The sequence below is a fragment of the Paenibacillus gallinarum genome (assembly GCF_014836635.1).
GTDB classification, from domain to species: domain Bacteria; phylum Bacillota; class Bacilli; order Paenibacillales; family Paenibacillaceae; genus Paenibacillus; species Paenibacillus gallinarum.
The window spans coordinates 173,014-227,068 of the sequence record NZ_JACSQL010000010.1; the positions used below are offsets into that span (position 1 = coordinate 173,014).

The window sequence follows — 54,055 nt, forward strand, 5'->3', positions numbered from 1 at the left end:
TTTCCAAGGGAATAGTAATCATGTCTTGTACAGCATGTTCATAAGAAGTCTGCATCTCTGTAGCAAGAATATGCCCAAGCAGACCGATCCCGGCATTAGAATAGCGGTAGGTCTTTCCTACACTTTCAGCGGAAGCGCGGCGTAAGTAGAAAGCAGCTTCAGACAAACTGAAAGTGGAACAGGAGTCACGGCTTTGCTCAGAATCAAATAAGTTACGGACTTTTCTCCAGATTTGCTTTTCCGGAAGACCAGAGGTATGCGTCGCCAGATGACGAAATGTAACCGGTGAGTCCGGAGGGAGAAGCGGGATATATTGACCTAATGAATCATCGATATCCAGGAAACTGTCATGATGTAAATGTGCTAGTAATGTGGTCGTAAATAGCTTGGTAATAGACCCGATTTCATAGATAAGTTCACTGTAGTTCGTCGTAGTATAGGGATGGATATCACCTATTCCATAGACTCGTCTTTCATTTCCGTACACGGTTCCAATGACAAGTACGGACTCTTTATGTTTGTTATAATAGGTTTCGAGATTCCGATTAACCATACTTTGGATGATTTGTGACAAATGCGGACTCACGATCGTTATGCTCCTTTGGAAAAAAGTTGTATGTAGTTATTACGTTTATTTTATCTGAATTGTAACCTCGTTGTCATTCAACAGATAGGGAATTCCTTTAATCTTATATCTGGGGCTAAGAAATAACCACAAATTATGACAATTCCCCTTTTACGTCAAGTGAAATCGACAGCGGATTTAGAGAATCATGACGTAAAAGAATCTATTAAAATTATAGAAAGAAGTGACAACCTTGAGAAGACAACGCAAACAAAAACGCCCCGTATTTCGGGGAAGACAAGCAAGAAGAAGAATTCGTTATGATCGAGTAGTTATTGCCGGACTTATTTTGGCATTCTCGGTTTTTCTCATATGGAAGATTGGAAGTTTTGCTTTAGATCGATTCCCGCAAGTAGCAGAATCTTCGGTGGTAGTACAACAACCTAGTATGCTAGGGGGATTTACCGTTGTACCGATGGCGAAAAAAGAGCCTGTTCGGTTTAAGGGTAAAGTTCAAAAAGTTGCATACCTCACTTTTGATGATGGTCCAAGTAAATATACGAATGACATTCTCGATGTGCTTAAAAATAATAAAGTGCAGGGAACCTTTTTTCTGGTAGGGACAGAAATACATAAATATCCGGATGCAGTGAAGCGAATGGTAGAAGAGGGCAGTTATCCGGGTATGCATACCATGACTCATGAATATCAGACACTTTACAAGAGCGGAAGTTCAGCCAATTTTATAAAAGAAGTGAAGCAGGAACAAAAGATCATTCAAGATTTGACAGGATATAAACCGTTTTTGGTTCGTGCACCCTTTGGCAGTGCTCCGCAGATCGGCGAAAAGTTCCGAGGCGATATTGCGAAAGCACAGTTTAAGCTGTGGGATTGGACCACAGATTCTCTGGATTGGGATTTGCCGGGTAACTCGAAACAAGTCATTGCTAATGTAAAGCGAGATGTACACAAGGATGTGGAAGTTATTTTATTCCACGAAAAAGAACAGACGGTGGAGGCACTTCCTGAGATTATCAAGCATCTGAAAAAGAAGGGGTATAAGATCGAAGTCTATAACCCTGAGAATCACCTTGTTATGAATTTCAAAAATGATCTGCGCTTATAAATAGATACAGGAGGATTTATTTTATGTGGTCAAAAGGGAAGCTGGGTGCTCTGCTGATGGTATGCATGGTACTCCTTGCAGCCTGCAGTAAAGAGGATGCGCTTAATACGATGAATGCCATGGAAGATACGGTAAACACAGAGAATCAGATGCAGGAATATTTACAAAAGATTGCGGATTTAGAAGGGCAAGATCTAGAATTATATGATCTGATTATGGAGCAAGGTAAAGATGCGGATGCGAAGCTGGATGATTTGCTAGAAGATGCCCTAAAGCATGTAGATGATCGCAAGGAGCATCTGGAATCAGCCAAACAGATTATGGATGCGGCTAAAGCGAAAAGTAAATCGTGGCGATCTGCTTTGGATGTTTATAATAATGATGCGAAAGAGCAGGAAATGGTTCAAAAGGCAGATCAGCTGTGGAATGATTATGAAGCGCGTCAGGCAACATTTGGTGAGTTTTACGAGCAGTATAACCTGAGTCTAGCGAAAGATAAAGAGTTATACGTTCTGCTGGAAGAACAAGATGAAGCTATTACATTATCCAAGCTGAAAAGCAAAGTGAGCGAACGCAATAAAGCTTTTGCGAAGGCGAATAAACTGAAACAGCAATTCAATAAGGAAACGTCTGTTTTTAATAAAGAGCATGAAAGTTTTGTAGTAGAAATGCAGCAACACCTATCCAAAAACAAAAGATAGATCAGATTAAGACAGTTCGCATATCGATGCGGCTGTCTTTTTTAATTGGAGCCCTTAATTTATTTACTGCCATACTTTGTGAAGCTACTCTAAATGGAACTTCTACTGGTCGTATGGAGCTGGCTTCTTTATAATGATAGATATAAATGATAAGAGATTGGAGAACATGGGCTTGAAAACATTCAAGAAAGTTTATGTTGAGATTACAAGTATCTGCAATTTAGCTTGCAGCTTCTGTCCACAGACGAAGCGACAAGCAAAGTTCATGGATTTGAATACATTCAATAACATACTTGATCAAATTAAACCACATACCAATCATATTTATTTGCATGTTAAAGGTGAACCTTTGCTTCATCCAAAGCTTGATCAGCTGCTTGATGCTGCTGATGCGAAAGGCTTTAAAGTCAATATGACGACGAATGGAACGTTAATTGAAAAGGCGAGACATCGGATTCTTGGGAAACCTGCAGTGAGACAAATGAACTTTTCTCTCCATAGTTTTGATGGTCATGAGGGAAGTGAGGATCGCGAAGGATATCTCTACCGTATCATTGACTTTGTACGAGAAGCAGCCAAACAAGATATTATCGTTTCGTTCCGGCTTTGGAATCTAACCGAGGACAATATGACGAATCTGCAAAAACAACGTAATCGGGAAACACTAGATATACTGGAACATGAATTTGGACTTGATTTTAAGATCGAAGAGAAAGTAATACCAGGTAGTGGTGTGAAAATCGCTAAAAACATTTATTTGAATCAAGACCATGAATTTGAGTGGCCGAGCCTTGCTGCGGAAGAAGATGATGGAAAAGGTTTCTGTCACGGACTGCGTTCGCAGGCAGGTGTGCTCGTAGATGGAACCGTTATTCCATGTTGTCTTGATGGTGAAGGGGTAATTAACCTCGGTAATATCAATGCAACGCCATTCTCTGAAATTGTGGAAAGTAAACGTGCGAATGATTTATTTTATGGATTTTCCCGCCGGGAGGCAGTGGAAGAATTATGCCGTAAATGCGGTTATCGCAAACGATTTGGTGCCGGTGCATAAAATTAATTATAGCTTGGTCATTATGTTAAGAAAGGCGTCCTTAGGGACGCTTTTTCTCATCGACTGAGGATAGGAAAGGAAACGAAATAGAATGAATATCATGCTGAATCGACGAAAAATAAAACTGCTTTGCGGTCCCCGCTTCTATGAACAAGGAGAATACACGTATGATTCAGGCAGTGTAGGAATTACCTTATCTGATGCAGATAAAGGACAATTCCGAGCTGTAGTCAAAGACGGGACCAAGAATAGATACGATGTTGAAGTGAATTTAGATCGGAATGGAGATGTGCTGGCCAGCTGTTCATGTCCTGCATTTCCAGTACATGACTACTATTGCAATCATATTGCGGCTGTACTCATTCAGATTAGTCATTTACAAGAGGAAGGTACTGCCAAAGTCAGTGCTTATCCATCCTTGCTGCACAAACCTGATCTTGAACTGCCGGAGGGTTACTTAACCCCAAGAATTCAGCGTGCAGATACCTCTGAACAGGCCGAAAAGCAGCGAGCAGAGGATATCCTTGCTTTGTTTAGCAAGGATTCACGCATTTCGGTTGCGGCTACAAATACAATTTTGGATAACAGAGAACGTTTGTCTGTTCAATTTACAATTAAATCGATTCCTTATGGCTATCATAAGCAAATGCTTGGTCTTGAGATGAAAGTTGGTCCTAAACGATTATACATCGTGCAGCAGGTGAAACAATTTTTAAGTCGTCTAGCGCGTAAGGAACCACATGTGTTCTCGAAAAATTTCACGTATGATCCTGAAGTTCATTGCTTTATGCCACAGGATTACGCGGTTCTCGCTGAACTAATTCATCTGGAGCGTCAAGAAGAAATGTATCTGGAGTCACTAGGGGGATATCCGGGAATAGGAAAAGCCCGAAGCCAAGATCGAATGCTGCTTATCCCGCCGCTGGCTTGGGAGAAAATTGCTCCGTTGCTATCGGAAGCCGGGGATGTTTATGTACAGCAGGAAGATGAACTGTTTAGTAGTTTTTCGCTGCCTGACCAGACGCTTCCCCTTGATTTTGAATTTTCAAAAGCTTTAGATAGTGGATTTCAGTTAGAAATACCGGGACTTCATCAGATGATCATTCTAAAAGATTATTCTATGGTACTGCATCGCGGTGTTTTCTATAAGATTCCTGAGCAATCCGCTCATCATTTAGCAGGACTTAAGGATAAATTAGCATCTAAAAAATCTCCTGTGCTCCGTATTCCCGCGCAGCAGATGGGGCCTTATATGGAGAAGGTTGTACCTGGACTCATGCGCCTTGGCCGTGTACATGTGGGGGAAGAGATTTCGAGTCAGATGGTGAAAGTCCCACTTAAAGCCCGGCTGTATTTAGACCGAGTGAGAGAGAAGCTGCTGGCAGGGCTTGAATTCCAGTATGGAGATGTCGTGATTAATCCGCTGGATGAGAAAGAACGTACTCCATCAGGCCGGATTATGATTCGTGACAAGGTGCAGGAAGAACAGATTCTTCGGCTCATGGAAACGAGTAGTTTTGCGAGAACCGAAGCAGGATATTACTTGGAAGATGAAGACGCAGAGTTTGATTTTCTATATTACACAATGCCTCAGCTTGAGCAGCTTGTTGAGGTGCTTGCCACCTCGGCGGTAAAAGTGCGAGTTGTGACCTCACCAGTGATTCCTCTGATTCGTGTTCATTTGGATGAAAGAACGGACTGGCTTGAATTCAAATTCGATATCAAAGGAATTCCGGATGACGAGATTAAAGAAGTATTAACGAGTGTGGAGGCAAAACGCAAATACCACCGGCTCAGAAATGGAGCTTTGCAGCCGCTGACAACTCCTGAGTTTCAAGAGATGGTGAGGCTGATGAATGAGATGGGCTTCCGTAAGGGAGATCTAAGCAGAGGAGAAGCTAAACTTCCTACCCATCATGGTTTATCGCTAATGGATAAGCAATCCGAGCAGATTGAACTCAGTGAAACTCTCGAGCAGTTTCTTGCCAATCTCGCACATCCTGAGAAGATGAATGATCCGGTACCTCCCTCTTTGAATGCGGAACTTCGTGATTATCAGAAGACAGGCTACAGGTGGATGAAAATGCTGGCTTCCTACCGGTTTGGCGGGATTTTGGCTGATGATATGGGACTGGGAAAAACCCTGCAAAGTATAACGTTTATTCTATCGGAGATTGACAATATGCGTGAACACAAAATGCCGGCACTCATCGTTTGCCCTGCATCGCTCGTATATAACTGGCACAATGAACTCGGAAAATTTGCCCCTGATCTTCGAACCGTCATTGCAGATGGAAGTAAAGGCGAACGGGGAGAAGCCATTAATCAGATAGAAGAGGTAGATGTGGTCATTACCTCGTATCCACTGCTTCGAAGAGACGGCGATCTTTATGCGAAGCAACAGTTCCATATCCTTATTTTGGACGAAGCGCAGGCTTTCAAGAATCACTCGACACAGACAGCACAATCGGTCAAACAACTCTCAGCAAAACATCGGTTTGCACTTACCGGCACTCCGATCGAGAACAGCCAAGAAGAACTTTGGTCCATTTATGACGCTGTTTTTCCCGAATTATTTTCCGGAAGGAAAGCTTTTCAGGAGTTGTCAAGAGAATCGATTGCAAAACGAATCCGCCCATTTCTGTTGCGCCGGGTAAAATCTGATGTACTACAGGAGCTGCCAGATAAAATCGAATCACTGCAAGCTTCCGAACTTTTGCCAGAGCAGAAAAAGCTGTACATCGCTTATCTAGCCAAGCTGCGGCAGGAAACGGTAAAGCACTTAAATGAAGAAGGATTTCAGAAGAACCGTATTCGAATTTTAGCAGGGTTAACGAGACTGAGACAGCTCTGCTGTCATCCTGCCTTATTTGTAGAAGGATATACAGGCAGTTCTGCGAAGTTTGAGCAGCTGATGGAACTGATTGAAGAAAGCCGGAGTGCAGGAAAACGAATCTTGTTATTCTCTCAGTTTACGGAGATGCTCGGAATCATTGGCAGAGAACTTGGACTTCAAGGAATTCCGTTTTTCTATCTTGACGGTCAAACACCAGGCCAAGAAAGAGTTGAACTCTGCGAGCGTTTTAATCAAGGGGAAAGTGATCTTTTTCTGATCTCGCTGAAAGCAGGCGGTACAGGGCTTAATTTGACGGGGGCTGATACGGTGATCTTGTATGATTTATGGTGGAATCCCGCGGTTGAAGATCAAGCAGCAAGCAGAGCACACCGGATGGGGCAGAAAAATGTAGTTCAGGTAATACGCTTAGTGACCCAAGGAACGGTAGAAGATAAAATGTATGAACTTCAGCAACGCAAAAAAAATCTGATCGAAGAAATTATTCAGCCTGGGCAAGAAGCGGTTTCACCGCTCAGTGAGCATGAAATTCGTGAGATTCTTTCCATATAGTGTCCAATGAAAAAAAAGGATAGGGACAGGGCATAACTGCCTTGTTCCTATCCTTTTTGATCTATTACGAAATATATCTGTCTTAAGCTTTAGTTCAGCTTCGATTTATTTTGTTGTTGCTCAATTTTGAGCTTCTCCGGTGTAACATCTTCGCCATTGGGATCAACAATGGTAAGGCCGGAAATGGTGGACATTACTTGTCCGCGAATGGCTTGCAGATATTCTTTACGCAGGACTTGCTGTTCAGCAAGCTCTTCCTTAGTTAAGCCTTCTGCTTTTTGCTTGCGGCTCAGTTCGTTAATCCTATTGATTGAAGGGATGATCACTGTTATCTACCTTCCTTTCATGTAACAAGTTGTATATGACAGTTTACTTTAAGTATAAGTAGTATGCAACCTGAAGATTATAAAATAGGCATATTCCTTTTGTCAATGGAGTATGACATTTATCATACTTTATCACTGACGTTTATGACTTACCCACATGACATTCTCCTATTATAATTAAGATATTATATGCGTAGATCATACGCGTGAAGGAGAACATGCCATGTCTGGATCCTTTAAAAGTCAATTAAAAAAAGAAGTAGCCCCTTTTGAGAAAACAGAACTGAAATCCAGTATCATTCAAATGATTAATACATTGGTACCTCTTTTTTTACTCTGGTATCTTGCCTTTGAAAGCCTGTCGGTTTCTTATTTTATAACATTGCCTCTATGTCTGATTGCCGCCGGATTTGTCATTCGTGCGTTTATTATTTTTCATGATTGCTGTCATGGGTCTTTCTTTAAGAGCCGCAAGGCAAACGATATCGTAGGTACACTCGTTGGTGTCATTTCCCTTACTCCTTATATGCAGTGGAAGTATAGTCATTCGATGCACCATGCAACCAGCGGTAATCTGGATAAGCGAGGAACAGGTGACATCTGGATGATGACAACCGAAGAGTATCAATCATCTAAATGGATGACGAAATTGTATTACCGCTTGTATCGTAATCCCATTATTTTGTTCGGGGTCGGCCCGATCGCTGTGTTTTTGATTCAATATCGTTTTAATCGGAAAAATGTGAAACGTAAAGAGCGTATGAATACGTATCTGACCAATCTGCTGATTGTAGCGGTTTACGCTGCCTTGTGCCTTACAGTAGGCTGGGAAGCATTCTTAATGATCCAGATTCCTATTTTCTATTTTGCAAGTATGCTGGGCATATGGCTCTTTTATGTACAACATACATTTGAAGATTCCTATTTCGAGAATGAAGAAGATTGGTCTTATGTTCAGGCGGCTGTAGAAGGCAGCTCGTACTATAAGCTTCCTAAAGTATTACAGTGGATTACGGGTAATATTGGTTTCCACCATGTGCATCACCTAAGTCCAAGAGTGCCGAATTATCATTTGGAGGAAGCACATAATGCGACGCCTCCTCTGCATAAAGCGACGACAATCACCGTGGCAACAAGTCTAAAGGCCATGCGGTTTCGGCTTTGGGATGAAGAGAGCAAGCGTTTTGTAACATTTAGAGAATATAAGAAAGTGCTTCATGAGCAGAAACTGGAGCTAAACAAAAAAGAGTCTCGCAAAGATAAGGTATCTGCTTCGGCTCCTGTCAGTTAAAGCATAGGATATGATACAATATTTAATAAGCTAGAATGAGAGAAATGACTATGGATGATTAGAATCTATAGTCATTTTTTCTTGATATTTCTGAATAGAAGCAGGTGTGAGTTTGTGAACTTGATGTATCATTGGCAGGGCATTTTCCGCAAGAACACGGGTCTTAATCCGTATGTATGGCTGGTATGTTTCATCCTCCCTTTCTACTTTATCATCGGTTCCTCCTCCAAAGGATATATCGTATTTGGTGTCCTGATGATTATTTTGTTTTTTGCTTCTAATTTACTGGGGCTCGTGATGAAAGGGTGGCCGGTATATATCTGGTATGGCCTCCAGATGGCCATTTCCATTTTGATGGCGCTCATTTTTGGTTTTGTGTATTTCTCCTTATTTCTCGCTTTTTTTATTGGTACGATTCAAAATAAAGCCGGATTCATTACTTTATATACCATTCATTTAGTCAGTACCTTCATCACCATTAATTATTCCTTGGCGTCGGTTAATCTTGTGGTTATTCAACAATTGCCTTTTGTACTAATAAGTATGATCGCGGTTATTCTATTGCCCGTCAGTACATATAACAAGAATAAACAAGACATGCTTCAGGGCCAACTGGAAGATGCGAATAAACAGATATCTGAACTAGTCAAACAGGAAGAACGGCAACGGATTGCAAGAGATTTACATGATACGCTCGGACAAAAGCTTTCTCTCATCGGTTTGAAAAGTGAACTTGCCAGCAAGATGGTAACACGTAATCCAGCTCGAGCCCAGGAAGAGATGAAGGATGTTACGTTAACGGCAAGAACTGCCCTTAAGGAAGTACGGGAGATGGTAACCCAGATGAGAGGCACAAGGTTTGAAGATGAATTGTTCCGTGTTAGACAGATTTTGAAGGTTGCGGACATCGAGCTGCGGATTGAAGGGGAAGAAAATCTGACAGGCGTTTCCCTCATGGCAGAGAATGTACTGGGTATGTGCCTGAAAGAAGCAGTTACGAATGTCATTAAACATAGTGAAGCGAGTATATGTGAGATTATGATCGAACCGGATCATACCGAACTTGTTATAACCGTAAGAGATAATGGAAAAGGGATGAAAGACGCGCCCGAACGAATTCGCGGTAATGGACTTCGGGGAATGAGGGAACGTTTGGAATTTGTAAACGGCAGTCTTGCTATCACTTCGGTAGAAGGTACCGAGCTGCGTATTGCGGTGCCGCGGGCTGTTCAGCGTCAAATGTGAGAGGAGTTTGAGTGATATGATTCGTATTGTAATTGCTGAGGATCAGCGGATGCTGCTTGGAGCCCTCGCCTCCTTGCTTGATTTAGAAGAAGATATGGAAGTCATTGGACGAGCGAACAACGGAGAGGATGCTGTTAACCTTGTCAGGGAGCATCAACCCGATATATGTATTATGGATATCGAAATGCCGATCAAGAGCGGACTTGATGCAGCGGAAGAAATGAAGGACCAGGATGTAAAAATCGTTATTCTAACCACTTTTGCTCGCAGCGGCTATTTTGAACGGGCACTGAAGGCAGGCGTCAGCGGTTATTTACTGAAAGACAGTCCCATTGAAGAACTAGCACAAACGATTCGAAGTGTTATGGCGGGAAGAAGAATCTATGCAGCGGAACTTGTGGATGAAGGATATGGGGAGAAAAACCCGCTTACGGAACGAGAGAAAGCCGTACTGGAACTAATCGCGGAAGGCAAAAATACGAAAGAAATTTCAAATGAATTATACATTACTGCAGGAACGGTAAGAAATTATGTGTCCGTCATTTTAGACAAGCTCGGGGTGGGCAATCGGATTGAAGCCATTAAGCATTTTAAAGAGAAAGGCTGGTTTAAATAAGAAAATAGAGTTTTCATTAAATTGGATGTGAAATTACTCTGAATTTGTTAAGAAAAATTAGAGTCAAATCCCTATCAATATGGTATGATTTGAAAGTGCGAAATGAAATTGACAAACAGGAATTTAGCATTTTTAAGTAGTACGATGATCGAAATACATGCTCGCACGAGACGGAATGTCTTGCGCGAGCTTTCTTTATGTCAATATTGAAGGAGGAGTAGGTTTGATATCGCTAGACCATGTCAGCAAGAGTTTCGGTCCTAAGAAGCATGGAGAGCGACTGACGGTAGTAGATAATGTTTCGCTACATATCGAACAGGGCAGTATTCATGGCATTATAGGGGCAAGCGGCGCCGGGAAATCGACACTGCTTCGCACCATGAATTTGTTGGAGAGACCGGAAGAAGGTCAGGTTTATATAGGTGGACAAGAGCTTACGATGATGAGGGAAAGGGAGCTCAGAGAAGCAAGAAGAAAGATCGGAATGATTTTTCAGCACTTTAACCTGATTGGAAACCGGACCGTAGAGGGGAATGTAGCAATTCCTCTTGAACTTGCAGGTGTGAAAAAGGATGAACGTATAGCCCGGGTACACGAATATTTACGGTTTGTGGGACTTGAGGACAAGGCGAAGCAGTATCCTGCGCAGCTTAGCGGCGGACAAAAACAGCGTGTGGCCATTGCCAGGGCGCTTGCAAACGAACCTCAGGTACTGCTTTGTGACGAACCTACCTCTGCGCTTGATCCGAAGACCACTTCGGGTGTGCTCGAGGTGCTTAGACATGTTAATGAAGCATTGAAAATTACGATCGTCATCGTCACACATGAAGTTCCGGTTGTTGAGCGGCTATGTACGGCTGTATCCTTCATGGATTCAGGAAGGATTGTACGTACACTGCCAATTAGGGAAGGTTCATTACCGCCTGATATGCTCGCCTGGTACGAGGAGCAGGAAGCTGGTGATGACGAGAGATGAATTTTTATGAGACGTATATAGCAAAATATGAGAGTGAAATGTGGGAGGCCATCGGACAAACCTTTTTCATGGTTGGCGTCTCGCTGGCGGCTGCGATCCTAATCGGACTTCCGCTGGGAACACTACTATACTTAACGCGAAAAGGTCAGAAATATGAGAATGTTGTATTATTCACCATACTGGACGTTATCGTAAATATCATTCGTTCTTTTCCATTCTTGTTGCTCGTTGTTTTTATGATTCCTTTGACACGAATGATTGTAGGAACCGCTCTTGGTACAACCGCTGCATCGATTCCGCTTGCTGTTGTAGCCATCGCAAGTTACTCCAGGCTCGCTGAGCAGTCGCTCCTTGAAGTGCCGAAAGGTGTAGTTGAGGCTGCGTCTTCTATGGGTGCTAATCTGTTTCAATTTATTTATAAATTTTTGTATGTCGAGGCAAGGTCAGGCCTGGTTCGAGGTTTAACCTTGTCTACGGTCAGCTTTATTTCCTACTCCACGGTTGTCGGTGTCGTTGGCGGCGGAGGAATTGGCGATTTTGCTATTCGATATGGATATCAGCGGTATGAAACAGAACTTATGGTATTCACGATCGTCATTATGATTGTACTCGTGCAGCTTATTCAGTATTTGGGGAATCTTTTGGCACGTATTCTGGATAAGCGCTAATATGTGCAGTGTTATGTATTTGAATATGAAGAAGAGAGGAATAACAGATGAATAAGACAAATAAGAAAAGCCTGAAACAGTGGCTTGGACTTACTATGTTGGCGGTACTTATGTTAGCTCTAGCAGCTTGTAGTTCAGAGAGCAGTGACGGGGGCGTTCAAGGGGACTCAAGTGCTTCTCAAGAAGGAGAGATGCAGCAGATAAAAGTCGCCAGCAGTCTTTCTGCAATGGTCGATATGATGGAAGCGATAAAACCGGTGCTTGAAGAAGACGGAATTCAGCTCGAAATTGTAAGTGTATCCGATAATATTCAGCCTAATGAGGCTTTGAATAATAAAGAAGTGGATGCAAACTTCTTCCAACATAAAGTGTTCATGGAGCAGTATAACGAAAATAATGATGGAAACCTCGTCATGGTTACACCCATTTATCACATTATTTACGGTGGTTACTCTAAGAAATACAACAGTATTGAGGAGTTACCAGAGGGTGCAACGATTGGAATTCCGAATGACCCAGCCAATATTGGACGTTCCCTTGCGATGTTTGCTGAGAACGGAATGATTACACTAAAGGATGGCGTGGGTATTAACGCCCTTCAGTCTGATATTATCGAGAATCCTAAGAACTATAAGTTCCAAGAAGTAGATCTTCTCATGCTTGGCCGTGCTTATGATGACGTGGATATGGTTACCCTCTATCCTGCCTATGCTTCACCGCTTGGTTTAACACCTAAGGATGCGATTGTCACGGAAGCGCTGGACGAGGAATTTGCTATATCGCTGGTTGCACGTGAAGACAATAAAGATGCTGAAGTAATTCAAAAGCTGGCAGCCGCACTGACAGGTGACGAGGCTAGAAAATTTATTGAAGAGAATCATGCGGATACGATGATTCCTGCATTTTAAATCATGATAAAGAGAGAGATGACATGCCTTGGATGGCGCTTATGTTATCTCTTTTTTTTGTAAGAATTAGTGGGGAAAAGGAGAGGGGAAAAGATGAATTCAGCCTTACTTTTTATAAAATGATGACTTTAACCGTTTTTTACAAAAATATTGATCAATATGGCAGTTTTTCATAAAACAACCCGTCCACAAGTCTACTCACTAGTTGTATAATAGTCCATGTGAGGAGGTGCTGAGATGAGTGACCTGGAACGATTAGAAAATATAAATTTAGTAGAGCACATTTTTACTCAAGCGCCTGTTGGAGTTGCATTTGTATCATTAGACGGTAAATGGATCGATGTGAATCCTGCAGCATGCCAAATCATAGGATTTAGCAGAGAAGAGCTTATTACGCTTCCTGCATTTGACTATATACTATCAGAAATTATTCCCCCAACTGAACTTGCATCGAAGATGTCTTCTGGTTTCGAGAACGAAAAACAATATCTACATAGAAACGGTAATGTGGTCTGGGCTTGTGTCTATATATCTTTATACTGTGATCAACAAACGGGAGAACCTGCCTATTATATTGTTCATATGATAGATATCACAAGCAGTAAGGTGGCAGAACTGAAACTATTAGAGAGTGTGGAAAGATATACATCACTCAAAAAGTATAATCATGATGCGATTATTTCTTTTGGTCTCGATGGAATTATCATTAATGGGAATCAGATAGCAGAACGTCTTACGGGATATACGATTTCTGAATTAATTGGTACTCGGATCTCTCGTATTGTAGGCGAAGAAGCCATTGCCAATCTGGCTTTTGTAGACGAGGATTATACGGCAATTGAACGTGATATAAATGTTGTACGTCATAAGGATGGACATGTGGTGGAGATACTCGCTACCTTGGCCCCTATTATTATTCATGATCATAAAGTCGGTTTTTACCTAATTGCGAAAGACATGACGGAAGAGAAGCGGCTTATTATCGAGAAAGAAGCTGCGGAACGAACGAACAAAGCGAAAAGTGAGTTTTTAGCCATGATGAGTCATGAGATACGAACTCCGATGAATGGTGTTATTGGAATGACGGATCTACTGCTGGAGACAGATCTATGTGATGAACAAATGCAGTATGCATCCATCATTAAGCAGAGCGGGGAAGCGCTTCTTACAATCATTAACGATATTCTCGATTTCTCCAAAGTCGAATCTGGGAGAATGGAGCTATCAATCGAACCGATGCAGTTAAACTCGATTCTTTCGGATGTCTACTATCTAAATCTGCCAAGAGCTAAAAATAAAGACTTACAGGTGGAAATATCAGTCGATCCGAATATTCCTGATAAGCTGATGGGCGATGGTAATAAGCTGAGGCAGGTGCTAATTAATTTGCTCAGCAATGCGATTAAGTTTACACAGAAGGGAGCCATTTCATTATCCGCTAAGAAAATGGACCAAGACGATGATGAAGTGTGTCTTGAGTTCGAAGTATTGGATACGGGTATTGGGATCCCGGAAAGTAAAGCAGACCGATTGTTTGAGCCTTTTTACCAAGTAGATCATTATATGACAAGACAAATTGAAGGAACGGGACTCGGTCTTGCGATTAGTAAGAAAATGGTAGAACTGATGGGCGGAGAGATAAGGTATGAGCCTAGAAGGGACCAATCCGGTTCACGTTTTGTGTTTACCGCTTATTTTTCCCTGCAGACCAACCTCGAATTAATAGAGGACAGACATAATCAAAGATACGATGACGAAATAGATAATGGACTGCGTGTTCTTGTCGTCGAAGATAATGAGGTTAATCAGATCGTCCTTGTTAAAATGATGAATAAATTAGGTTACAAGGCTGTCGTTGTTCCTAACGGAAAAGAAGCACTGAAAGCTTGTTTGGAAGATTCCTATGATATCGTGTTTATGGATATTCAAATGCCGATCATGGATGGAGTGGAATCTACACGCCTGATTCGTGAACAGCTAGCAGATGATAGTCCTTATATTGTGGCTGTAACAGCACATGCGATAAAAGGGGATCGGGAGAAGTACATGTCTTTGGGCATGGATGAATATATAAGCAAGCCATTAAGTATGAATTCAATATCTGAGGTCATCGAGAAGTTCAGAACCCTACGACTGACGTGAGGTCCCCTGGCAGTATTTCATCTTCTGAATCTATATTCTGATTCGACATACAGGGGGCTTTAACATGTCAGGTAGTTTCTTTTGCATGCATCCGTCAGAAGGCTCGTGGAACCCGTACTTTTATGCCTACTACTATAAGCAATGGAAAGACTATGAGATGGCCTACCATGAACATCGCTGGACAGAAATTATGTATGTGATTCAAGGCGGATGTACCATTGATGTGAAGTGCAAGAGTGGACATCGTGAATTGATCACACTACGTAAAGGTGAGTTTATTGTTTTGGACGCAGATGTTTCGCATAGACTCATCGTAGAGCCAGAAGTTGCCTGCCGGATGTTAAATGTGGAGTTTGGTTTTGAAGAAGGAGAAACTTCATTTGATTCGTCTGTGAAATCGTTATTGGCAGAAGAAAAGGCCTTATCTGATTTTGTGAAATCTCCCTTTGAGTACATGGTCCTCTCCGATCCAGATGAGGTATATTATGTGCTCAAAAGCCTGGTGCTGGAGCTTGACCGGCAACCGGTAGGACAGAAAAATACAATGACAGATCTGTTGTTTCTACAATTGTTTGTACGTATTGCAAGGCTCCGCGAAGAACTGGTATTGACAAGAGAACCGAGTGCAGAAGGTTATGTCAAACGATGTATTCTGTATATGCATCAGAATTATGATCGCAATATTCAAATTAAGGATTTAGCTGCGGAAGTCCGTCTTCATCCGGGTTATCTACAGCGAATATTTAAGATAAGTACATCTCAGACGATGACAGAATATCTGACCGGAATTCGGATGGAAAAAGCCAAAATGCTGCTTCAGCAGACAGACATCCCTATTTACGAACTATGTGACTATGTAGGGGTCAGCAGCAGTCAGTATTTTCATACTTTATTTAAAAAACATACCGGATTCACTCCTAGTATCTACAGAGAACAGACGGAACGTAGATCCTGGTGAATTTGTAGAAATAATTGCCAATTAAGTATATTTCATGTACATTGTAACTAACTTAAAAAGCACGAACGGGAGCTTGATGAAGTCAGGCTGAGAGAGTGGCCTTATGCCGCTGACCGTAGATCTGATCTGGGTAATGCCAGCGTAGAGAACGAATATCGCGAATCGTATGTAGGAACAAATGTGATGCATGAATGTAGAAGCAGCCAGCTGAACGATATGATGTGAGGTAACCCTCCAAGCTAATCGCTGCCGATGCAAGTGTATCCTTTGTTTTTTAGATGCGAATACAGATGCGTCCTTACCTGGCCTGCCCGAATTGGGGAGGCTTTTTTTATATTCTAAGGAGGAATTGTACATGTTGCAGACAAAAGGCGATAGTTCAGAGTTAGGGCGCAAAGGGCTTACATTAACCGATATTCTAGTTACCATTGTGCTTGCAGTTGTATTTGGAATCATCTATAAAATATGGGGACCTACTTATGATCTAGTCAAACCGTTCGGACTCCATGCGGAACAAATGATTTACGGCATGTGGTTTATGGCAGGGACCTTTGCTTTTCTCGTCATTCGTAAACCAGGTGTCGCTCTTCTAGCAGAGATTGCGGCATCGACCGTTAGTGCATTTCTAGGAAGTGAGTGGGGGATTTCTACGCTGATCTATGGTGCGGTACAGGGGCTCGGAGCTGAACTTATTTTTGCATTGTTTTTATATCGAAAAGTGAATGTATGGATTACGTCACTAGCTGCCATCGGCTCAGCAGCCGGTTCCCTAATCCTCGATTTTGGGTATGGTTATATCGATTCATTGCAAACGTGGAGTTATGCGCTGCTCATTGGACTAAGATTAGCCGGAAGTATTGTGTTAGCTGGAATGGTTGCTTATTCACTGTATAAGGCTTTGGAGTTAACGGGGGTAACGAAATCCCTAAGAAAGGCGACCAAAGAAGATATGGAGGCACTACATTAATGTGCCCTTCTATAACAGGTTCGGTGGAGGGCGATATTACGCAGACACAGGAGAATACAAACGTTAATCAGCCGCCAGTAGCAGTAGCTATTGACGGTCTGCGTCTGAAGTTTCCTGGAGAATCTCAAATCTGGTTCAATAAATTATCTTTAACCATAAAGCAAGGGGAGAAAGTGTTACTGCTTGGTGCTAGTGGCAGCGGGAAGTCAACACTACTTCAAGTACTGAGCGGACTCATTCCTCATTCCGTTGATGTGCCGATGAAGGCCGATCATGTACATATTCCTGCACATCCAGGTATTGTTTTTCAAGATCCAGATACTCAGTTTTGTATGCCCTATGTAGATGAGGAATTGGCTTTTGTGTTAGAGAATCGTCAGGTTCCCCGAGAAGAAATGCAAGCGAAGATTAGAGAACTTCTAAGTCTTGTTGGACTTGACTTCCCTGACTTACATACACCAGTGCAAGCTCTCTCCCAAGGTATGAAGCAGCGTCTGGCCATTGCTTCGGTACTTGGAGTAAAGCCCAGTGTCCTTTTTCTAGATGAACCGACAGCACTGCTAGATAAAGAAGGGACGCTTGAAGTATGGGATACGATTCGAGGCATTGCTGGCGAACGTACCGTAATTATAGTCGAACATAAAATTGATTATATCCTTGATTTTGTAGATCGCATTATTGTCTTATCTTCCGAAGGAGAGATCATGGCAGACGGTGGGGCCGAAGAGATCTTCAGTCAGCATCAGCAGACGATAACGGATTATGGAATCTGGCATCCGGGGATTTGGAAGAATCGTCCTAGACCTCTTAGGAAGGAAAAAACCATAGCTATTGAGAAGGGGGCAGAACCGCTTCTTTTGCTTCAGGGCTGCATGATTCATCGTAGCAGCAAGCCTGTTATTCGAGCAGAGGAGCTGCAGGTGCTCCCTGGTGATTTTATTGGAATTACGGGACCCAATGGCGCAGGGAAGAGTTCATTTTTGCTTGGATTAATGAAGCTGCTCCCTATCACCGGTACATATCTAATGAACGGTATAGAGCCCAAAAATACGAAACAAGCAGCACAGCATATCGCCTATGTATTTCAGAATCCAGAATTGCAGTTTATTACGCATTCCGTATGGAATGAAGTTGAATATTCACTGCTGTTTGAGCCCATATCGAAGGAAGAACGCCGAGTGCGGGTGGAAGAACTACTGCGAAGGTTCCATCTAAGTGGACTAGAGAACAGGCATCCCTACGAGCTGTCCCTTGGGCAAAAGAGAAGGCTGAGTGTAGCTTCCGCAGTCGTTCGTAATCCCCGTGTATTGCTGCTTGATGAGCCTACATTCGGGCAGGATGCAAGGAATACATTTGCGATGCTAGATGAACTTGAACGTCTGCGCAGTGAAGGAACAGCCATTATCATGGTGACTCATGATGAAGAAATTGTGGCTCGGTATTGTACTTCTGTATGGCAGGCAGCAGAGGGGAGAATCACCACTTGCCATTAAATATCCCATACCATGAAACTTGGTTGCACCGGGTTAATCCCGGGTTTAAGCTGATTACGTTCGCTTTGATGTTTCTTGTGGTCATCCTAATCCATAATCTCAATATGATGATCTATTTAACAATCGCTATGCTCCTTCTCTTAATTGGTTCCGGTCATCCTCCGCTTCGTTTACTCCTGTATGCATCCCCATTTATTCTGGTGTTTATATCGACATCGACGGGGATGATGTTTTTTGGAAAAGGAGAAACGACTTGGTGGAAATACGGCATTATACATATAACAGAAGAGAGTTTTTTACGCGGTATACATCTAGGCTGCAGGGCGTTATCTATGGCTGCGATCGGCTTGTTATTTGGGCTGACAACGCGGCCTGTGCGCTTGTTCTACTCTCTGATGCAACAGTGGAGACTTCCGCCTAAATATGCTTATAGTTTCCTCGCTGCGATGAATCTGATTCCGATTCTAGTCTACGAATTTCAGATACTTCGGCATGCCTTAATGATTCGAGGAGGAGGGAATCGAACACCGAAGTGGAATATATTTGCGCTGATAAAACCATATGCGATTCCGCTGCTGGCACAAAGTATTCGAAGAGCGCAGCGGATTGCCGTGGCGATGGAAGCGAAGGGGTTTCAAAGTGAGAACAAACGGACTTACTATTATCATATCGGATACTCAAACAGTGACATTTGGTTCATCGTTTATTTTATAGGTGCAGTCGCATCAGCTTACGGACTTGGCCTCTCTGTTCCTCTTGTAGAGCATGCTGTGGATGTGAGATAACGGTAGTGAGATTGAGACAAACAAGAATAAAAGTGAGAATTTTATACGAAGTTAGCGAAAAGAAGTCATGATATTGGTAACGCTTCCTATCTTGCGATTGCTACAATAATCGTATACAAATCGGAACCTTTTTTTACGGGGAAAGGTTTCAATAATGGAAGGTGGAGCATCTTATATGTCATGTAAAATTGCTTTTATTGGCGCTGGAAGTATTGGATTCACACGTGGATTACTGCGTGACTTATTAACTGTACCGGAATTCAGCAACCTCGATATTTCTTTTCATGATATTAATAAACATAATCTGGATATGGTAACAGAGTTGTGTCAGCGAGACATTACAGAGAATGGACTTAGCATACAGATTCATTCGACAACCGATCGACGCGAAGCTTTAAAAGATGCAAAATATGTCATTTGTACGATTCGTGTCGGCGGTCTGGAGGCTTTTGCAAGCGATGTCGATATTCCTCTAAAATATGGTGTCGATCAGTGTGTAGGGGATACACTTTGTGCGGGCGGAATTATGTATGGTCAGCGCGGCATTGCTGAAATGATGGAGATCTGTAAAGACATCCGTGACATGTGTGAAGAAGATGTATTGCTGCTGAACTACTCCAACCCAATGGCGATGCTTACTTGGGCGTGTAATCAGTATGGCGGTGTTCGCACCATTGGTTTGTGCCACGGTGTACAGCATGGACATCATCAAATTGCCGAAGTGTATGGACTTGATATGAAAGAAGTGGACATCGTATGTGCGGGGATCAATCATCAGACTTGGTATATTAAAGCAAGTCATGAAGGTAAAGATCTGACTGCGGGTCTGCTTGAAGCCTTCCTGAAACATCCAGAGTACAGCCGTACCGAAAAAGTAAGGATTGATATGCTTCGTAGATTCGGATACTACAGTACAGAATCCAATGGACATCTGAGTGAATATGTTCCATGGTACAGGAAACGTCCTGAAGAGATTAAGGAGTGGATTGACCTCGGCAGCTGGATTAACGGCGAAACAGGCGGATATCTGCGTGTGTGCACGGAAGGTCGTAACTGGTTTGAGACGGATTTTCCTAACTGGATGAAGGATGAACCTAATCGTTTTACAGCAGATCAGCGCGGTCAGGAACATGGCTCTTATATTATCGAGAGCCTCGAGACTGGAAGAGTCTACCGTGGACATTTTAACGTAGTAAATAACGGAGTTATTTCTAATCTGCCGGATGATGCCGTGATTGAAGCTCCGGGGTACGTAGATCGTAACGGCATCTCAATGCCGCATGTGGGTGCACTCCCCCTTGGACCGGCTGCTGTATGTAATGTGAGTATTTCAGTACAGCGTCTTGCCGTAGAGGCGGCAATTCAGGGAGACGATCAACTGCTTCGTCAGGCTTTTATGATGGACCCGCTTGTAGGAGCAGTATGTAATCCAAATGAGATTTGGCAGATGGTGGATGAGATGCTCGTTGCACTGGAAGAGTGGCTTCCCCAGTACGGTCATGCCGTGGCCGAGGCAAAACAAAGAATGGCCTCAGACAGCTGGATCCCCGTTAAAGATTATGAAGGTGCGGCACGGATAAAAGTGAAGACGGTTGAGGAGATGCAGCAGGACCGCGAAGCGGCATCTAGAAATGCAGGAGAGTCAGATAAAGGGAAGGACCGGGAAAAAGTAGAAAAATAAAAAAAGCAAAGTATGCTTCTCATAGGCATCTGTCATTAACATGGCAGGTGCTTTTTATTTATGAAAAACATTCTCTACAGAAATGAGCTTCTTTGTTCGATAAAAAAGGAAGAGGGTGAAATTGATTTATTCAAAGGAAATAGAGGAAAATATATACAAATGGTTGGTGTGCTGTTAAATTAATAAAAAAGAAGTTATAGGAGGAAATAAGATGAGTAGACGTATAGATATGGTTATTATGTTTGGTTACTTGTGTATCCTCCTGTTCGGTGTAGTAGTAAAAGAACTTCCAGCTCATTTTGGAATGAAAGGCTGACACAGCATCAAAGGGGAAACGAAGTAATAATCATAAGAATGATACATAGGATGACAAAAGGGACTGTATTCCTATCCACGGGAACAGTCTTTTTTTGTAAACTAAGGAATGAATTGACCACTAGATAATTCAACATTATAATATTAACATAGCTGTTAAGTTTACGAATAGATTCATTTTTAAGGCATAATTTAGGTATAGATTGCATTACATAAGGAAATAAGAACAACATGAACATTCAATATTATGCGAAAGAGTGAAGGAAGGGTAAATAGAATGATTAAGACTGAAACCGCTTACCGCAGAGCGAAAGAAAAACTGAAAGACCACAAAGCCTATATCGCGAATGAGAAACTTCGTTTAGAAAGTATGGGGCTTAGTAAAGACCAAATTTCCCATGCTGTTCAGCCGCTGCTTGCTTTTAAAGGGGAGCTTGAACAAGATATTCAACATTATGAGATGATTAAACAAGGTATCTTCCTTCCCATTGAGACGATTATGGAAGTCGGTAAAAATTTAATTGCTCATCGGATCTATATGAATTTATCTCAAGCCGAGCTTGCGAAAAGACTTGAGGTATCTGAAGCTCAAGTATCAAGAGATGAACGAAATGAATATGAAGGGGCAACGACAGAGAAGATACAAAGTGTGATGAATGCGCTTGGTTTAAAAACAACCATTCATATCGAAACGGCTGCAGTGTAACTAAGGGAATAGGGGACTGAGTACGGACTGCCCCTTATATAGAATGCATGCATAAACAGGGTGTAGGAACATTAGTCGTTCCCGCACCCTGTTTATCGTTATGCGTATGTTAGTGTTTTGTTTCTTCCTCCTCATCCTCAAACGGCTTATTGATATAGTAATAAAAATACCCCATCATAAATACGCCGCCGACCATATTACCAATGGTAACTGGAATTAAGTTGTGGAGTATGGCACCAATCGTAATCGTTTCCGAATGATCCAGCACAAGTGCGATCGCAAAGGTACACATGTTAGCAATACTATGTTCATAACCTGATATAAAAAAGCAGAAGACAAAGAGGACCATTGCAAACAGTTTTGCGCCATTTTCCTTCATGAACATCGGTACAAAAAAAGCGAGACATACGAGCCAGTTACATAGAATAGCCCGGAAAAACAACTCCACTACGGTAGCATCCAGCTTATGCTCTACTACATTAAGCAGGAACGAGTTAACACTAGGAGAGGCGTAGAGATTCGTTACATCAATGAGAAACGCGAATACCAGTGCACCAAGCAGGTTACCGGCATATGTGAGTCCCCATAGCTTGTAGACGGTTTTCCATTCCATTTTTTTCTTAAGGGCTGCATAAGTAAAGTAAAAAGTGTTTCCAGTAAACAGATCTGCTCCCCCATAGGCAATCAGGATGATCGCTGCTCCAAATGTAAGTGCGGCCATGGGATAAGCTGCCGGTGAATCCGCTATGTAAAAATAGTTGCCTGTCTTAAAAGCAACAATAACCCCAAATCCGATGAACATACTGGCAAGCATCGCTCGCAGAATGTACATTTTCCAATCTTTTTGGTAGACTCTTTGCTTTCTTAGCGCATATTTCTCAACTTGTCGTAAACCTTCTGCTTCCAAATGGATCCCTCCGTATTCTGCGAAACAAATAGTAAATCGATAATGATTTTCAGAGTCCTTACAAGATTATGTCCAGGTTCAAGTCATTGTATGTATTTGAAATCAAAATACTAAGGTTTAAAATAAGCGATCGGGAAATGCAATCCTATGAATTATTTCACATTTGAGTAAAAAGGATGTAAATAATAAAAGGGCGCGAGTGAGTAATCGTGCCCTTCTTCCTATATATACCACCATAATAACATATGACACACTATATTGCGTATTTATGCAAAGTTCTTCCAATAGATTACGTGAGAATTTATCATGTCATAAAATTTCCATGTGAAAACTTTAATTTATTATTTTTAACACAATTTGATTTAAATGTAAATACAGATTTGCTAAAGATACGCATTTACAAAAAACGCGACTGGATAAAGATCTCAGATAACATTCTCCCTCTATACTTCATTACAGATCAACTCAAAGGAGAGTGTACAAGACCATGAGGATAGCAATGATAGGTGACTTACATTATCATGAGGCAGATCAAATGCTAGGTAACTGGAGAGAAGCAAGAGATGCATTTTATAAAAATATGCTGCATCATTTTTTAAGTTCTGAAGCCGACTTGTATATATCACTGGGGGATCTGACCAATCTCGGAACAAAGCGCGAATTGCAAGAAGTTTACGAGATCATACATTCCTATGAACGCAGGTTTCATCATGTTTTGGGTAATCATGATACGTATACTCAGCCTAAAAAAGAGATTCAAAAACAAACAGGACAAGCCTGTTATTACTCCATAACTATGGAAGATTTCATTCTTGTTTTTCTAGATACCACAAGAGAGATGGATTTAGAAAACTGGGGAGGTTGGCTTGACGAAGAGCAGTTGAACTGGTTCGAAGAAGTAGTCCAAATGTCAGGATCAAAGCCGATGCTAGTTTTTGCACATCACCCGATCCATTTAACAACGACAGGATCGGATCGTGAAAAAGGATCGATCGACCCTTCCATTGATATGTGGCAAATTCTCCGCCAGAAAAAAGGAACAGGTATTTATTTTAACGGACATACGCATGTGGATTCAATTACGGAACAGCATGGATGGACTTTCATTCAGCTGTCTGCTTGTCTGGATCAGCATGCCTATCGTTTAGCCGAAATTACGGGGGAAGAAGTTAGAGTTCAGGCTGTAGATATTATAGATTCCACGCTCACTGACCAGTTACCTGAAATTTTTACTTATATGAATCATTTTAGGGCCACTCCGCATGCTCGCGGAAAACAGCAAGAGCGAGAGTGCTGTGTGCAGCTGCTGGGTGAGCGGTTGAATGAAGCAGATTTATTCGAAGCATTAGAAGCGGAGCTGAATGAAGAGGGCCTGCAAATCAGTGCAGACACCAGACACGGAGGAGATAAAGCGCATGTCTAACAGTCTATCTCAGCTAGCTATAGGAGCGGAAAACACTAAACTTTCTACTAGAAAAACAAAACAGCAGTATGCTGTGGATGATCTGCTAAAACGTCTATCCGAGTATCGTAATGTAGCGTCCATTCGGGATGTACGTTATCTTGAAACCGCTCTTTCTTATCGAGATCAGCTCAGTGCGGTGTTCCTTCTTACCGGAAGCATTGGTGTGATTAAAAGTTATGTGGAATTATTTCAAAAACATCATATTCCGGTATTCGTGCATGTAGAGAAGATCGGGGGGCTTTCTTATGACCAGCAAGGGCTTGAATATCTAGCGAATGCGATTCGGCCTGACGGGATTATTACAACGAAGATTCAAGTCGTCAAGAAAGCGCAGAAATTAGGACTTACTACCATCCAGCGATTCTTTCTTGTTGATTCGGAAGGACTTGCCAATATTGCACAAAGTCTTGCTCAGGTAGAACCGGATGTTATTGAAATCATGCCGGCACGTATTCCCGAGGTGCTTCATAAGGTGAGAGAAATGACAGACATTCCCGTCATCTCCGGAGGACTTCTGCGAAAACGAGAGCATGCGGAAGCATGTTTATTAGAGGGCGCAACGGCCATTTCTTCATCTAGTCAGCAGATGTGGGAAAAATCATTCTAAAAGCGATTTTTTCAAATTCGTAACCTATAAAAAGTTTATCCTTACTTAACAAGAATCTTCAATTCGGTTAACAGTAACGTCTTATGATGAGAAGAGATAAGAGAACTAACGTATTTCCTGACAAGTAAATAAGTACCCGGGTTGGAGTGATGGAGAAACCTAATCGGATCAAGAAGCAGCCTGTAACTGGCTGTTCTTGGTCTGATCGAGGTTTCTTTTTGTTATATCAGGTAGCTGGGGCTAGGTTCATGATGTTCATTCTAAGGAGGATACAAAGGATGAGAAGAGGAAAGAGACGGAATTTATTAACACTGGTACTAGGAATGAGCGTTTTACTTGCTGCTTGCGGTACGGATTCAGGAGGAAGTAACGCAACAAGTGCTGCAGGTACTGCCCCCGGGAACAGCGGAAATACGGAAGAGAAGATACAGATTAAATACTGGTATGCCTATGGAGAAAAGATTGAAGAGGCAAAACAAGAACTGGTAAAACGTTTTAATGAATCTCAGGACAGAATCGAAGTCGTTGCTGAGTATCAAGGTAACTATGATGATTTACATGCCAAGGTACAAGCTGCTTTTGCTGCAAACAATGCGCCGGCCGTATCAGATCTTGAGATTTCCTCAACAGGGACCTTTGCCAGGTACGGAATGATCACTGACCTTACTGCTTTAGCAGAGCAGGATAAAGAAAAACTGCAAATTGACGATTTCAACCCAGGACTGATGGGGAATGCCTATGTGGATGGCAAGCTATACGGGCTGCCGTTTATGCGCAGTACACCGATTATGTACATGAATGTCAGCATTCTAGAAGAGGCCGGGCTTGACCCTGCTGGACCGAAGACATGGGACGAATTCGAAGAGTACGGCAAAGTGCTGAAAGCAAAAGGGAAAACAGCAATGACAATGCCTACAGATATCTGGTTCTACGAGGGACTTGTAGCACAGTCTGGTGGTCAGGTATTAACGGAGGATGGGAAGTCTGCTTTATTTAACTCTCCTGAAGGTGTTGCTCCTGTAGAGTTCTGGAAGAAGTTAGCCAGTGAAGGAATCATTAAAATTCCAGTGGGAGATGAAGCCGGAGCAACGGCGGAAAAAGACTGGGCTAACCAGACATCTGCGTTTCGATTTGGTTCAACGGCAGGGGTTGCCGGTGCTATTGAAATCTCACAAGGAAATAACTTTGAATTTAACACAGCCTTTATGCCGGCGAATAAATCATATGGCGTTCCTACAGGCGGTTGTCAGCTCGTGATTACATCAAAACTTAGTGAAGAAGAAACAGCGGCAGCTTGGGAATTCCTTACCTTCATGACAACAGCTGAGAGTACAACATATCAAAGCAAACACACGGGATACTTACCTACTCGAATCTCTGCACTCGAAAGTGAAGAATTACAGTCGCTCTATAAGGAATTCCCGCAATATAAAGTTGCTGTAGATCAGCTGGCTTATGCCAGACCTCGTCCGATGGAGACGGCGTATCCTGAAGTTGCGAAGATCGTAAAGAATGCAATTGAGAAAACATTACTTGATCCTAAAGTCTCTGCCCAGGAAGCGATGAACGAAGCCAATGAGAAAGCAAATACACTGTTAAGTAAATAAAAGGAGTGGAGAAGATGGGCCAAATTGAGCTAAAAGGAATCAGCAAGTTTTTTAAGCAGGAAGAGGTAATTAAGGACCTTGACCTTACGATAAAAGATGGTTCATTTACGGTGCTTGTCGGTCCATCTGGCTGTGGTAAATCAACAACGCTCCGTATGATTGCGGGGCTTGATGACCAAACCAGCGGTGATATTTGGATTGATGGCAAGCGAGTAAATGGAGTTCCCCCAGGGATGCGTGATGTAGCGATGGTTTTCCAAAACTACGCACTTTATCCAACGATGAATGTCCATGACAATATTGAATTTGGACTGATTAACCGGAAGGTTCCGAAGAAGGAACGCGATACGCTGATTGCCGATATCGCCGAAATTGTAGGCCTGAGCGATTATATGAAAAAGAAGCCGGAGATGCTCTCCGGCGGACAGCGCCAGCGTGTAGCTCTTGCTCGGGCTATGGTTAAGAAACCAGAGGTCTTTATACTCGATGAGCCGCTCAGTAATCTAGATGCGAAGCTCCGCCATCAGATGCGGACAGAGCTTATTCAGCTACATAAAAGGCTGGGGACGACGTTTGTGTATGTAACCCATGATCAGGTAGAAGCGATGTCTATGGGCGATGAGATTGTCATTATGAATAAAGGGGTCATTCAGCAAGCGGCTTCTCCAATTGAGCTGTACCATAATCCAGCCAACATGTTTGCCGCTCAGTTTATCGGAACGCCTGCGATGAACATTCTTCCTTATAAAGGGATCCATTTTCCCTCTTTATCGGGAAAAAGCAAAGAAGAGATTCGCCATTTTGGATTTCGTCCTGAGCATGCACAGCTGCATGCCGGGCATGAGCTAAAAGGAGAGGGTCTTAGAATCGGTGGAGAAATCATGACCAGGGAAAGCCTCGGGGCAGAGAATATATACCAGATTCAGTCGAGCTTCGGTATGTTCTCTGTTAAGACGTTCCTCGCCCCTCTTATTATGAATAACATGGTTACCGTTACGGTTCCATACGAGCAGTTGTACTATTTTGACCCTAGCGGGATGAGGCTAAGACAAGCAGAATATAGAGCCGCTGGAAGTGAAACGGTAACAACGAATGCTCTTGAACTCGTTTCGGTGAGCGGAGGAGGCTAGAGGCATGATGAGTTCGACATCAAGCATATGGCATAAACTTAGACCCTATGGAATGGTAACGCCGGCACTAGCCGTTTTTGGCGTATTCTTCATTTATCCTATTTTTTATATGATGTATCTCAGTGTATTTGACTGGAATTTTGTCAGCCCTACAAAGGATTATGTCGGTTTGCAAAATTTTTCGGCATTATTGTCGGATGCTGAGTTTCGTCAGGTCATACTAAATACGACAATATACACCGTTTCTACCGTGCTTCTCACCCTTAGTATTTCTTTACTACTGGCTCTTTGGTTAAATCGTTCCGGAGCTTTCTATGGATTTGTCCAAGGGGCCATATTCAGTCCGCATATTATTTCTTTAGTATCCATTTCACTATTATGGAGCTGGCTGATGGACCCTGAGTATGGACTTCTGAACTGGGTTATCGGCCTGTTGGGTTTTGGACCATTAGAGTGGTTATCTCATCCAGATACTTCTCTGATGTCACTTATTCTCGTGGCGGTGTGGAAAGGGATTGGGTTTAACACCCTTGTCTTTATTGCCGGGCTGCAAAGCATTCCGCAAAGTATATATGAAGCAGCTGCACTGGATCGATCCAAACCATGGCGTACGTTTACGCGATTAACGCTACCCATGTTATCTCCAACGCTGTTTTTCCTAGCGATTATGAGTATGATTGGTTCCTTTCAAGTATTTGAGACGATCGCTATTATGACGCAGGGTGGGCCGGTGAATTCAACAAACACCTTGGTCTATTACATCTATCAATATGGTTTCCGTTTCTTTAAGATTGGCTATGCTTCAGCGGCTGGGGTGATCTTGCTTGTGATTGTTGGGATCCTTACCCTTATCTATTTCCGTCTGCTATCCAAAAAGGTTCATTATCGGTAAAAGGGAAAGGAGGCTACTTATGAATGTACTTGAACCAGCAGCAAAAGCAGAACGCGCATCCCGAGGCAAAGCGAAAGAGGAAGTAAGCGGTATGAAGGTGATGAACCGTCTCCTTACTGTCATTAATGTGATTCTAATGGGAATGCTTGTTCTTATCTTTGCTTTACCCTTTGTTTGGATGGTGTCCACATCACTTAAAACACTGCCGGAGACGATGATCTTTCCGCCCGAGTGGATTCCGGCAACCCCGCAGTGGCAAAACTTTGTTCAAGCCTGGAACTCTGGACCGTTTCTTCACTATTTTATGAACAGCGTGATGATCTCTGGAGGCATTTTGCTGATGCAGATGCTTACGATTATTCCCGCAGCCTATGCGTTTGCGAGGTTTGAGTTTAAGGGGTCAGGTATTTTGTTTGGACTTGTCATGGTAACGCTGATGATTCCTTCTCAGTTGATCTTTTTGCCCGTGTATCTTGAACTTAGTTCTTGGAATCTGCTTAATACGCATCTTGGACTGATTCTACCTTTTGCATCCAGTGCATTCGGGATATTTCTTCTGCGTCAATCCTTTAAGCAAGTGCCAAATGAACTCATCGAGGCAGCTCGTCTGGATAAAGCAAAAGAGTGGAAGATTATGCTGAAGCTGATGATTCCTATGGCTCGTCCTGCACTCATTACCTTCGGTTTATTCAGTTTTATTAGTCACTGGAATGATTATTTCTGGCCGCTGGTGATGACAACGAATGAAACGGCGCGTACCCTTCCGCTCGGGATTGCTAAGATTCGAGAAACAGAAGGGCTGACAACATGGAATGTTCTTATGGCAGGGAATTTGATACTTGTTGTGCCGATTTTGATTATTTTCTTCTTTGCACAGCGTTCGATTATTAGAGCATTCGTATATAATGGTGTGAAATAAGGACATATGTATATGAAGACAAGCTGTTTTCAAGTGACTAGAACCTATGGTTAAATGGTATCCGGAGGTGATTTTTATCCTGAACCCGGGTAAGAAAAAACGCAATCCTAAGTTTGTTATAGCGGAGGCAGTTGCTACTGCTCTCGCCCTAATTTTACTGATTGTTTCGCTAGTGAATTCGACTATCTCTCTAGGCTGGTTTTTCCTCAGTATGTCTGTGGTCTATGCCATTCGGTATTGGGAGCTTAGATCATGGATTCAGGTGCTTTCCATCGTGATTTTGGCTTTAGGTGCCGTAAGTTTGTTTATGTTAGGACAATAAGTGGTTTCAGAAAAGTTTGAAAAGCCCTATATAAGGGCTTTTTTCTATTTATTTCATAATTATTTATTTTAGATTATATTAAAGTAAATAATTCTCTTGTATACAAAATGTAGCGGGGGTGGTGCGTAAATGAGAATATGCCTAAAATCACATTGGTAAGTATGGTTTTCACTTCCATAAAACTCCATAACAAAAGCCGATATCCGCTCCTTATCAAAAGAGTGGACATCGGCTGATCTAGTAAAAAGTAATATAGGATAGGGAGCTAGAATTCAAAATGGGACAGGAATGAGCGTAGAACAATGTTTAATTTCCTGAAAAGGAATACTGACAATACCTTGTGTATGTTTTAGACGAAGCTTCTTATATGGGAGCTGAAGACTTACGACCCCAGAATAGACAGACCCATCCATTAAAGAAAGATGTACAGAATAACCTTTTCGCTCAGCAATTTGTAGTTCTTTCATCATAGGAATTCCTCCGTTCGCTTTTGATTAGTTCATATTAACTATGTCGGTAGCAGGAAGAAAAAAGTGAAGAAGTATTTTTGTAATCGCTTTCTTTCAATATAAAGGAATTGCTGGAGCGAAAACAAGATGTAAATAGTCCTGTTTATCACTTTATATACTTATAGAATACCCATCTTGATCAATGAACTAACATATTTGTGAAAAACATGATATACAAAATCAATTTCATAACTTTTTAAAACGATAAATTTGTAACTATATATAGACAAAAGAACCATTTTAGTAGAGGGAGTTGTACTGGAGATACAAAAAAACCGCCATCCTCTAAGGATGACGGTTGATACATAATAATTGAGCTACACAATACATTTATTAGGCTTTGGAAGTCTTCGCATATTCTTCACAGATGATGCGGTGATCTTCACTGCCATCTGTAAAGCCAGTAACAGAGGATACAGCAGCTTCAATGCCATTTTGGGCAATTTGCTCTTGCAACTCTTTGGACTGCGGATCTTGCGGGTTATCATAATGGAATGCAGCTGCAATACCTTTTAGGAGAGCAACATGTCCAAGTCCATATTGAATCGCCATATTAGCAGGACCTACTAGGCGATCTGCAGGACCAAGCTTACGAAGCGGCTCACGACCTACACGAATAACTTCATCGCGAATATATGGGTTTTTAAAGCGTTTTTCGATCTTATCAATGTATTTATAGTGTTCTTCTTTATCAAAACCATGCTTCTTGATCAGTGCATCGCCGCTTTCTTCCATTGCTTGACGTACCACTGCGCGAATCTCATCATTATTGATTGCTTCTTCAATGGTTTCCATACCAGCCAGGTAACCAAGGTAAGCTGTAATCGCATGACCTGTGTTCAATGTGAACAGTTTACGCTGAACATAAGCAAGCAGGTTATCTGTCAGTTTCATGCCTGGAATTTGAGGTACTTCTCCTTTAAGGGAAGGCTCTTCTACGATCCATTCGTAGAAAGACTCAACACCGACATCAAGCATGTTCTCGCCTTGGTAAGGAGGAACGATACGGTCTACTGAACAGTTAGCAAAACCTACATTCTCCTCAGCATATGCTTTACCTGCCTCGGACAAGTGAGTGTATACCTGTTCTTCTAGGTGTTTGCTTCCGCCGACCATGTTCTCACAAGCGATGATATTCAGAACACCTCTGCCTGCTTCTCTGCGAGCTTCAATACCTTTAGCAATCGTAGAAGCAATGATTTTCAGAACATTCGGACCTACTGCAGTCGTTACGATGTCAGCCTCAGCCACTTCGTTCACGATATCTGGACCATTCGAGAGTACACCGGAAACATTCGAAATTGTTTCTTGTCTTTGCTCCAGATCAAGAATATGGATCTGGTAGCTTTTTTTCTCGTTTAGTTCATTAATCATTTCTTCATTAATATCTGCAAATACGACATGGTAAGAAGCTTGGGAGAGAAGGGCGCCGATAAAGCCGCGCCCGATATTTCCTGCTCCAAATTGAATTGCTTTTTTCATATGAAAAACCCGCTTTCGTTTTAAAGATTTGGTATTCTTTATTCTCCGAAAATGCTGTAAATTTCATTAGGATCTTTGGATTGTGCCAGTCTTGTTACGGTAGATTCGTCTTCAATAGCTTCTGCAATTTTCGTGAGAATCTGTAAGTGTTCTCTACCTGCTCCAGCAATCCCGATAACGAGATATGCACGGCCGCCTTCGAATTCAACACCTTCTGGATATTGATGAACGACAATACCACTTGTTTTAATTTCTTTCTTCGCATCGCCTACTCCGTGAGGAATCGCTACACCGTTACCGATGTATGTAGTTGCTACCCCTTCGCGTTCAATCATAGCATCCACATAATGTGGTTTTACATAACCTGCTGCAACAAGGGATTCACCCGCACGGCGGATTGCATCTTCCTTACTTTCGGATGGAAGCTGAAGTACAATGTTTTCTTTACGTAGTACGTCGCCGCCTTTTGTATCTTCGGAAGTTTCTTTCACTTCTTCAGGAACCGCTTTGTCTGCTGCACCAGAAACATCTTCTTTTGCGTATTCAGGTACAGGAGAAGTACTTTGTTCATGTTTTGCTTTTAAGTCGGCAATTAATTTGTCATAAATCGGATTGTTAACGAAGTTATCAATCGAGACGTGAATAGCATTAGGTGCTTTACCTTTAGCTCGTGGTGTCAGGTTCTGCTGAGTAACAACAATGTCTGCATCGTTTGGAATATTCTCGATTGCTGTGTTTGTTACATCAATTGGCAGACCAGCTGCTTTTACTTTTTTACGGAAAGAAGTAGCACCCATTGCACTTGAACCCATACCTGCATCACATGCAAAGATAATTTTCTTGATTTCTGCTTTGTCATTCAAGTTAGCTGCTGGAGCATCTGTGATTCCTTTACTGCTTTTTTTCATGCCTGCAACTGCTTCTTTTGCTTTTTCCAGGTCTTGTTCATCTGCAGAAGATCTGCGCAAGAATAAGGAAGAGAGCAAGAAAGATACAACAACAGATACAAGAACACCCGCAAGAATAGGGATATAAGAACCTTTGGCTGACATCGCCATAATCGCAATGATACTTCCTGGAGAAGATGCAGCAATTAGACCTGCATCTAGCATGTTAAATGTGAATACACCAGCCATACCAGATACGATGACAGATACGAACATAATTGGTTTCATCAGGACATACGGGAAGTAAACCTCATGAATACCACCGAAGAAATGAATGATTGCTGCGCCCGGTGCTGATCCTTTAATTGAACCTTTTCCGAAAATGCTGTAAGCAAGCAGTACACCAAGACCTGGTCCTGGGTTTGCTTCAAGCAAGAACATGATCGATTGACCCGTGGATTCTGCTTGTTGAATACCAATTGGACTCAGAATTCCATGGTTAATTGCATTGTTCAAGAACAAAATTTTTGCTGGTTCGATAAAGATGGATACTAGCGGGAGAATTCCCCAGTTCAGCATCGCATCTACACCAGAAGCCAATAGGTTAGTGAATGTAGCAACGACAGGTCCAATACCGTAAAGTCCTGCAATGGCCAAAAGCATACCGATAATACCGGCAGAGAAGTTATTTACAAGCATTTCAAAACCAGAAGGAGTTTTGCTTCCGACATATTTATCAAACTGCTTGATTACCCATCCGCCGAGCGGACCCATAATCATGGCACCGATAAACATCGGAATATCAGCTCCGACAATAACTCCCATTGCGGCAATGGCACCTAGTACCCCGCCTCGATGATCATGAACGGCTTTACCGCCGCTATATGCAATCAGCAATGGAAGAAGGTATTTAATCATTGGATCCACAAGGGATGCCAGTGTAGCATTCGGGAAATAACCTGCCTCAATAAAGAGAGCAGTCAGAAGCCCCCAGGCAATAAAGGCACCGATATTCGGCATAACCATTGCACTTAGAAAGCGTCCAAATTTCTGAGTTGCTTGTTTGATATTGCCCGTTTTTTTAGGGACAGATTCGCTAGTAGCTTCCAGCGTACTCATATTTGTTCTACCTCCATTGTGTATTGTTCCATTTTTCGTAAATATAGATCTTTCAAAATACCTTGAATTTCTTTCGTTAGGGCAGCTTGGCGAGCTACACTTAAACGAATAGCAAAGCCAGGACGGTCTATCAGTGATTTGCTGACTTCGCTTGCCGCTTCCAGATACGTACGTTCGCTTTGTTTTGGTGCTAATAAAATGATGGCAGCATAGAGATTTGCATCATTTTCTGAGCCATATGTCAGCGGTTCCTTAAAGCGAATAATACCAAGAGCTAAACGATGAATAACGGTCGATCTGCAGTGCAGTAAAAAGATTCCCTCAGTAGAAAGAATCGTTTCCCCAAGACGTTCCCTATCATGAAGTTCGAGGCTGAGCGTAGAAGCTTCTTCTTCCTCATTCGTAAATTGCCTAGCAATCTTATCGATCAGCTCATTAATCGTCCTAGATTCCACCTGATCTTCAATCACCAGATTATTCATGAGATCTTGAATACCTTGAATCAGATTCTTCTGCTTTTCCAGCGTATCTGGTAAATAAGCGGGTGCTTCATTTGAAGCAGGCCGAAGATCTGGTAATGGTTCAAGATGTTCTAGAGCAGTTCTTACGTTTTTCATATCCGCTTCTCCAAGAAGAGGGGATACCCTGACTACTTGTCTTTTGCTTGTTAAATCTACTGTGGAGATAACCAGATCGACTTGTTCATCAAGCTCACTGATCTCTGCAGCAGAGATGGCATCGACAACTTGAAGAGAAGGGAATTCTTTTCTTATTCGGGTTTGGAGAAGACTAGAGGTGCCCATTCCGCTTGCACATACGATTAAGACACGAACCGGTCGTTCTCTGTACTTAACTCCTGCATACTCCGACATCGCTCCGATGTGGAGGGCAATGTAACCGATTTCCGCTTCCGGGACAGGTTTTTCTAGATAATCTTCTAGAACTTTGGCGCACTTTTTGGCTACTTTATAAGTGGTAGCGTATTGCTCCTTAATCTGAGAGAGCAAAGGGTTACGAATATCGAGGCCAAGCCTTAATCGCTCAATAGCAGGACCTAGATGACTAATAAAACCATAGAAAAGCTTGCTGTTGCTTTTTAATTCAAAACCCGTTTCCGCTTCCGCTTCTTTAAGAATTTTTCGTGCCAGTCGAACGAGCTCAAAACTGACATTCTCATAAGCTGCTTCTGATTCGGCTTCGGTTTGAATCCTTGTCTCAGCACCCTTTAGGTGCATAGTAATATAGCCAACTTCATCTTCGGGAATCGTTAGACCAAGGGCTTCCTCTAAGCGTTTCACAAGCATCTGAGCTGCATTGAAATCAGGGTGCAATCGCAGTTCGCTAAGTACGCTTGGGGGAATAATGATACGCTGCCCTTTTTTGATTCTCTCGATCGCAAGAGCGAGGTGGACGGCGAGTCCGATAAAGGCGCTGTCTGTCAGCTTCATCCCGGTTCTTTCTTCGAGCTCTGTCAAATACTTTTCAATAATCACAATGGTACGATCTTCAACAAGATTCAAAAGGCGGTTTCGGATATGTTGTTGAATTCGTCCTATTTTTTGACCGCTTTCATTCAGCGGGTCGCGAACCAGACGAATGAGTTCATACTCATCTACACTTTCATGAAGCAGATGAATGAGTGCGGCCCGGTAATCTTTTTCCGTGCCTTCTACATAAATACCATATCCAGGTTTGCGCATTAACTTAATATGAAAGGCTTCGAGCCAACCTTCTATAAGATCCAAATCGTGGCTGAGCGTACCTTCCGTTACTTTAAATCTTGATGCGAAGTTGAAAAGTTTAATAGGTTCAGAACTCAGTAAAAGCTCACTAATAATAAAATATCGGCGTTCATCTCGGGAATAACTGGTGGGTGCTTTAAAGCTTTCGATCGCGTCTCGAACGGATTCGAAAGCAGAAGGTTCTCCTTCAAGCATAAGACCAGCTCCGGGTTTACGGTTTAGCGTAAGAGCATAATCGCTGAGCCATTTTTCCATAGCTGACAGCTCGCGTTTAATCGTCTTTTCACTAACATCCAATTCATCTGACAGCTCACGTACGGTTACAAAGCGGCCTGGCGTTGCAAGAAGAAACCGGGTCATTTGAACCGTTCTTTCACTAGGTTTCTTCATGAATCCACGCTCCTTGTAAAAAGTATACGAAAAACAAACTGGCCAGAATGTAAGAAAACGATATCAACTTGCAGCTTGAAATTTATAAGGTTTTTTTACTGGAGTCAATAAAAATTGTAAACAAAGCCCTTGACAAATTCAAAGGAAAGATACTGGGGTTTGACCCCTACAACCTAGGGACATATCTAAAAAGGACATAGGTATTGTTCGTTAATTGAGAAAACGTTATTCAGAATTTCTGAAAAGAGTAAAGAAAGCGAAATACATTCATTTTAAAAAAAGGATTTACTTTCAATATTAGATTGTGTACAATTGAATTGTTAGCAAGTCGATTAAAGTTAAACGAAATGAATTAAGATGGATCGAAAAAACAATACATGGGTAATATAAAGGAGACTAAAACGATGAAAACATTATATGAAACAACCGTGATCAATACAGGTGGACGCCAAGGGTTTGTACAATCTCCAGATAATACATTCCTGCTGGAAGTTGCAGCCCCGCCTGAACTTGGAGGGAAAGAAACGACAGCGACCAACCCGGAACAATTGTTTGCTGCGGGATACAGTGCTTGCTTTAACTCTGCACTAGAATTTCAATTGAAGAAGAATCAAGTAAAGATTGAGAAGAGTACAGTAACAGCGACGGTTATGTTAAAAGCAGATCCTGAGGATAACGGAGTTAAACTAGAAGTCGAACTGAACGTTCGTATCGATGGACTGGATGAGGAAACAGCACAGAAGTATGTGAAACTAGCTCATGATTACTGCCCTTATTCTAAAGCCATTAAAGGAAATGTAAATGTTACTGTAGGTCTGGAATAAGCAGACTATTTAAATAGAAGAAACTGGATAGAAGTGATTCACGATATCTATAAAAGAAAACGGAAAATGGATGCCATAGCGGTATCCATTTTTTTTGATTGGGATTAGTACCCATACTTACGTATTCCATTTTTCCTGTTCTTTTTTCTTTTCCATGTCCTGACGCCATTTTTCATCTCTCTCGAGAGCTTCTTTCACATAGTCCCGCGGCGGAATTTTAGAATTAATGTTAAGCAACAAGAAAATAATAATGATTAAGAGTAAAAGTATCAAAAATACCATGTTTGCGCCTTCTTCGTATACGTACTAACAATTGAGAGAACGATAATTCTGTGTTATATTAGCGTTTCATTTTAAGGTGATTATATGGTAATTTTTAATGGTTAACCTTAATAATACCATTTTTATGTTATTTACGAAGGGCTATGTTTTAAAAAGGGGAGAAAAGAAATGTATAAAGGAGTGATCTTCGCCTTCTTTTGTGCGATTCTCTTATTGTTTCAACTTGAAACTGCTGAAGCACAGGGAGTAACAATTACGAAGGTACAAGCAGATAGTCTTAGTACGATTTCTGCTAAGATGGAGCGGGTAAACAACCCTGATGAGGGTAAGGGATTTTCATTATCAAACGAATTAAGGGAACAGATAATAGATAAGTACGGTCTTGAACCGCCAGAGCCAGTAAAGCCGAAATTTACAAGTGACTGGGGCATAATCTATGGTGATATTATGATGAGTTCTGGCAAACCTGCGCTTCAGCTGGGACCGAATGCCTCAAGAGATCTGGCCAAGCTATTTACGTACATAATAATGATCGCTAATCTATAACTAGGAATACGACGAAAATCCCTCTGTCATTCCATCAAGGTTATTACCTTGTCAGATGATCAGGGGATTTTTTATCTCGCTAAAGATTCTTTGTTTTCTAAACTTAGGGTACGGATTACGACTATAAAAAGCTGGCCATCATGCCGCCAAGCACAGACATTACAATAGAACTAACAATTTTGTAGATCAGATAGAACAAGATAAGGTTAGCAATGATCAGCGCATAAGTGACATCTACTGTCTGGTGGTTCTTCTGCAAAACTGGATATGTAAAAATACTTATATTTACGGCTACAAAAGCAATGAGAAAGGCAATCCCCATTAAAACTAGGGAGAGGGTTGTAAGATGCACCATAAACAGGAGATTCGCTAGTAGAATTGATGCTACAGAAGGAATAAGCAGGGTTCCATATCCCGCTGCGACCTGCTTAAAGTCCGCTTTTGTTCGGTATAGCTTTGTCATACCGTAAACAATGGCTAAACCAACAAGCAGTGTAATTCCTGTAAACAGTAAGGGTTTCATAAACCCGCTCATAAAGCTGGCGCCATACCCAAAGCTGACTCTGTTCAGCACAAGCATGGAGAAGAGAGCAGTAAGAATCGAAATCAAGCTCATTGTAATATAGCTGTGTAGTGCATGTGCGGGTTGTACATTTCGCATCGTTTGGTAAGGTCTTATCAGCGCTTTTACAAAAAAGGAAAGATACTGTCTGCTTACTTCTGCAGCTTGCTGAACCCGTTCGTTTTGCCCGAGTGATTGCAGGGGATTGGCTCTTCCTTCAGCTGCCACTTGACCTCCTCTTGTTACGGAATCTCTGTATCCATCCTGAGTGGAAAACCTTGCTTCTTCATTGCTGTCTGCGTGTGACGGATTCGTAATCCTTCTTCTACTGGCGGCACCGCATTCTGCGCAGTAGGCACCTTGTCCGTTTTCATAACCACAATTCTCACATCTCATTCAATAACCTCCTATAAAATGATTACGCCCGAGTATCCTTCTATCAGTCTACCGAACTAGAGCGATAGACTACCTCGGACAGAGGTTATATCGGATAGAAAGGTAAAATATATAATATTTTACTAATTTGAATCAATTTTATAATACCTTTCGTTGCTTTAATCATGTATAGGATTCGGACATAAAATCGCAAGTTTTTGCAAATAGACAGCGCATTAGAACATGCCAATAAGACCATCATCCGAGTATAATTATAGAAATATGTTCCAAAATACACCTGATCTATGTTGAACAGTTTGATACACTAAATTATTCTTGTTCAACATCGATGCAAAAAATCAGCGGAGGTACTCCTTATGCCCGATATGCTTGTGAAACTATATGACTTGCCTGAAGTAGAATCATTGAGAAGTTATGGACAGCGTACAGGGGTTACGATCCGCCGTGCGATCGCACCAGAGAAGCACGTTGTTGCTGACTGGGTGGGAAAGCATTTCGGAAAGGGATGGGTAAGTGAAGCCGAAGTAGCTTTTTCGAGGTCGCCTATTACCTGTCTTGTCGCAGTAGAGAACGGTAAGATGCTTGGATTTGCTTGTTATGACGCTACAGTTAAAGGTTTTTTTGGTCCTACCGGAGTGGATGAGAAAGAGCGTGGACGCGGAATTGGAAAAATGCTGCTGCTGTATGCGCTGGATTATATGAAGCAGGAAGGCTACGGATATGCGATTATTGGAGGAGCAGGGCCGACCCAATTTTATGCAAAAACAACGGGTGCTACCGTGATTGAAGGTTCTGTTCCTGGAATGTATAAAGGGATGCTCTCGTAAGAGTGGATTGAAATGCACCCATTTATTGTATGGTTAAAAAATAGTTAGGAATAGAAAAACCCCTTATAATTGCTGAGAAGATACGATCTTAGCGAAGATAAGGGATTTTATATTTACGTCCAGTTATTCCATATATTACAATTATACCGAACAGTCGGTTTAGGGAAAGGAGACGGTTCTCATCGAGATCAAGCGCAGAAAAGATGCAACTCAGATTAAAAAAGATATCGCTCACCAGATCAAGGATCTGTTTTCACAAAAGGGGTACAATGCTACGTCAATGGAAGAGGTTTGTCGGGTTACGGGCCGAAGTAAGGGCAGCATCTACTATCATTTTAAGAGCAAAGAAGAGATGTTTATGTATCTCATCAAGCTGAATAATGAGGAGTGGATGGAAGCCTGGATGGCCAAGGAAGCAGCACATGAGACAACCCAGGAAAAGCTCTTTGCCCTAGCGGATCACTATGTTGATGATATGAACAATCCACTCTCTCATGCCGTTAATGAGTTCATGTCCAGCCAAGTCGTCACGGAAGATATGCTAAATGATATGTTAGAGGTGACACGGCTTCCTTATAAGACGTATGAACAGTTGATTACAAGAGGCATGGAGCGCGGGGAGCTAAAGAAAGAAAGTCCGACTGATGTGATGTATGTACTTAATGGACTAATAAACGGAATGAGTATGCTTTATTACGAGAAAGATTTAGAAGAGATACGGCGTATTTACAAAAAAGGAATAGAAATATTGCTAGCCGGAATAGAAGCACCTGCCGAAAAGATGACAGAAGAGAACTGATGGGAAAGATCAGTTTTTCTTTTCTATATTAATGGACCGAACAGTCGGTTTAAAAAGTGGGCGAAGGAGAGAGAAAATGAATCAACTACTGCGCAACAAGTCATTTTTAATCGTAACGGGTTCTGATTTATTGCAAAATCTCGCAATTTGGATACGGAATATGGCGATCTTGTATTTTATTGTAGAACAGACAGGGGGAGACCCCTTCGCTGTTTCACTCATTACGGTTTTGGAATATGTCCCCATTTTCGTTTTTTCCTTCATTGGCGGGGGATTTGCAGATCGCTGGAATCCTAAAAAAACGATGATATGGGGTGATGTCTTAAGCACACTTTCCATTGTTCTGATTCTCGCCTTGTTCTGGGCCGGGTACTGGCAGGTGCTGTATGCAGCAACTTTTGTATCCGCCATCGTGAGCCAGTTCTCCCAGCCATCCTCCGCTAAAATCTTTAAACGGAACGTTCCTGAAGAGCACGTTCAGACCGCGATTGCACTTACACAAAGCCTTCATTCACTGTTTATTATTGTGGGTCCTCTGCTTGGGACATTCATCTATACCACTCTTGGACTGCAAGCCTCCCTATATACCTTACTCTTCTTATTTATCTCGTCCGCTGTATTGCTTACTTTTTTGCCTTCAACTACTGTGGAAAGAGAAAAACAGAAATCTTTATACGAAGATCTAATGGAAGGGTGGCGCTTCATATTAAGAACGCCTTCTCTAAAATGGCTTGCCGTAGTTTTCGCCATTGTAGGTCTCGCAGAAGGATTAGTCAGTCCCTTACAGATTTTTATCATTACCGATAGATTAGAACTGGATGCGACTTATGTTTCCTATCTTTCGGGAGTATCAGGTCTCGGACTGCTTATAGGAAGCGGAATGGCCGCCTTTATAGGTCAGAAAATAAATCAAACGTTTCTTCTTGTTGCAGGAATATGTGTGATGGCACTTACTACCATAGGTGAAGCTTTATCTACTGCGTTTGCTTTGACTCTTACGATCAGCTTTTTTGGTGCTATCAGTTTAGCTTTTATTAATGTGGTCATCTCGACGTTTATGGTTGCACAGGTTGAAGAGAACATGATTGGCCGAGTCAATGGAACCATTATGCCGCTATTTATGGGAGCCATTCTGATTGGATCTTCGATTACAGGTCTTCTCATGAATGCGACTTCTTTACTTACGGTTTACCTGACTTCAGCAGCTATCATTTGCGTAAGTGTGCTCCCAGGTTTGTTGATTCGATTTAAGAATCCAGCTGTTAGAGACGAGGAATTAGAGTCCCCATAAAGCTCGATCTAGAAATCTAATTATTAGCACCAGGTACTAAATAGTGATATAATGGTCCTAATACCTACATGACATTAAGGAGACGATGAGCGTGAATTACGAGCACTGGATTGCACCGGAACAATATAATATGACATCAGAAATGGAACATCATCCGGCTGAAAACGTTGCACTCAAGTGCTTGGATGAGCATGAACATGAAGAGGAAGTAACTTATGGGAATTTGCTGAAAAAAGCAAACCAAATTGCAGGCGGCCTTGCAGATCTTGGTCTAACAAAAGGTGACAAGGTACTTGTTATGGTACCAAGAAACGTAATTGCGTACGCAATATATATCGCTTGTTTGAAACTCGGTCTTGTTATTATTCCTTCTTCTGAGATGCTCAGAGCCAAAGACCTTTCTTACCGGCTTGTACATTCGAAGGCTCGCGCTGTCATTGTATGGTCCAGTGTGACGGACGAAGTTGATAAGATGGAAGAAACGATTCCTTCCTTGGTATACCGAATTGCGGTATCTGCTAAACCAGGAGAAGAAAAAGCCGGATACCGTATGCTGAATGAACTGATGGAAGGACAACCAGAGGTGCGCGAAGCAGTAAATACACACCGGGATGATCCAGCTATTTTGACGTATACATCAGGTACAACGGGAAATCCCAAGGGCGTTGTTCATAATCACGGTTGGGGTTACGCTCATCTGCGTATTACTTCGTCTTGGCTTGATATAAAGTCGCAAGATATGGTGTGGGCTACGGCAGCCCCTGGATGGCAAAAATGGATCTGGACCCCCTTCCTTTCTGTACTTGGAAACGGAGCAACGGGATTTGTGTACAGTGGTTCGTTTGAGCCGAAACGATATTTACGGTTCATGCAAGATTACAAAATAAATGTGCTTTGCTGCACCCCTACGGAATATCGGTTGATGGCAAAACTTGATGGATTAGGTCATTATGACTTATCCAGCTTGCGCAGTGCAGTATCTGCAGGTGAGCCGTTGAACCTCGAAGTGATTAGCAGCTTCCAGCGCCATTTTAATATTACGATTCGTGATGGTTATGGACAGACCGAAAGTACATTACTTATCGGTAACCTAAAAGATCTGCCTTTCCGTAAAGGATCGATGGGCATGTCCATGTCACCAGGACTTGTTCAGGTAGTCGATGATGAAGGACAGCTGGTTCCGCCTGGAGAGGTAGGGAACATTGCTGTTCATACGGAAATGCCAGCCCTTTTCAGTGCCTATTATTTAGATGAGAATCGGAAACAGGCGAATATAAAAGGGGAGTATTTCCTAACGGGAGACCGCGCAAGCATCGATGAGGAAGGGTACTTCTGGTTTGAAGGCCGCGGGGATGATATTATCATCAGTTCGGGTTATACGATTGGACCGTTTGAAGTGGAAGAAGCACTCATGAAGCATCCGGCAGTGAAAGAATGTGCTGTCGTAGCAAGTCCGGACGAGACAAGAGGGCATATCGTGAAGGCGTTCATCGTGCTGCAAGAGGGCATCACAAGTTCCAATTCTCTCATCAAAGAAATTCAGCATTATGTAAAAGAGATAACAGCACCTTATAAATATCCGCGCAAAATTGAATTTATTAGTGATCTACCCAAAACAAGTTCAGGCAAGATTCGCCGGATTGAGCTTCGTAGTTTGGAGAAACAAAGAGCAAGTCAGGCGTGATATATAAAATGGGGGATTTTGATTCTCGCTTATAATGGAACGGAAGAACCTTTATTATAGCTTAAAGGCTGCTTAGAAAATCCCGGCAGTTTAGACCGTAGGTAAACTAGCTTAATCTAGTTTTGCCTACGGTTTTTTATTTTGGTAAGACCAGAGTGAACTGAAAGTATCTTAATTTTTGATTTTCCAACTTTTTCTAGGTGAATTTTTCTGAAGTGAAGAATGGGGTGGATGTATGCGCTATAATATGGATATGAGTGTATTATTTGGGGTAAAAGTGGAGTAGAGACATTTAGATTATGATTATACGCTTTAAACGTCGGAGGAATGAATATGGCCCTAGTGTTTACTTATTTACGGAAATACCGGGTGGCCGCAATCGCTGCACTTTTTATGTTGCTGCTCGAGCTCACGGTAGAACTGATTCAACCTTACCTCATTCAGAAGATTATTGATGATGGAATTCAGCAGGAAAACCTGACCGTTGTATGGAAATGGGGCGGATTCTTGCTAGGTAGTGCGGTAATCGCCTTTGTAGCAGGGATATCGAGTTCTTTTTATGCAGCGCATGCCAGTCAGGGTTTTGGATCAGATCTTAGGGAAGCTTTGTATGAAAAAGTACAGGCATTTTCTTACGCGGTTTTTAACCGCTTTGCTACGTCTTCGCTTATTATTCGGCTCACTGGAGACATTACGCAAATTCAGGACACGGTATTTATGAGCTTGCGCTTCGCAACAAGGTTACCGCTAGTTGTCATCGGCAGTGTCATTATGGCACTGATCGTCAATGTGAGATTGGGATTGTTTTTAGCTGTCACGGTACCCGTCTTGCTCGTTTTTATTTTCTTCATTATGAAAAAGGTATCTGTTCTCTTTAGGAACGTACAGAATCGATTAGATGAAGTGAACGGAGTAGCGCAGGAAAACCTCATTGGTATACGGCTTATTCGTGTATTTGTGCGTATGGGTCACGAGGTAGAACGATTTGGTCGTTCGATACATAAGTTAATGACTTCAACGATGTCAGCTCAGCGTCTCGCAGAGACAACCATGCCTTTTATTATGCTTCTCATGAACGCAAGTGTTCTGTTTATCTTATGGTTTGGACGCAAAGAAATTGTAGCAACGGGCAGTGCTTCTCTTGGGGAAGTCGTTGCCGTGATCAACTATGCCGTTCGTACAATGGGGGCATTATCGATGCTGTCATGGATCGTAGCAACCTTCTCCCGGGCAAATGCTTCCGTAAACCGGATTCAGGAAGTGCTGCTAATGGATTCGGATGTGTACGATACCAAGGAGAGTTCAATTTCTCCTAGTAAGGCAACATTACAAGGAACCATTGAGTATAGAGGCGTTCATTTTCATTATCCAGAAGGGGAGATGAATGTCCTAAGTGATATTACATTTCAGGCGAAGCCTGGTGAACGGATCGCTATTATGGGTGCAACGGGATCGGGAAAAACTTCGCTGGTTCAGCTGCTTCTCAGGTTATATGAGCCAAATGAGGGGACTATTACGATTCAAGGTCACGATATTCAAGAGATGCCGGTGGAACAACTGCGAGACGCGATTGGTTACGTACCGCAGGAAGCGGTCCTATTTACCGGTTCAGTGCGTGACAATATCGCTTGGGGGAATCAGAGTGCAAGTCTTGAGGAAATGGAAGAGGCCGCTCGCAAAGCGCAAATCCATGATACGATCCTCTCCTTGCCAAATGGCTACGATACCATGCTTGGCCAGCGGGGAGTCAACCTGTCAGGTGGACAAAAACAGCGTCTATCTATTGCCAGAGCACTCGTTCGTCATCCGCAAATTTTGATTCTCGATGACAGTACAAGTGCGCTTGATGTGAAGACGGAAGCTGCCCTTTTACATGAGCTTAATGAATTATCCTGTACGACATTTATTATTACACAAAAAATATCATCTACTTTATCTGCAGATCTCATTTTACTGCTCGACGAAGGAAGACTGATCGCGAGTGGTACACATGAGCAGCTGCTTATAGAATCATCTTTATATCGCCGCATTTATGAATCCCAATACGGACAGGAGGCGCAGCATGCTTAAACAACTAGCCGAACCGTTTCGTCAGGAACGTTCCGAGGCACTGAAGGATACGGATCAACTTGGACAGGGAACCCGTAAAAAAGCTGTCAAAGCGAAAAATTGGTCTTGGACACTGCGCCGAATATGGGATTATCTCGCAAAAAGAAGGCTTAAGCTGATTTTGGTACTCGTTATGGTTGTTCTTACTTCTGCCTTAGCTTTACTTGGACCTTACCTCATTGGTACGGCAGTAGATACGTATCTCGAAGGAGAGGGAGAGAGTACATGGGTGTATTTTTTAGTTGCGCTCGGCGGTGTCTATCTTCTTCATCCACTCTTTGCTTTCTTGCAGAACATTTGGATGATTGAAGTTGCTCAGGAAACGGTATATCGGATGCGTCATGATTTATTTGCACATCTTCATAGATTGCCTATTCCTTTCTTCGGTAAGCGTCAGCAAGGCGAGATTATGAGCAGACTTACGAACGATATTGAAAATGTCAGTGCAACCTTGAATGGTTCCATTATTCAGATTACTTCCAGCATTTTGACGCTCGTAGGAGTTGTCATTGTTATGCTAACTCTAAGTCCGCTGCTGACGCTGCTTACTTTTACCGTCGTTCCTTTGATGGCCCTTGGTATGCGCTGGATTACAAAACGAACGGGTCCTTTGTTTAAGGAGCGTCAGCGTAATTTGGGGGAACTGAACGGATATATTGAAGAAACCTTGTCCGGACAGCGAATTATTAAAGCTTTTTCTCAGGAGGAACGAGTTCTTACTGCATTTAAAGAGCGAAATGATCGAATTCGTCTATCTGGTTTTTGGGCACAGACGATATCGGGATTCATCCCCAAGCTGATGAATGGGCTGAACAATCTTAGTTTTGCCATTATTGCAGGGATTGGCGGGATTATGGCGATCTCAGGTTCGATTAGTGTCGGCGTCATTATTATTTTCGCTGAGTATGCGCGGCAGTTTACAAGACCGCTGAACGATCTGGCGAACCAGTGGAATACGATCTTATCTGCGATTGCAGGGGCGGAGCGAGTCTTTGAAATTATGGACGAAGACCCTGAGGTAATAGATGAAGCTGGAGCTAAGAAACTCGATCATGTAGAAGGTGCAGTGAAGTTTGAACATGTCTCTTTTGGCTATGAAGAAAAGGGAGCCACCCTGCAAGATATTTCTTTTGAAGCCAAACCAGGGGAAATGATTGCGCTTGTTGGGCCTACGGGGGCAGGTAAAACCACGCTGATTCAGTTAATCTCGAGGTTTTATAGTCCAGATCAAGGGACGATTACGGTAGATGGTCAGGATGTAACGACCATTCAGCGGAAGAGTTTGCGGTCTCATATGGCATTTGTACTGCAAGATTCATTCCTTTTTGAGGGAACGATTCGTGAAAATATCCGCTACGGTCGCCTGGATGCTAGCGATGAAGAAGTAGAGCAAGCGGCAAAGATGGCTAATGCTCACTCTTTTATCACTAGACTGAAGAAGGGCTACGACCAAGTACTGCATGCCGATGGGAGCGGAATCAGTCAGGGACAAAAGCAGCTGCTCGCTATTGCCCGGGCAATGCTCGCGAATCCTGCTATGCTTGTTCTCGATGAAGCGACCAGCAGTATTGATACGGTAACGGAGATTAAGATTCAGGAAGGATTGCAGCGCCTGATGCAGGGCCGAACGAGCTTTGTTATTGCTCATAGGCTGAATACGATTCGCCAAGCAGACAAGATCCTTGTGATGCAACATGGGAAGCTGATTGAGCAAGGGTCGCATGAGGAATTGCTGGAGGCGAACGGATTTTATAGTGAGTTGTATCATGGGCAGCTGAAAAAGAACGTGGTGTAGGGAATAGTGATTCGTGAGGAGAAACAGGTTCAGTGTTCTGTGCTCAGCGAAGGTGGGAGGGGAAACAGGTTTACGAGTTTTGTGCTCAGCGAAGGTGGAAGGGGAAACGGTGTTCACGAGCTGTGAGGTTAGCGTAAGTGGAAGGGAAAACGGTGTTCTCGAGCTCTGTGCTCTGCTTGTTTTGTCTGGACGAAGTATTGCTTCGAAGTAGGAGGTCCAGCCAAAGCCAAAAGTCGCCCAGATCTCGAGACCACCTAAATCCCTGAAGTTACGCCATTTGGAATCTGCAAAGTAGAGAGGAAATACAGCTCCCCCTGATACGGGGTGGGGCAGGGGACGACGTTGCTTATTGTAGTGAAGCAACGTGTCTAATGATAGATGATTACTGGTGCGCGGAAGGAAGTACGGTGTTCATGAGATCTGTCTCAGCGTAAGTGGAGGAGGAACGGCGATGTTCATGAGCTCTGTGATTAGCGTAAGTTGCAGGGGGGACGGTGTTCACGAGCTCTGTGCTCTACTTGTTTTGTCTGGACAATGTATAGCTCCGTAGTAGAAGGTCCAGCCAAAGCCAAAAGTCGCCCAGATCTCGAGACCACCTAAATCCCTGAAGTTACGCCATTTGGAATCTGCAAAGTAGAGAGGGGAGTTCATCATAATAAAAGCCTGTACTACTATTAGCCTAGTGCTCTTTTTATTTCTTGGATTAGTAGCCTGTGGGAGTGAACCCAACGCCAAGTTACCTACACCCGATCAGGTAATACGAGATGCTGAGATATCAGCCTCTAACATTCTATTAGGTGATGCAGCAGAGAAGGATGAAAAAATCCTTTTAACCCCTCTAATTTTTGACGAATGGGAAGTGAAGTTTACAGAGGGTAAGGAAGAATTGAAAGCGGAAATCACTGCCATTATCGGTGATAAGCTGTGGGTTTCAGATATGAAAAAAACAATTACACTTCATTACGAGTTGAATGAATCCACACAGTGGGAAGTTCAAGGAGTAGATGTAAATGATCCCACCATTCGTGTAATACCACGTAGTGAACAAGCAGTAGGATCTTTCTGAGTTTTTCCAGCGCTTTAGCATGACATTAAACGTGTTGAATAAAACAATGAGGCAGCCGATACAATCATCGACTGCTTTTTCATTTTTTAAATAGAAGGAGGTTCATTTTGATGGAGTTTACTATATTCGTAGTTGAAGATGATAATGCGTTATTTGAAGCGCTTAAAACAGGGCTGGAATCTTGGGCGTTTCGTGTGACGAGACCGAGTGATTTTGAAGAGGTCATGCATTCGTTTCTTGATCAGCAACCTCATCTTGTTATCATGGACATCACGCTCCCTAAATTCGATGGTTTTCATTGGTGCAGAGAAATTCGCTCCGTATCCGAGGTGCCTATCATTTTCCTATCCTCACGCGATCATCCCTTAGATATGGTCATGGCGCTTAATATGGGGGCGGACGATTTCGTCCAGAAACCATTTCATACCGATGTGCTCTATGCCAAAATCCAAGCTATCCTTCGCAGAACGTATGCTTATGGGGACAGCCAGACAGATATTCTCGAATGGAACGCTGCCTTGATTGATTTAAAACGGGGCCTTATCCGAAACTCAGACGCGGAAGCAGACTTAACAAAAAACGAATTCTTCTTGTTGATTGCGTTGGTGAAGGAAAACAATGTTGTTATCTCACGAGATGACTTGATTCGTAAGCTATGGGAAGACGAGCAGTTCGTGAACGATAATACCCTTACAGCGAATATCACCCGTTTGCGGCAAAAGTTAGAACCGCTTGGACTTTCCGACGCGATTGTGACAAAGAAAGGGATGGGTTATATGGCCGTCACTTTATAAGGAGGGATAGTGTAATGTTAATCCGTTACATTGGTTCAAGAAAAAGCTGGATTTTGCTGTTTGTAGGGCTGCTGGGTTTAACTGATTTACTTATCCTTATCGAGCAAGGAATAAGCGTGAAATTTACATCTATCCTTTATTTAAATGCGCTTTATCTTATTTTATTTGTTGCTTTTTTTCTATGGCGTTACAGGAGAGAAACAAAATATGTGGCAACGTTATTGAATCTACAAAAAGAGATGGACTCGGACTGGGTTGAGAGCCTTCCCGAACCCGATAATGAACTGGATCGCATAACGAACGATGTATTACGAAAGGCTGCCTACCAATTCAAACGTAAGCTAGCTCAATTAAAAGAAGACCAGCTGATCGAAAATGATTTTACTGCCTCCTGGATTCATGAGGTGAAAACGCCTCTTACCGCTATGAAACTGATTTTAGACGCACGAAAAAGTGATCCAGACCTACGTAGAATGGAATTAGAATGGTTACGAATTCATTTGCTCATAGACCGTCAGTTGTATATGTCACGTCTTCCTGCCTTGGAATCGGACTACATGCTTGAACGAGTATCTATACAACGCCTTGTTGCAGAAGAAATTCGGGAACTGGCTCCTTGGTGTATGGAGAAAAATTTGGCGGTCAGCATCGAAGGAGAAGATGCCCTAGTCGTTACAGACCGTAAATGGTGCCGCTTCATCATCCGGCAATTATTGACGAATGCCATTAAATACAGTCCCGACGACAAGGCGATTACATTCATGACAATGGTGACGGAAAAACAGAATGTTATCCTAGATTTGATTGACGAAGGTCCAGGGATTCAATCACATGATCTACCTCGTATTTTCGATAAAGGGTTTACAGGGGTGAATGGAAGAATTCACAATGCTGCTACGGGACTTGGACTCTATCTTGCCCAAACGGTAGCAGAGAAAATAGGCGTTGCACTTTATGTCCTGCCAGGTCAGACGCAAGGTACGACGATGCGAATCACTTTTTCAGATCCCAATGCATTCGAAACGATTAGAAGAGGACAAGAGAACAATATTCCGTTATAAGCAGCCAAGATCATTTCTTGACTGCTTTTTTTATGAACGTGACGAATTTGTCATCTACCTGTTCGGCTCGTCACCTAGAACGTACGACAGGCCGGAAGTTCAGGCTTACACTTAAGCTACAATCGAATTTGGGAGGTACAACTAAACATGAATGCATGGAATGAACAAGAAACGGTTTTACACGCTCGTAACGTTCAGAAATCATATGGTTCAAAGGGCGGTGCCCAACAAGTATTAAGAGGAATCGATTTACGTGTTCTTCGCAAAGAATTTGTAGGAATTATGGGGCCATCTGGTTCTGGAAAGACAACACTACTGAATGTACTTGCGACGATAGACCGGACAACGGACGGCACGATTTTAATCGAAAATGAAGATATCTCTACGATGAATAACACCGCTCTTTCGGCGTTCCGTCGTAACAAGCTTGGGTTCATCTTTCAAGATTACAATCTTCTTGACACCCTGACAGTAAAAGAAAATATCCTCCTGCCATTATCACTTAGCAAAATAAGCAGACAGCAGGCAGAGAACGAGTTCACAGCGATAGCAGATGTGTTAGGAATTGAGGAACTTTCGCAAAAATACCCGTTTGAAATATCAGGTGGACAAAAACAACGCACTGCAGCAGGCCGTGCCCTAATTCATAAGCCTTCCATCATCTTTGCAGATGAGCCTACGGGTGCTTTAGATTCCAAATCTGCTTCCTCATTATTATCAGTAATGGAGGAGGTGAACCGGGAAAGAAAGGTCACGATTATCATGGTCACGCATGATCCAGTCGCATCCAGTTACTGTAACCGTGTCGTGTTCTTAAAGGATGGGAAGATCTATTCCGAACTGTATCGCGGAGAAAAATCTAGACAGTCATTCTTTAAAGAGATCCTTGATGTCCAGGCTGTTTTAGGGGGCGATCATATTGACAGTATTTGAATTAGCACTTCGCAGCATGCGGCAAAATGTGAAGCATTACTATTTATATTTCTTCGCATTAATTTTCAGTATGAGTCTGTTCTTCGTTTTCTCTTCCCTGCAGCATGATCAGCAGGTTCAGTCCATGCTGCAATCTAGTGATCGATTTATGGTAGCTTTTCAGTCTGCAGCTGCCCTGCTTGTTGTAATTATTATCATCTTCACCATCTCTTCTAACCAAATTTTCCTACGCCGGCGCAGCCGTGAACTTGGATTGTATCAGCTGATCGGTCTATCCAAAGGCTGGGTTGCTCGTTACTTAATCATTGAAAATGTACTACTCGGTTTGGGTGCACTAATCGCAGGGATTATCTGCGGAGCATTAGTATCGCGTTTGTTTGTCCTGATCTTAATGAAATTGCTTCGTTTGGATGGATTGCCTGCCATTGACTTTTCCTTACCCGCAACTTTTGATACGGCAATCGTCTTTGTTCTCGTCGTTGTTATTACTTCCATTCAGATGATGATCATGATATATCGCAGTACACTGTTACATTTATTTCAAGCTGAGCAGCAGCCTGATTTATCCAGTCAGCCACCGTCTAAATTAGCATCTATTCTTACAGCTATTTATGCCGTGCTGGGTATTGTGCTTATTGGTTATGGCTATGAATTGTCGGGTCGAATGGTCGATGAACAGTTAACTTTAAATGCGCTCTTGGTACTTGTATCTACGATAACAGGGACATATATATTGTTTCGGGTGACGATCCGATGGTGCTTCTTTTGGCTTCGCAAACGGAAAAACGGGAATCTTGGCTTGAATAATAGCCTGTCACTTGCTCCGCTGATGCATCGAATGAAAGGGAATGCCAACTCGCTTACCTTGATTACAATATTGTCGGCATTAACAATCACCCTGGTAACGATGGCTTATTCTGCTTACTATTCTGCGGAGCAAGAAACCCGGATGGTGATGCCTTATGACTTTTCATTTGAGAACAGGCAGCTGGATGCAGAGTCGTTCACAACGGAACTTGAACGGGAAGGGATTAACTTCCTCTATTTTCCCATGGAGGCGTTCCGAACCACTGGGGTTATTCTTAATCCACTTGATGAATCCAGTCGCATAGAGAGAAACTTGTTATGGCTTCCAGCTGAACAGCTTCAAAGAGCAGGGGAAAAGATATCCGTACCTTCATACGGAGAGGCTGTAGAATACAGTGCATTTGCTTATAACGCATTTGACGACATTGATTTGTCAAAGCGTTACCCAACAAAAATCGAATTGGAGTCAAATGGACAGACAGAAAGCTATCCGTTAAAAAAAGTGATTGTGGAGAATCTTGTGAATTCTAATATATCTGGTAATCAGCTTTTAGTGTCTGAAAATACCTTAAGAGAAATTGAGGAACGCCTGTCCGGTACGGCCGGTTATGAAAGAGTACAGCTAGACACGTACCGTGTTCCAGACATAGAAGAACTTGCTTTAGCTTCCTCCCTGTATCAGAAATATAATCTTGATGAATATTCTACGTCCGATTTCTATTCACAATATAAACAAGCACTTGAGATTTCCGGACTGTTTATTTTTATAGCTGCCTTTCTGGGACTTGCATTTCTTGCTTCTACCGGCAGTATTCTCTATTTTAAACAAATGACGGAGGCAGAGCAGGAAAAACAGAGCTTCAAGACGCTTCGGCAGCTTGGATTTGACGAGAGGATGATCATGAAGGGCATTGCGCGAAAGCAGATGGTAGTGTTTCTTCTCCCACTGTTTATTGGTGTACTGCATTCGATCTTTGCGATGAAAGCTGCCTCATTCATTATTATTTCAAACATTACCATTCCAACTGTTATTTCAATAGGTGCCTATACAGCCATCTATTTTCTATTCGCTCTCTTCACGCTAGGTTACTACCGAAAAATTATTAGAAACGTTATGTCATAAAAACGATGAACGGAGGTATATTTCATGAAAAAAATAGTTGTTTTTGTCCTTATCTTTGCAGTGATTTGCTCAGGTCTATATATAGCATACAAACGGGATTTTGATCAGTTCAATCCACTGTATAAAGAACAGTATGTATATGCAGCAATTACGAAGCCAGGTAAAGTCGAAGGTAAAGAAGAACGTATACGCTACAGATACAATCTGACAGGTACCACAGCGCAGGGCGAGAAGAAGAAGATTACTTTCTCTTCAAGTAAAGAACTGGAACAGGAATCCTATGTTAGAGTGCTTTCCAAGGGAGCGTATACGAAAGAATGGATTTTAATAAAAAAAGAAGATATTCCAAACCAGGTTTTGAAATAGGTATTTGTGGATCACAGGTACAATATGAGATGAGATTACGAGTAGATAATAGAAAAAATCCGCTATCCAAAGTGGATATAATGGATATCTAATCTATGGGCCTGTCTTTATATAGGTAGGCTCAATTTTTTTGATACCCACAGCCGCTTGAGAAAATAATAATCTGATAGATCATTCATTTAACTTACGGGCGGTTTGGCGTAACAATATTCCTTCTATTTTCGTTACTAATAATAGAGGGGGAATTAATATTATAAGGAGATATATTTTAGGAGTCTCACTGACGGTATTTTTGTTATCGGGATGCACGACTGTTGAAAAGGGTGCCGTAAATAATATTGTCCAAGATATCCGAACAGAAGCAATAGAAATTACCGAAGAAACAATGACAGGCTATTTGCAGCACATTGATACAAAAACACGTGTTGCTAGCTTAGATATTACAAATTGGGTGAACCGAGGTAAAACGGAAGCTAATGATATGATGTATTCGAAAAAAATCACTTATAATGAGAACACTGTTTTTCAGGATGAGTATGGATCAGTCGTCTATACAGAGGATCTGAAAATAGGTGAGAAGTTAGCTGTACGGCACCTCGATGAGAAGCAAGACTTTGTACTTATATATAGAAGAAATAGATTGTGATGATGACTTGTATACTACATAATTAGCATCAAAAAAATGGTTATCAACTTTTTTTAAAAAAGGACTTGCATAATTAATATCAGCATGGTATATTCTAATTCCGGCCAAGAAGTTAGCCAGTAAGCAACACACTGAATAACAAGTTTCATAAATGAAGTTGAAAAACTTCGAAAAAAAGCTTGCATTTCTGAACCGGACATGATATTATATAAGAGTTGCTGACGACGAAAGTTGTTA

The 54,055-nt window shown here is 42.3% G+C and carries 50 protein-coding genes (1 of these 50 cut by a window edge); 40 read left to right on the forward strand and 10 right to left on the reverse strand.

Going from position 1 to position 54,055, the window contains the following annotated elements; translation table 11 throughout:
• Window positions 1-586, reverse strand: partial view of a serine hydrolase domain-containing protein gene (locus H9647_RS19210; RefSeq protein WP_191802986.1) — the 5' portion only. It extends 455 nt beyond the left edge of the window; the window shows 586 of its 1,041 coding nt (coding positions 1-586); it begins with the start codon at window positions 584-586; the stop codon falls past the left edge of the window.
• Between the two features lie 232 nt (window positions 587-818).
• Between H9647_RS19210 and H9647_RS19215 the strand changes: the two genes are divergently transcribed.
• From H9647_RS19215 to H9647_RS19230, 4 genes are all read left to right on the forward strand, one after another.
• Window positions 819-1,691, forward strand: coding sequence for a polysaccharide deacetylase family protein (locus H9647_RS19215; RefSeq protein ID WP_225229417.1), 873 nt, complete (start codon window positions 819-821; stop codon window positions 1,689-1,691).
• Between the two features lie 23 nt (window positions 1,692-1,714).
• Window positions 1,715-2,392 carry a YkyA family protein gene (locus H9647_RS19220; protein ID WP_191802988.1) on the forward strand — a complete coding sequence of 226 codons (678 nt, stop codon included), beginning with the start codon at window positions 1,715-1,717 and terminating at the stop codon, window positions 2,390-2,392.
• A 172-nt stretch (window positions 2,393-2,564) separates the two neighbouring features.
• Window positions 2,565-3,446 carry a radical SAM/SPASM domain-containing protein gene (locus H9647_RS19225; RefSeq protein WP_191802990.1) on the forward strand — a complete coding sequence of 294 codons (882 nt, stop codon included), beginning with the start codon at window positions 2,565-2,567 and terminating at the stop codon, window positions 3,444-3,446.
• A gap of 100 nt (window positions 3,447-3,546) precedes the next feature.
• Window positions 3,547-6,852: a DEAD/DEAH box helicase gene (locus tag H9647_RS19230; RefSeq protein ID WP_404822641.1), complete on the forward strand. Its 3,306-nt coding sequence runs from the start codon at window positions 3,547-3,549 to the stop codon at window positions 6,850-6,852.
• 89 nt (window positions 6,853-6,941) lie between these two features.
• Here H9647_RS19230 and H9647_RS19235 read toward each other — a convergent pair whose 3' ends face one another.
• Window positions 6,942-7,175, reverse strand: a complete 234-nt coding sequence (locus tag H9647_RS19235) for a DUF896 domain-containing protein (RefSeq protein ID WP_191803113.1) — start codon at window positions 7,173-7,175, stop codon at window positions 6,942-6,944.
• Between the two features lie 226 nt (window positions 7,176-7,401).
• Here H9647_RS19235 and H9647_RS19240 point away from each other — a divergent pair, with 226 nt between their 5' ends.
• The 14 genes from H9647_RS19240 (at window position 7,402) to H9647_RS19305 (ending at window position 21,929) form a co-directional block, all read left to right on the forward strand.
• On the forward strand, window positions 7,402-8,469 hold the full coding sequence (locus tag H9647_RS19240) for a fatty acid desaturase (RefSeq protein ID WP_191802994.1): 1,068 nt from the start codon (window positions 7,402-7,404) through the stop codon (window positions 8,467-8,469).
• Between the two features lie 123 nt (window positions 8,470-8,592).
• Window positions 8,593-9,714, forward strand: coding sequence for a sensor histidine kinase (locus H9647_RS19245; RefSeq protein ID WP_191803115.1), 1,122 nt, complete (start codon window positions 8,593-8,595; stop codon window positions 9,712-9,714).
• Window positions 9,715-9,730: 16 nt separating this feature from the next.
• Window positions 9,731-10,330: a response regulator transcription factor gene (locus H9647_RS19250; protein WP_191802996.1), complete on the forward strand. Its 600-nt coding sequence runs from the start codon at window positions 9,731-9,733 to the stop codon at window positions 10,328-10,330.
• 223 nt (window positions 10,331-10,553) lie between these two features.
• Window positions 10,554-11,306, forward strand: coding sequence for a methionine ABC transporter ATP-binding protein (locus tag H9647_RS19255; RefSeq protein ID WP_225229418.1), 753 nt, complete (start codon window positions 10,554-10,556; stop codon window positions 11,304-11,306).
• Window positions 11,303-11,974, forward strand: a complete 672-nt coding sequence (locus tag H9647_RS19260; protein ID WP_191803000.1) for a methionine ABC transporter permease — start codon at window positions 11,303-11,305, stop codon at window positions 11,972-11,974. The genes H9647_RS19255 and H9647_RS19260 overlap by 4 nt, the downstream gene beginning before the upstream one ends.
• Window positions 11,975-12,021: 47 nt before the next feature.
• Window positions 12,022-12,882, forward strand: a complete 861-nt coding sequence (locus tag H9647_RS19265) for a MetQ/NlpA family ABC transporter substrate-binding protein (RefSeq protein ID WP_191803002.1) — start codon at window positions 12,022-12,024, stop codon at window positions 12,880-12,882.
• A gap of 23 nt (window positions 12,883-12,905) precedes the next feature.
• Entirely contained in the window at window positions 12,906-13,058 is a 153-nt protein-coding gene (locus tag H9647_RS19270) for a hypothetical protein (protein ID WP_191803004.1), read from the forward strand.
• Window positions 13,059-13,119: 61 nt separating this feature from the next.
• Window positions 13,120-15,024: a PAS domain S-box protein gene (locus H9647_RS19275; RefSeq protein WP_191803005.1), complete on the forward strand. Its 1,905-nt coding sequence runs from the start codon at window positions 13,120-13,122 to the stop codon at window positions 15,022-15,024.
• 64 nt (window positions 15,025-15,088) lie between these two features.
• The gene (locus H9647_RS19280; protein ID WP_191803007.1) at window positions 15,089-15,982 is read left to right on the forward strand and encodes an AraC family transcriptional regulator; all 894 of its coding nucleotides are present in this window, start codon (window positions 15,089-15,091) and stop codon (window positions 15,980-15,982) included.
• Between the two features lie 355 nt (window positions 15,983-16,337).
• Window positions 16,338-16,949 (forward strand): ECF transporter S component, encoded by a 612-nt coding sequence (locus tag H9647_RS19285; RefSeq protein WP_191803009.1) that lies wholly within the window; start codon window positions 16,338-16,340, stop codon window positions 16,947-16,949.
• Complete coding sequence (locus H9647_RS19290; protein WP_191803011.1) at window positions 16,949-18,442, forward strand: ABC transporter ATP-binding protein; 1,494 nt, start codon at window positions 16,949-16,951, stop codon at window positions 18,440-18,442. Before H9647_RS19285 ends, H9647_RS19290 begins: the two co-directional genes overlap by 1 nt.
• Window positions 18,433-19,227 carry an energy-coupling factor transporter transmembrane component T family protein gene (locus H9647_RS19295; RefSeq protein ID WP_191803013.1) on the forward strand — a complete coding sequence of 265 codons (795 nt, stop codon included), beginning with the start codon at window positions 18,433-18,435 and terminating at the stop codon, window positions 19,225-19,227. The genes H9647_RS19290 and H9647_RS19295 overlap by 10 nt, the downstream gene beginning before the upstream one ends.
• A gap of 175 nt (window positions 19,228-19,402) precedes the next feature.
• Window positions 19,403-20,908 (forward strand): alpha-glucosidase/alpha-galactosidase, encoded by a 1,506-nt coding sequence (gene melA, locus H9647_RS19300; protein ID WP_191803015.1) that lies wholly within the window; start codon window positions 19,403-19,405, stop codon window positions 20,906-20,908.
• A gap of 592 nt (window positions 20,909-21,500) precedes the next feature.
• A complete protein-coding gene (locus H9647_RS19305) occupies window positions 21,501-21,929 on the forward strand; it encodes a helix-turn-helix domain-containing protein (protein ID WP_191803017.1) in 429 nt (142 codons plus the stop codon).
• Window positions 21,930-22,038: 109 nt separating this feature from the next.
• Here H9647_RS19305 and H9647_RS19310 read toward each other — a convergent pair whose 3' ends face one another.
• Entirely contained in the window at window positions 22,039-22,836 is a 798-nt protein-coding gene (locus H9647_RS19310) for a formate/nitrite transporter family protein (protein WP_191803018.1), read from the reverse strand.
• A 487-nt stretch (window positions 22,837-23,323) separates the two neighbouring features.
• Here H9647_RS19310 and H9647_RS19315 point away from each other — a divergent pair, with 487 nt between their 5' ends.
• The 7 genes from H9647_RS19315 (at window position 23,324) to H9647_RS19345 (ending at window position 29,778) form a co-directional block, all read left to right on the forward strand.
• On the forward strand, window positions 23,324-24,259 hold the full coding sequence (locus tag H9647_RS19315) for a metallophosphoesterase family protein (RefSeq protein WP_191803020.1): 936 nt from the start codon (window positions 23,324-23,326) through the stop codon (window positions 24,257-24,259).
• On the forward strand, window positions 24,252-24,908 hold the full coding sequence (locus tag H9647_RS19320; protein ID WP_191803022.1) for a glycerol-3-phosphate responsive antiterminator: 657 nt from the start codon (window positions 24,252-24,254) through the stop codon (window positions 24,906-24,908). Before H9647_RS19315 ends, H9647_RS19320 begins: the two co-directional genes overlap by 8 nt.
• A gap of 278 nt (window positions 24,909-25,186) precedes the next feature.
• Entirely contained in the window at window positions 25,187-26,515 is a 1,329-nt protein-coding gene (locus H9647_RS19325) for an ABC transporter substrate-binding protein (protein WP_191803025.1), read from the forward strand.
• Window positions 26,516-26,529: 14 nt separating this feature from the next.
• Window positions 26,530-27,645 (forward strand): ABC transporter ATP-binding protein, encoded by a 1,116-nt coding sequence (locus H9647_RS19330; RefSeq protein ID WP_191803027.1) that lies wholly within the window; start codon window positions 26,530-26,532, stop codon window positions 27,643-27,645.
• Between the two features lie 4 nt (window positions 27,646-27,649).
• A complete protein-coding gene (locus H9647_RS19335) occupies window positions 27,650-28,537 on the forward strand; it encodes a carbohydrate ABC transporter permease (protein WP_225229419.1) in 888 nt (295 codons plus the stop codon).
• A gap of 100 nt (window positions 28,538-28,637) precedes the next feature.
• Complete coding sequence (locus H9647_RS19340; RefSeq protein ID WP_225229428.1) at window positions 28,638-29,456, forward strand: carbohydrate ABC transporter permease; 819 nt, start codon at window positions 28,638-28,640, stop codon at window positions 29,454-29,456.
• A 46-nt stretch (window positions 29,457-29,502) separates the two neighbouring features.
• Window positions 29,503-29,778: a hypothetical protein gene (locus H9647_RS19345; protein ID WP_191803031.1), complete on the forward strand. Its 276-nt coding sequence runs from the start codon at window positions 29,503-29,505 to the stop codon at window positions 29,776-29,778.
• Window positions 29,779-30,050: 272 nt separating this feature from the next.
• Here H9647_RS19345 and H9647_RS19350 read toward each other — a convergent pair whose 3' ends face one another.
• From H9647_RS19350 to H9647_RS19365, 4 genes are all read right to left on the reverse strand, one after another.
• On the reverse strand, window positions 30,051-30,248 hold the full coding sequence (locus H9647_RS19350) for a hypothetical protein (protein WP_191803033.1): 198 nt from the start codon (window positions 30,246-30,248) through the stop codon (window positions 30,051-30,053).
• A gap of 372 nt (window positions 30,249-30,620) precedes the next feature.
• Window positions 30,621-31,769, reverse strand: a complete 1,149-nt coding sequence (locus H9647_RS19355) for a mannitol-1-phosphate 5-dehydrogenase (RefSeq protein WP_191803035.1) — start codon at window positions 31,767-31,769, stop codon at window positions 30,621-30,623.
• Window positions 31,770-31,807: 38 nt separating this feature from the next.
• Complete coding sequence (locus tag H9647_RS19360; protein WP_191803037.1) at window positions 31,808-33,775, reverse strand: PTS mannitol transporter subunit IICBA; 1,968 nt, start codon at window positions 33,773-33,775, stop codon at window positions 31,808-31,810.
• Window positions 33,772-35,907 (reverse strand): BglG family transcription antiterminator, encoded by a 2,136-nt coding sequence (locus tag H9647_RS19365; RefSeq protein ID WP_191803039.1) that lies wholly within the window; start codon window positions 35,905-35,907, stop codon window positions 33,772-33,774. The genes H9647_RS19360 and H9647_RS19365 overlap by 4 nt, the downstream gene beginning before the upstream one ends.
• 404 nt (window positions 35,908-36,311) lie before the next feature.
• Between H9647_RS19365 and H9647_RS19370 the strand changes: the two genes are divergently transcribed.
• On the forward strand, window positions 36,312-36,731 hold the full coding sequence (locus tag H9647_RS19370; RefSeq protein WP_191803041.1) for an organic hydroperoxide resistance protein: 420 nt from the start codon (window positions 36,312-36,314) through the stop codon (window positions 36,729-36,731).
• A gap of 117 nt (window positions 36,732-36,848) precedes the next feature.
• Here the strand turns inward: H9647_RS19370 and H9647_RS19375 are convergent, their stop codons facing one another.
• On the reverse strand, window positions 36,849-37,013 hold the full coding sequence (locus tag H9647_RS19375; protein ID WP_191803043.1) for a hypothetical protein: 165 nt from the start codon (window positions 37,011-37,013) through the stop codon (window positions 36,849-36,851).
• A gap of 213 nt (window positions 37,014-37,226) precedes the next feature.
• Between H9647_RS19375 and H9647_RS19380 the strand changes: the two genes are divergently transcribed.
• Window positions 37,227-37,559, forward strand: coding sequence for a hypothetical protein (locus H9647_RS19380; RefSeq protein ID WP_191803045.1), 333 nt, complete (start codon window positions 37,227-37,229; stop codon window positions 37,557-37,559).
• 121 nt (window positions 37,560-37,680) lie between these two features.
• Here the strand turns inward: H9647_RS19380 and H9647_RS19385 are convergent, their stop codons facing one another.
• Complete coding sequence (locus tag H9647_RS19385; protein ID WP_191803047.1) at window positions 37,681-38,517, reverse strand: zinc ribbon domain-containing protein; 837 nt, start codon at window positions 38,515-38,517, stop codon at window positions 37,681-37,683.
• 356 nt (window positions 38,518-38,873) lie between these two features.
• On the opposite strand from H9647_RS19385, the gene H9647_RS19390 reads away from it, so the two are divergent.
• The 13 genes from H9647_RS19390 (at window position 38,874) to H9647_RS19450 (ending at window position 53,818) form a co-directional block, all read left to right on the forward strand.
• Window positions 38,874-39,344: a GNAT family N-acetyltransferase gene (locus tag H9647_RS19390; RefSeq protein WP_191803049.1), complete on the forward strand. Its 471-nt coding sequence runs from the start codon at window positions 38,874-38,876 to the stop codon at window positions 39,342-39,344.
• Between the two features lie 247 nt (window positions 39,345-39,591).
• Window positions 39,592-40,143, forward strand: a complete 552-nt coding sequence (locus tag H9647_RS19395) for a TetR/AcrR family transcriptional regulator (protein ID WP_225229429.1) — start codon at window positions 39,592-39,594, stop codon at window positions 40,141-40,143.
• 76 nt (window positions 40,144-40,219) lie between these two features.
• Window positions 40,220-41,434: an MFS transporter gene (locus H9647_RS19400; protein WP_404822642.1), complete on the forward strand. Its 1,215-nt coding sequence runs from the start codon at window positions 40,220-40,222 to the stop codon at window positions 41,432-41,434.
• A gap of 85 nt (window positions 41,435-41,519) precedes the next feature.
• Entirely contained in the window at window positions 41,520-43,118 is a 1,599-nt protein-coding gene (locus H9647_RS19405; protein ID WP_191803053.1) for an acyl-CoA synthetase, read from the forward strand.
• Between the two features lie 333 nt (window positions 43,119-43,451).
• Window positions 43,452-45,188: an ABC transporter ATP-binding protein gene (locus H9647_RS19410; protein ID WP_191803055.1), complete on the forward strand. Its 1,737-nt coding sequence runs from the start codon at window positions 43,452-43,454 to the stop codon at window positions 45,186-45,188.
• Window positions 45,181-47,022: an ABC transporter ATP-binding protein gene (locus tag H9647_RS19415; RefSeq protein WP_191803057.1), complete on the forward strand. Its 1,842-nt coding sequence runs from the start codon at window positions 45,181-45,183 to the stop codon at window positions 47,020-47,022. Before H9647_RS19410 ends, H9647_RS19415 begins: the two co-directional genes overlap by 8 nt.
• 682 nt (window positions 47,023-47,704) lie before the next feature.
• A complete protein-coding gene (locus H9647_RS19420) occupies window positions 47,705-48,088 on the forward strand; it encodes a hypothetical protein (protein WP_191803059.1) in 384 nt (127 codons plus the stop codon).
• 110 nt (window positions 48,089-48,198) lie between these two features.
• Complete coding sequence (locus tag H9647_RS19425; RefSeq protein ID WP_191803061.1) at window positions 48,199-48,882, forward strand: response regulator transcription factor; 684 nt, start codon at window positions 48,199-48,201, stop codon at window positions 48,880-48,882.
• 14 nt (window positions 48,883-48,896) lie between these two features.
• Entirely contained in the window at window positions 48,897-49,943 is a 1,047-nt protein-coding gene (locus tag H9647_RS19430) for a sensor histidine kinase (RefSeq protein ID WP_191803063.1), read from the forward strand.
• A gap of 147 nt (window positions 49,944-50,090) precedes the next feature.
• Complete coding sequence (locus H9647_RS19435; RefSeq protein ID WP_191803065.1) at window positions 50,091-50,876, forward strand: ABC transporter ATP-binding protein; 786 nt, start codon at window positions 50,091-50,093, stop codon at window positions 50,874-50,876.
• Complete coding sequence (locus H9647_RS19440) at window positions 50,863-52,806, forward strand: ABC transporter permease (RefSeq protein ID WP_191803067.1); 1,944 nt, start codon at window positions 50,863-50,865, stop codon at window positions 52,804-52,806. The genes H9647_RS19435 and H9647_RS19440 overlap by 14 nt, the downstream gene beginning before the upstream one ends.
• A 24-nt stretch (window positions 52,807-52,830) precedes the next feature.
• On the forward strand, window positions 52,831-53,172 hold the full coding sequence (locus H9647_RS19445; RefSeq protein ID WP_191803069.1) for a YxeA family protein: 342 nt from the start codon (window positions 52,831-52,833) through the stop codon (window positions 53,170-53,172).
• A gap of 292 nt (window positions 53,173-53,464) precedes the next feature.
• Window positions 53,465-53,818 carry a hypothetical protein gene (locus H9647_RS19450; RefSeq protein ID WP_191803070.1) on the forward strand — a complete coding sequence of 118 codons (354 nt, stop codon included), beginning with the start codon at window positions 53,465-53,467 and terminating at the stop codon, window positions 53,816-53,818.
• A 53-nt stretch (window positions 53,819-53,871) separates the two neighbouring features.
• Here H9647_RS19450 and H9647_RS25850 read toward each other — a convergent pair.
• The coding region (locus H9647_RS25850) for a hypothetical protein (protein WP_225229420.1) at window positions 53,872-54,055 on the reverse strand (184 nt) is incomplete at its 5' end.

Bases quoted from the DNA above. Each gene is read 5' to 3' on its own strand.
- H9647_RS19220 (WP_191802988.1), top strand. From the start codon at position 1,715: ATGTGGTCAAAAGGGAAGCTGGGTGCTCTGCTGATGGTATGCATGGTA.
- H9647_RS19230 (WP_404822641.1), top strand. From the start codon at position 3,547: ATGCTGAATCGACGAAAAATAAAACTGCTTTGCGGTCCCCGCTTCTAT.
- H9647_RS19240 (WP_191802994.1), top strand. From the start codon at position 7,402: ATGTCTGGATCCTTTAAAAGTCAATTAAAAAAAGAAGTAGCCCCTTTT.
- H9647_RS19245 (WP_191803115.1), top strand. From the start codon at position 8,593: ATGTATCATTGGCAGGGCATTTTCCGCAAGAACACGGGTCTTAATCCG.
- H9647_RS19250 (WP_191802996.1), top strand. From the start codon at position 9,731: ATGATTCGTATTGTAATTGCTGAGGATCAGCGGATGCTGCTTGGAGCC.
- H9647_RS19260 (WP_191803000.1), top strand. From the start codon at position 11,303: ATGAATTTTTATGAGACGTATATAGCAAAATATGAGAGTGAAATGTGG.
- H9647_RS19265 (WP_191803002.1), top strand. From the start codon at position 12,022: ATGAATAAGACAAATAAGAAAAGCCTGAAACAGTGGCTTGGACTTACT.
- H9647_RS19270 (WP_191803004.1), top strand. From the start codon at position 12,906: ATGCCTTGGATGGCGCTTATGTTATCTCTTTTTTTTGTAAGAATTAGT.
- H9647_RS19275 (WP_191803005.1), top strand. From the start codon at position 13,120: ATGAGTGACCTGGAACGATTAGAAAATATAAATTTAGTAGAGCACATT.
- H9647_RS19280 (WP_191803007.1), top strand. From the start codon at position 15,089: ATGTCAGGTAGTTTCTTTTGCATGCATCCGTCAGAAGGCTCGTGGAAC.
- H9647_RS19285 (WP_191803009.1), top strand. From the start codon at position 16,338: ATGTTGCAGACAAAAGGCGATAGTTCAGAGTTAGGGCGCAAAGGGCTT.
- H9647_RS19290 (WP_191803011.1), top strand. From the start codon at position 16,949: ATGTGCCCTTCTATAACAGGTTCGGTGGAGGGCGATATTACGCAGACA.
- melA (WP_191803015.1), top strand. From the start codon at position 19,403: ATGTCATGTAAAATTGCTTTTATTGGCGCTGGAAGTATTGGATTCACA.
- H9647_RS19305 (WP_191803017.1), top strand. From the start codon at position 21,501: ATGATTAAGACTGAAACCGCTTACCGCAGAGCGAAAGAAAAACTGAAA.
- H9647_RS19315 (WP_191803020.1), top strand. From the start codon at position 23,324: ATGAGGATAGCAATGATAGGTGACTTACATTATCATGAGGCAGATCAA.
- H9647_RS19320 (WP_191803022.1), top strand. From the start codon at position 24,252: ATGTCTAACAGTCTATCTCAGCTAGCTATAGGAGCGGAAAACACTAAA.
- H9647_RS19325 (WP_191803025.1), top strand. From the start codon at position 25,187: ATGAGAAGAGGAAAGAGACGGAATTTATTAACACTGGTACTAGGAATG.
- H9647_RS19330 (WP_191803027.1), top strand. From the start codon at position 26,530: ATGGGCCAAATTGAGCTAAAAGGAATCAGCAAGTTTTTTAAGCAGGAA.
- H9647_RS19335 (WP_225229419.1), top strand. From the start codon at position 27,650: ATGATGAGTTCGACATCAAGCATATGGCATAAACTTAGACCCTATGGA.
- H9647_RS19340 (WP_225229428.1), top strand. From the start codon at position 28,638: ATGAACCGTCTCCTTACTGTCATTAATGTGATTCTAATGGGAATGCTT.
- H9647_RS19345 (WP_191803031.1), top strand. From the start codon at position 29,503: ATGGTTAAATGGTATCCGGAGGTGATTTTTATCCTGAACCCGGGTAAG.
- H9647_RS19350 (WP_191803033.1), bottom strand. From the start codon at position 30,248: ATGATGAAAGAACTACAAATTGCTGAGCGAAAAGGTTATTCTGTACAT.
- H9647_RS19355 (WP_191803035.1), bottom strand. From the start codon at position 31,769: ATGAAAAAAGCAATTCAATTTGGAGCAGGAAATATCGGGCGCGGCTTT.
- H9647_RS19360 (WP_191803037.1), bottom strand. From the start codon at position 33,775: ATGAGTACGCTGGAAGCTACTAGCGAATCTGTCCCTAAAAAAACGGGC.
- H9647_RS19365 (WP_191803039.1), bottom strand. From the start codon at position 35,907: ATGAAGAAACCTAGTGAAAGAACGGTTCAAATGACCCGGTTTCTTCTT.
- H9647_RS19370 (WP_191803041.1), top strand. From the start codon at position 36,312: ATGAAAACATTATATGAAACAACCGTGATCAATACAGGTGGACGCCAA.
- H9647_RS19375 (WP_191803043.1), bottom strand. From the start codon at position 37,013: ATGGTATTTTTGATACTTTTACTCTTAATCATTATTATTTTCTTGTTG.
- H9647_RS19385 (WP_191803047.1), bottom strand. From the start codon at position 38,517: ATGAGATGTGAGAATTGTGGTTATGAAAACGGACAAGGTGCCTACTGC.
- H9647_RS19390 (WP_191803049.1), top strand. From the start codon at position 38,874: ATGCCCGATATGCTTGTGAAACTATATGACTTGCCTGAAGTAGAATCA.
- H9647_RS19400 (WP_404822642.1), top strand. From the start codon at position 40,220: ATGAATCAACTACTGCGCAACAAGTCATTTTTAATCGTAACGGGTTCT.
- H9647_RS19405 (WP_191803053.1), top strand. From the start codon at position 41,520: ATGAGCGTGAATTACGAGCACTGGATTGCACCGGAACAATATAATATG.
- H9647_RS19410 (WP_191803055.1), top strand. From the start codon at position 43,452: ATGGCCCTAGTGTTTACTTATTTACGGAAATACCGGGTGGCCGCAATC.
- H9647_RS19415 (WP_191803057.1), top strand. From the start codon at position 45,181: ATGCTTAAACAACTAGCCGAACCGTTTCGTCAGGAACGTTCCGAGGCA.
- H9647_RS19425 (WP_191803061.1), top strand. From the start codon at position 48,199: ATGGAGTTTACTATATTCGTAGTTGAAGATGATAATGCGTTATTTGAA.
- H9647_RS19430 (WP_191803063.1), top strand. From the start codon at position 48,897: ATGTTAATCCGTTACATTGGTTCAAGAAAAAGCTGGATTTTGCTGTTT.
- H9647_RS19435 (WP_191803065.1), top strand. From the start codon at position 50,091: ATGAATGCATGGAATGAACAAGAAACGGTTTTACACGCTCGTAACGTT.
- H9647_RS19445 (WP_191803069.1), top strand. From the start codon at position 52,831: ATGAAAAAAATAGTTGTTTTTGTCCTTATCTTTGCAGTGATTTGCTCA.